At 68.1% G+C, this 55,067-nt stretch carries 57 protein-coding genes (2 of these 57 cut by a window edge); 25 read left to right on the top strand and 32 right to left on the bottom strand.

Annotated features, from left to right (window positions below; all coding sequences use genetic code 11):
* Together FZ938_RS23185 and FZ938_RS23190 are read left to right on the top strand one after the other, a co-directional pair.
* Positions 1–1,576 carry the 3' portion of an ABC transporter permease gene (locus FZ938_RS23185; protein WP_149200795.1) on the top strand. 950 nt of this gene lie to the left of the window's left edge, so 1,576 of the gene's 2,526 nt are visible here — the last part of the coding sequence; its start codon lies beyond the left edge, outside the window; its stop codon occupies positions 1,574–1,576.
* A gap of 146 nt (positions 1,577–1,722) precedes the next feature.
* Positions 1,723–2,448: a Bax inhibitor-1/YccA family protein gene (locus FZ938_RS23190; protein ID WP_149200796.1), complete on the top strand. Its 726-nt coding sequence runs from the start codon at positions 1,723–1,725 to the stop codon at positions 2,446–2,448.
* An 84-nt stretch (positions 2,449–2,532) separates the two neighbouring features.
* On the opposite strand, the gene FZ938_RS23195 is transcribed toward FZ938_RS23190, so the two are convergent.
* The 7 genes from FZ938_RS23195 to FZ938_RS23225 form a co-directional block, all read right to left on the bottom strand.
* The gene (locus tag FZ938_RS23195; RefSeq protein ID WP_149200797.1) at positions 2,533–3,261 is read right to left on the bottom strand and encodes an SAM hydrolase/SAM-dependent halogenase family protein; all 729 of its coding nucleotides are present in this window, start codon (positions 3,259–3,261) and stop codon (positions 2,533–2,535) included.
* 52 nt (positions 3,262–3,313) lie between these two features.
* Positions 3,314–4,018 carry a phosphate regulon transcriptional regulator PhoB gene (gene phoB, locus FZ938_RS23200; protein ID WP_045582504.1) on the bottom strand — a complete coding sequence of 235 codons (705 nt, stop codon included), beginning with the start codon at positions 4,016–4,018 and terminating at the stop codon, positions 3,314–3,316.
* Positions 4,019–4,114: 96 nt separating this feature from the next.
* Positions 4,115–4,861 carry a phosphate ABC transporter ATP-binding protein PstB gene (gene pstB, locus FZ938_RS23205; RefSeq protein WP_246457902.1) on the bottom strand — a complete coding sequence of 249 codons (747 nt, stop codon included), beginning with the start codon at positions 4,859–4,861 and terminating at the stop codon, positions 4,115–4,117.
* A 115-nt stretch (positions 4,862–4,976) separates the two neighbouring features.
* On the bottom strand, positions 4,977–6,290 hold the full coding sequence (gene pstA, locus FZ938_RS23210) for a phosphate ABC transporter permease PstA (protein ID WP_149200799.1): 1,314 nt from the start codon (positions 6,288–6,290) through the stop codon (positions 4,977–4,979).
* Positions 6,283–7,665, bottom strand: a complete 1,383-nt coding sequence (gene pstC / locus FZ938_RS23215; RefSeq protein ID WP_149200800.1) for a phosphate ABC transporter permease subunit PstC — start codon at positions 7,663–7,665, stop codon at positions 6,283–6,285. The genes pstA and pstC overlap by 8 nt, the downstream gene beginning before the upstream one ends.
* Before the next feature lie 25 nt (positions 7,666–7,690).
* Complete coding sequence (locus tag FZ938_RS23220) at positions 7,691–8,746, bottom strand: PstS family phosphate ABC transporter substrate-binding protein (protein WP_149200801.1); 1,056 nt, start codon at positions 8,744–8,746, stop codon at positions 7,691–7,693.
* Positions 8,747–8,873: 127 nt separating this feature from the next.
* Complete coding sequence (locus FZ938_RS23225; RefSeq protein WP_149200802.1) at positions 8,874–10,391, bottom strand: ATP-binding protein; 1,518 nt, start codon at positions 10,389–10,391, stop codon at positions 8,874–8,876.
* Positions 10,392–10,578: 187 nt separating this feature from the next.
* Here FZ938_RS23225 and FZ938_RS23230 point away from each other — a divergent pair, with 187 nt between their 5' ends.
* Positions 10,579–11,184, top strand: coding sequence for a helix-turn-helix domain-containing protein (locus tag FZ938_RS23230; RefSeq protein ID WP_149200803.1), 606 nt, complete (start codon positions 10,579–10,581; stop codon positions 11,182–11,184).
* A gap of 12 nt (positions 11,185–11,196) precedes the next feature.
* On the top strand, positions 11,197–11,766 hold the full coding sequence (locus tag FZ938_RS23235) for a GNAT family N-acetyltransferase (protein WP_149200804.1): 570 nt from the start codon (positions 11,197–11,199) through the stop codon (positions 11,764–11,766).
* Between the two features lie 135 nt (positions 11,767–11,901).
* Here the strand turns inward: FZ938_RS23235 and FZ938_RS23240 are convergent, their stop codons facing one another.
* A complete protein-coding gene (locus FZ938_RS23240; protein WP_149200805.1) occupies positions 11,902–14,166 on the bottom strand; it encodes an NADP-dependent malic enzyme in 2,265 nt (754 codons plus the stop codon).
* Positions 14,167–14,472: 306 nt separating this feature from the next.
* On the opposite strand from FZ938_RS23240, the gene FZ938_RS23245 reads away from it, so the two are divergent.
* The 5 genes from FZ938_RS23245 to FZ938_RS23265 are packed head-to-tail and all read left to right on the top strand — an operon-like array spanning position 14,473 to position 18,853.
* Complete coding sequence (locus FZ938_RS23245; protein WP_211101147.1) at positions 14,473–15,768, top strand: MFS transporter; 1,296 nt, start codon at positions 14,473–14,475, stop codon at positions 15,766–15,768.
* 39 nt (positions 15,769–15,807) lie between these two features.
* On the top strand, positions 15,808–16,527 hold the full coding sequence (gene rph / locus FZ938_RS23250) for a ribonuclease PH (RefSeq protein WP_085086951.1): 720 nt from the start codon (positions 15,808–15,810) through the stop codon (positions 16,525–16,527).
* A gap of 27 nt (positions 16,528–16,554) precedes the next feature.
* Complete coding sequence (rdgB, locus tag FZ938_RS23255; protein ID WP_149200806.1) at positions 16,555–17,154, top strand: RdgB/HAM1 family non-canonical purine NTP pyrophosphatase; 600 nt, start codon at positions 16,555–16,557, stop codon at positions 17,152–17,154.
* Positions 17,142–18,326 (top strand): radical SAM family heme chaperone HemW, encoded by a 1,185-nt coding sequence (gene hemW, locus FZ938_RS23260; RefSeq protein ID WP_149200807.1) that lies wholly within the window; start codon positions 17,142–17,144, stop codon positions 18,324–18,326. The genes rdgB and hemW overlap by 13 nt, the downstream gene beginning before the upstream one ends.
* A gap of 32 nt (positions 18,327–18,358) precedes the next feature.
* Positions 18,359–18,853 carry a dihydrofolate reductase gene (locus tag FZ938_RS23265; protein ID WP_149200808.1) on the top strand — a complete coding sequence of 165 codons (495 nt, stop codon included), beginning with the start codon at positions 18,359–18,361 and terminating at the stop codon, positions 18,851–18,853.
* 25 nt (positions 18,854–18,878) lie between these two features.
* Here FZ938_RS23265 and FZ938_RS23270 read toward each other — a convergent pair whose 3' ends face one another.
* From FZ938_RS23270 to FZ938_RS23300, 7 genes are all read right to left on the bottom strand, one after another.
* On the bottom strand, positions 18,879–19,790 hold the full coding sequence (locus FZ938_RS23270) for a ParB/RepB/Spo0J family partition protein (protein ID WP_149200809.1): 912 nt from the start codon (positions 19,788–19,790) through the stop codon (positions 18,879–18,881).
* A complete protein-coding gene (locus FZ938_RS23275; RefSeq protein WP_109074936.1) occupies positions 19,787–20,584 on the bottom strand; it encodes a ParA family protein in 798 nt (265 codons plus the stop codon). Before FZ938_RS23275 ends, FZ938_RS23270 begins: the two co-directional genes overlap by 4 nt.
* A gap of 74 nt (positions 20,585–20,658) precedes the next feature.
* Entirely contained in the window at positions 20,659–21,273 is a 615-nt protein-coding gene (rsmG, locus tag FZ938_RS23280) for a 16S rRNA (guanine(527)-N(7))-methyltransferase RsmG (RefSeq protein ID WP_149200810.1), read from the bottom strand.
* Positions 21,270–23,150: a tRNA uridine-5-carboxymethylaminomethyl(34) synthesis enzyme MnmG gene (gene mnmG / locus FZ938_RS23285; protein WP_174757197.1), complete on the bottom strand. Its 1,881-nt coding sequence runs from the start codon at positions 23,148–23,150 to the stop codon at positions 21,270–21,272. Before mnmG ends, rsmG begins: the two co-directional genes overlap by 4 nt.
* 105 nt (positions 23,151–23,255) lie before the next feature.
* Positions 23,256–24,626 carry a tRNA uridine-5-carboxymethylaminomethyl(34) synthesis GTPase MnmE gene (gene mnmE / locus FZ938_RS23290; protein WP_149200812.1) on the bottom strand — a complete coding sequence of 457 codons (1,371 nt, stop codon included), beginning with the start codon at positions 24,624–24,626 and terminating at the stop codon, positions 23,256–23,258.
* A gap of 10 nt (positions 24,627–24,636) precedes the next feature.
* Positions 24,637–24,996: a (2Fe-2S) ferredoxin domain-containing protein gene (locus FZ938_RS23295; protein ID WP_149200813.1), complete on the bottom strand. Its 360-nt coding sequence runs from the start codon at positions 24,994–24,996 to the stop codon at positions 24,637–24,639.
* Positions 24,993–25,244: a DUF6489 family protein gene (locus tag FZ938_RS23300; protein ID WP_063635627.1), complete on the bottom strand. Its 252-nt coding sequence runs from the start codon at positions 25,242–25,244 to the stop codon at positions 24,993–24,995. Before FZ938_RS23300 ends, FZ938_RS23295 begins: the two co-directional genes overlap by 4 nt.
* A 182-nt stretch (positions 25,245–25,426) precedes the next feature.
* Between FZ938_RS23300 and FZ938_RS23305 the strand changes: the two genes are divergently transcribed.
* Genes FZ938_RS23305 through FZ938_RS23315 form a run of 3 tightly spaced genes read left to right on the top strand, consistent with a single transcriptional unit; the run spans position 25,427 to position 29,008 of the window.
* Entirely contained in the window at positions 25,427–27,478 is a 2,052-nt protein-coding gene (locus FZ938_RS23305; RefSeq protein ID WP_149200814.1) for a thioredoxin domain-containing protein, read from the top strand.
* Positions 27,479–27,496: 18 nt separating this feature from the next.
* Positions 27,497–27,994: a methylated-DNA--[protein]-cysteine S-methyltransferase gene (locus FZ938_RS23310; protein WP_149200815.1), complete on the top strand. Its 498-nt coding sequence runs from the start codon at positions 27,497–27,499 to the stop codon at positions 27,992–27,994.
* A gap of 39 nt (positions 27,995–28,033) precedes the next feature.
* Entirely contained in the window at positions 28,034–29,008 is a 975-nt protein-coding gene (locus FZ938_RS23315) for a quinone oxidoreductase family protein (protein ID WP_149200816.1), read from the top strand.
* Positions 29,009–29,041: 33 nt separating this feature from the next.
* Here the strand turns inward: FZ938_RS23315 and dnaQ are convergent, their stop codons facing one another.
* From dnaQ to FZ938_RS23340, 5 genes are read right to left on the bottom strand one after another with little or no spacing between them, the layout of a single operon-like run.
* Positions 29,042–29,725 (bottom strand): DNA polymerase III subunit epsilon, encoded by a 684-nt coding sequence (gene dnaQ / locus FZ938_RS23320; RefSeq protein WP_149200817.1) that lies wholly within the window; start codon positions 29,723–29,725, stop codon positions 29,042–29,044.
* On the bottom strand, positions 29,718–30,377 hold the full coding sequence (gene coaE / locus FZ938_RS23325; protein ID WP_149200818.1) for a dephospho-CoA kinase: 660 nt from the start codon (positions 30,375–30,377) through the stop codon (positions 29,718–29,720). The genes dnaQ and coaE overlap by 8 nt, the downstream gene beginning before the upstream one ends.
* A 10-nt stretch (positions 30,378–30,387) precedes the next feature.
* On the bottom strand, positions 30,388–31,254 hold the full coding sequence (locus FZ938_RS23330; protein ID WP_149200819.1) for a shikimate dehydrogenase: 867 nt from the start codon (positions 31,252–31,254) through the stop codon (positions 30,388–30,390).
* Positions 31,251–31,853 carry a Maf family protein gene (locus tag FZ938_RS23335; protein ID WP_149200820.1) on the bottom strand — a complete coding sequence of 201 codons (603 nt, stop codon included), beginning with the start codon at positions 31,851–31,853 and terminating at the stop codon, positions 31,251–31,253. Before FZ938_RS23335 ends, FZ938_RS23330 begins: the two co-directional genes overlap by 4 nt.
* Entirely contained in the window at positions 31,850–32,689 is an 840-nt protein-coding gene (locus tag FZ938_RS23340) for a pyruvate, water dikinase regulatory protein (protein ID WP_109052255.1), read from the bottom strand. The genes FZ938_RS23335 and FZ938_RS23340 overlap by 4 nt, the downstream gene beginning before the upstream one ends.
* A gap of 524 nt (positions 32,690–33,213) precedes the next feature.
* On the opposite strand from FZ938_RS23340, the gene hemE reads away from it, so the two are divergent.
* The 4 genes from hemE to rho all read left to right on the top strand — a co-directional run bounded on the left by hemE (position 33,214) and on the right by rho (position 37,562).
* Positions 33,214–34,239 carry a uroporphyrinogen decarboxylase gene (hemE, locus tag FZ938_RS23345; RefSeq protein ID WP_149200899.1) on the top strand — a complete coding sequence of 342 codons (1,026 nt, stop codon included), beginning with the start codon at positions 33,214–33,216 and terminating at the stop codon, positions 34,237–34,239.
* A 92-nt stretch (positions 34,240–34,331) separates the two neighbouring features.
* Positions 34,332–35,438, top strand: coding sequence for a ferrochelatase (hemH, locus tag FZ938_RS23350; RefSeq protein WP_149200821.1), 1,107 nt, complete (start codon positions 34,332–34,334; stop codon positions 35,436–35,438).
* Positions 35,439–35,480: 42 nt separating this feature from the next.
* Positions 35,481–35,909 (top strand): protoporphyrinogen oxidase HemJ, encoded by a 429-nt coding sequence (hemJ, locus tag FZ938_RS23355; RefSeq protein WP_149200822.1) that lies wholly within the window; start codon positions 35,481–35,483, stop codon positions 35,907–35,909.
* A gap of 396 nt (positions 35,910–36,305) precedes the next feature.
* On the top strand, positions 36,306–37,562 hold the full coding sequence (rho, locus tag FZ938_RS23360) for a transcription termination factor Rho (protein WP_085086916.1): 1,257 nt from the start codon (positions 36,306–36,308) through the stop codon (positions 37,560–37,562).
* Positions 37,563–37,668: 106 nt separating this feature from the next.
* Here rho and secB read toward each other — a convergent pair whose 3' ends face one another.
* Positions 37,669–38,157 carry a protein-export chaperone SecB gene (gene secB / locus FZ938_RS23365; RefSeq protein WP_085086914.1) on the bottom strand — a complete coding sequence of 163 codons (489 nt, stop codon included), beginning with the start codon at positions 38,155–38,157 and terminating at the stop codon, positions 37,669–37,671.
* Between the two features lie 184 nt (positions 38,158–38,341).
* Positions 38,342–38,995 (bottom strand): FxsA family protein, encoded by a 654-nt coding sequence (locus tag FZ938_RS23370; RefSeq protein ID WP_149200823.1) that lies wholly within the window; start codon positions 38,993–38,995, stop codon positions 38,342–38,344.
* Positions 38,996–39,218: 223 nt separating this feature from the next.
* Between FZ938_RS23370 and FZ938_RS23375 the strand changes: the two genes are divergently transcribed.
* Complete coding sequence (locus FZ938_RS23375) at positions 39,219–39,914, top strand: Tim44/TimA family putative adaptor protein (protein WP_149200900.1); 696 nt, start codon at positions 39,219–39,221, stop codon at positions 39,912–39,914.
* A gap of 16 nt (positions 39,915–39,930) precedes the next feature.
* Entirely contained in the window at positions 39,931–41,145 is a 1,215-nt protein-coding gene (mltA, locus tag FZ938_RS23380; protein WP_149200824.1) for a murein transglycosylase A, read from the top strand.
* Between the two features lie 64 nt (positions 41,146–41,209).
* Here the strand turns inward: mltA and hslU are convergent, their stop codons facing one another.
* From hslU to FZ938_RS23395, 3 genes are all read right to left on the bottom strand, one after another.
* Entirely contained in the window at positions 41,210–42,553 is a 1,344-nt protein-coding gene (gene hslU, locus FZ938_RS23385) for an ATP-dependent protease ATPase subunit HslU (protein WP_149200825.1), read from the bottom strand.
* Positions 42,554–42,558: 5 nt separating this feature from the next.
* On the bottom strand, positions 42,559–43,122 hold the full coding sequence (gene hslV / locus FZ938_RS23390) for an ATP-dependent protease subunit HslV (protein ID WP_149200826.1): 564 nt from the start codon (positions 43,120–43,122) through the stop codon (positions 42,559–42,561).
* Positions 43,123–43,224: 102 nt separating this feature from the next.
* A complete protein-coding gene (locus FZ938_RS23395; protein WP_246457615.1) occupies positions 43,225–44,664 on the bottom strand; it encodes a serine protease in 1,440 nt (479 codons plus the stop codon).
* A gap of 210 nt (positions 44,665–44,874) precedes the next feature.
* On the opposite strand from FZ938_RS23395, the gene hisB reads away from it, so the two are divergent.
* The 7 genes from hisB to FZ938_RS23430 are packed head-to-tail and all read left to right on the top strand — an operon-like array spanning position 44,875 to position 49,122.
* Complete coding sequence (gene hisB / locus FZ938_RS23400) at positions 44,875–45,498, top strand: imidazoleglycerol-phosphate dehydratase HisB (protein WP_109075005.1); 624 nt, start codon at positions 44,875–44,877, stop codon at positions 45,496–45,498.
* 54 nt (positions 45,499–45,552) lie between these two features.
* Complete coding sequence (gene hisH / locus FZ938_RS23405) at positions 45,553–46,197, top strand: imidazole glycerol phosphate synthase subunit HisH (RefSeq protein WP_149200828.1); 645 nt, start codon at positions 45,553–45,555, stop codon at positions 46,195–46,197.
* Positions 46,198–46,201: 4 nt separating this feature from the next.
* Positions 46,202–46,744, top strand: a complete 543-nt coding sequence (locus tag FZ938_RS23410) for a GNAT family N-acetyltransferase (RefSeq protein ID WP_149200829.1) — start codon at positions 46,202–46,204, stop codon at positions 46,742–46,744.
* A gap of 45 nt (positions 46,745–46,789) precedes the next feature.
* Positions 46,790–47,536, top strand: a complete 747-nt coding sequence (gene hisA, locus FZ938_RS23415; protein WP_149200830.1) for a 1-(5-phosphoribosyl)-5-[(5-phosphoribosylamino)methylideneamino]imidazole-4-carboxamide isomerase — start codon at positions 46,790–46,792, stop codon at positions 47,534–47,536.
* Positions 47,536–48,336: an imidazole glycerol phosphate synthase subunit HisF gene (hisF, locus tag FZ938_RS23420; RefSeq protein WP_149200831.1), complete on the top strand. Its 801-nt coding sequence runs from the start codon at positions 47,536–47,538 to the stop codon at positions 48,334–48,336. Before hisA ends, hisF begins: the two co-directional genes overlap by 1 nt.
* The gene (locus tag FZ938_RS23425) at positions 48,329–48,712 is read left to right on the top strand and encodes a phosphoribosyl-ATP diphosphatase (protein ID WP_149200832.1); all 384 of its coding nucleotides are present in this window, start codon (positions 48,329–48,331) and stop codon (positions 48,710–48,712) included. The genes hisF and FZ938_RS23425 overlap by 8 nt, the downstream gene beginning before the upstream one ends.
* 41 nt (positions 48,713–48,753) lie before the next feature.
* On the top strand, positions 48,754–49,122 hold the full coding sequence (locus tag FZ938_RS23430) for a histidine triad nucleotide-binding protein (protein WP_149200833.1): 369 nt from the start codon (positions 48,754–48,756) through the stop codon (positions 49,120–49,122).
* A 37-nt stretch (positions 49,123–49,159) separates the two neighbouring features.
* Here FZ938_RS23430 and FZ938_RS23435 read toward each other — a convergent pair whose 3' ends face one another.
* The 7 genes from FZ938_RS23435 to ccmE form a co-directional block, all read right to left on the bottom strand.
* A complete protein-coding gene (locus FZ938_RS23435) occupies positions 49,160–49,558 on the bottom strand; it encodes a helix-turn-helix domain-containing protein (RefSeq protein WP_149200834.1) in 399 nt (132 codons plus the stop codon).
* Positions 49,559–49,582: 24 nt separating this feature from the next.
* Positions 49,583–50,158, bottom strand: coding sequence for a Smr/MutS family protein (locus tag FZ938_RS23440; protein ID WP_149200835.1), 576 nt, complete (start codon positions 50,156–50,158; stop codon positions 49,583–49,585).
* Positions 50,159–50,291: 133 nt separating this feature from the next.
* Positions 50,292–51,743: a c-type cytochrome biogenesis protein CcmI gene (gene ccmI / locus FZ938_RS23445; RefSeq protein WP_149200836.1), complete on the bottom strand. Its 1,452-nt coding sequence runs from the start codon at positions 51,741–51,743 to the stop codon at positions 50,292–50,294.
* Complete coding sequence (locus tag FZ938_RS23450; RefSeq protein ID WP_149200837.1) at positions 51,743–52,225, bottom strand: cytochrome c-type biogenesis protein; 483 nt, start codon at positions 52,223–52,225, stop codon at positions 51,743–51,745. Before FZ938_RS23450 ends, ccmI begins: the two co-directional genes overlap by 1 nt.
* Positions 52,225–52,779, bottom strand: coding sequence for a DsbE family thiol:disulfide interchange protein (locus FZ938_RS23455; RefSeq protein ID WP_149200838.1), 555 nt, complete (start codon positions 52,777–52,779; stop codon positions 52,225–52,227). The genes FZ938_RS23450 and FZ938_RS23455 overlap by 1 nt, the downstream gene beginning before the upstream one ends.
* Before the next feature lie 13 nt (positions 52,780–52,792).
* On the bottom strand, positions 52,793–54,799 hold the full coding sequence (locus tag FZ938_RS23460; RefSeq protein WP_149200839.1) for a heme lyase CcmF/NrfE family subunit: 2,007 nt from the start codon (positions 54,797–54,799) through the stop codon (positions 52,793–52,795).
* Between the two features lie 7 nt (positions 54,800–54,806).
* Positions 54,807–55,067, bottom strand: partial view of a cytochrome c maturation protein CcmE gene (gene ccmE / locus FZ938_RS23465; protein WP_149200840.1) — the 3' portion only. Its footprint extends 204 nt past the window's final position; 261 of the gene's 465 nt are visible here — the last part of the coding sequence; its start codon lies beyond the right edge, outside the window; its stop codon occupies positions 54,807–54,809.

The raw sequence follows: 55,067 nt of genomic DNA on the forward strand, positions 1-55,067 counted from the left end.
CGCCCTGCTGGGCATCGTCATCGGGCTGGCGTTGGGCGCGGTGGCGCCGCTGGCGCTCGGTCGGCTGCTCGACGGCGTGCTGCCGGTATCGGCCCATATCGGCGTCTATCCCGGAGCCCTGGCACTCGCCGCCCTCTATGGCCTGCTGACCGCGCTGACCTTCTCGCTGTGGCCGCTCGGCCGGGCGCGCGAGGTGCCGGCTGGCGCCCTGTTCCGCGATGTGATCGCCCCGGCGGGTGGCCGGCCGCGCACGCCCTATACCGTCGCGATGATCCTGTCGGCCCTCGCCCTTGCCGGGCTGGCGGTGCTGACCGCGCACAACAAGATCTTCGCCCTGTGGTTCGTCGGCGGCTCCATCGCCACCTTCATCGCCTTCCGCGCGGCGGCGGCGCTGGTCACCTGGGGGGCGAAGCGGGTGGGGCGCGTCAGGCGGCCAGGGCTGCGGCTGGCGCTCGCCAACCTGCACCGGCCGGGCAACCCGACGGCGGCGGTGGTGCTGTCGCTGGGGCTCGGCCTGACGGTGCTGGTCGCCATCGCGCTGATCCAGGGCAACTTCGCCCGCCGGGTGTCGGAGACGATCCCGCAGGACGCCCCGGCCTTCTTCTTCGTCGACATCCAGCGCGACCAGTTCGATCCCTTGCGCGACCTCGTGACCGCCGTCCCCGGCACCAGCGCCTTCGAAGCGGTGCCGAGCCTGCGCGGCCGGATCGAGCGGGTGAACGGGCAGGAGGCCGAAAAGGCGCTGATCAACCCCGAGCAGGCCTGGATCCTGGCCGGCGACCGCGGCATCACCTATTCGGCGACGGTGCCGAAGCATTCCACCGTCACCGCCGGCAGCTGGTGGCCGCAGGATTATGCCGGGCCGCCGCTGATCTCCATCCACCAGAGCGTCGCCGAGGCCTTCGGCATCGGTCCCGGCGCCACCATGACCATCAACATCCTGGGCCGCAGCATCGAGGCGAAGGTCGCCAACGTGCGCTCCGCCGATTTCAGCAGCATGGCGATCAACTTCACCATGGTCTTCGCCCCCGGCACGCTGGAAGGCGCGCCGCAGACCTGGGTCGCCACCGTCCGCGCCACGCCGGATGCCGAAACGCAGGTGCAGCGCGCCGTGCTGCAACGCTTCCCCAACATCACCATGGTGCGGGTGAAGGACGCGCTCGACACCGTGGCGGAGATGTTGGGCCATATCGGCACCGCGGTGCGCATCGTCGCCGGCATCACGCTGGCCGCCGGCACGTTGGTTCTGGCCGGCGCGGTCGCCGCCGGGCACCGCCGCCGGGTCTACGACGCGGTTGTCCTGAAGGTGCTGGGGGCCACGCGCGGCGACGTGCTGCGCGCCTTCCTGCTGGAATACGGGCTGCTCGGCCTGCTGACCGCGCTCATCGCCGGCATTATCGGCACGCTGACCGCCTGGGCCGTGCTGACGTTCCTCATGCATTGGGAATGGAGCTTCCTGCCGTCGGCGGTGGTCACCACCGCATTGCTGAGCACGGCGATCACGCTCGCTTTCGGGTTCTATGGTACTTGGCGGGCTTTGGGCCAGCCTTCGGCGCCATTGCTTCGGAACGAATGATTCGCGCGTCAGAAAGCCGCAGGAAAAACGAATCGTGAAAGCTTTTTCATCTAGAAAAAGCGCTGTCGATTCCTATTGAACCGCATGGCGGACTCGCCAATATGTCCTGCGACGGGATCACCCAATTCCACCGAGGAAACCAAACCATGGCAGACCCGACCTATAACCGCTTCGCGACCGCAGGCCGCGCGACAGATCGGGGATACTTCGACGAAGGCCTGCGGCAGCACATGCTGCGCGTGTACAACTACATGGGTGCCGGCCTGATCCTGACGGGTCTGGTCGCCGCGCTCGTGTCGTCCAGCCCGGCCATGCTCCAGGCCATTTTCGGCACGCCGCTGAAGTGGGTGGTGATGCTGGCCCCGCTGGCCTTCGTCATGGTGCTGTCCTTCGGCATCCAGCGCCTGTCCTTCGCATCGGCACAGATGATCTTCTGGGCCTATTGCGGTGCCATGGGCCTGTCGATGTCGGCCATCTTCCTGGTCTTCACCGGGGCGTCGATCGCGCTGACCTTCTTCGTCACCGCCGCCACCTTCCTGGCGATGAGCCTCTACGGCTACACCACGAAGGCCGACCTGTCGAAGATGGGCTCGTTCCTGATGATGGGCGTCATCGGCCTGGTGATCGCCGGCCTTGCGAACATCTTCTTCCAGTCGCCGGCCCTGCATTTCGCGATTTCCGCCATCGGCGTGCTGATCTTCACCGGCCTGACCGCCTATGACACCCAGTCGATCAAGGAAAGCTACGCCGAGGGCTACGATCACGAGAGCACCGGCAAGCTGGCCCTGATGGGCGCCCTGACGCTGTACCTGGACTTCATCAACCTGTTCCAGTTCCTGCTGCAGTTCCTGGGTCAGCGCAACAACGACTGAGCCTAAAGACGCCTGATCGGACAAGCATCGGATCAAAGCAGCAGCCGCCCGGAAGCCCCCCGCTTCCGGGCGGTTTTCTTTTGGTCAGGTCTCCACGGTCACCGGGTCGCCGACCGCCAGACCCAACACCCGGTCGGCCCGCCCGCGGTTGACCGCGATCTCCGCCAGCCCGTTGGAGTTCTCGTACCACAGCGGCTGTCCCGGCCCGACGGCGCCGAAGGTGCGGGCGCGGGTGATGCGGCTGCCGGCGGCGGTCAGCACGGCATCGGCAGGCAGGGCGGCGGCGCGCATGCCGGTCATGGCGTTGCCGTAGACATCGACATAGACGACGCGGGCCAACTCGTCCGGCCAGTCGGGGCGGTCGATGGCGGCGGTGGCGAGCGGACTGCGCTCGATGCCGCGGCCGGTTGCGAGGCCGGCGGCGACGGGGGCGAACAGGTCGCGGCCGTGGAAGCTGGCGGACAGCCGATCGGGAATCCAGTCGATGGTCCAGGCGTTTAGCGACGTTGCGCGGCGGGCGATCAGGGCGAACAGGCCGTTGTCGGGACCGACGAACCACCGCCCGTCGGCCTCGACCATCACCGGCTGCCGGTCGGTGCCGACGCCGGGATCGACGACGCAGAGGAAGACGCTGCCCGCCGGGAAGGCCGGGGCGTAGGCCGCCAGCAGATAGGCGGAGAGCTGCGGGTCGAAGGCGGGGGCGTCGGCGAACAGGTCGATGACGGGGACGGTGGGCGCCTGTTGCGCCAACACCGCCTTCATCTGGCCGGTATAGGGGCCGGAGAGGCCGAAGTCGGTGAAGAGCAGGATCATGGGGCATTCTCACCAGTGCTGCGGTGGTCCTGCCCCCGATCCTACCCCCAACTCACATCGACTTCGTATCCAGCGCGTAGCCCGCCGACCGCACGGTGCGGATCAGGTCCAGCTCGTCCTCTTCATTCATCGCCTTGCGCAGGCGGCGGATGTGTACGTCGACCGTACGCGGCTCGACGTACACGTCATGGCCCCACACCAGATCGAGCAGCTGTTCACGTGAGAAGACGCGGCCGGGATGCTGCATGAAGTGGCGCAGCAGACGGAATTCGGTGGGTCCCAGATGTACGTCCCGGCTGTTGCGGCGTACGCGGTGGGCCGCCAGATCCATCGTCACGTCGGCGAAGGTCAGCACCTCGTCGGTCATGCCGGGGGAGGCGCGGCGCAGAACCGCACGCATGCGGGCGACCAGCTCGGTCGGCGAGAAGGGCTTGGTGATGTAGTCGTCGGCGCCGGAATTCAGGCCGCGCACCCGGTCGCCTTCCTCGCCGCGGGCGGTCAGCATGATGATCGGGATGTCACGGGTCTTGGCATTGCGGCGCAACTGGCGGCACACCTCCAGACCGCTCATCAGCGGCAGCATCCAGTCGAGCAGCACGATGTGCGGCGTCTGTTCGCCGGCGGCCAGCAGGGCCTCCTCGCCATCGCTGGCGGTGGCGACGCGGAAGCCTTCCTTTTCCAGGTTGTACTTCAGCAGCGTCAGGATGTCGGCCTCGTCCTCGACGATCAGGACGAGCGGCTTGAGGGCCGCGTTCATGGTGGCTCCGTTCACAGCGCGCGTCTCGACGTTAACCGGCATGGGACAGCCTTTTCAACAAAGGAGGGAAGGGGGGCGCAGGCATAAAGGCAGGGTTCAGCCGTAGCGGCCGGTGATGTAGCCCTGGGTGCGCTCGTCGCGCGGGTTGGTGAAGATCTCCTCGGTGTCGTCGCACTCCACCATCTCGCCCAGATGGAAGAAGGCGGTGCGCTGCGACACGCGGGCGGCCTGTTGCATGTTGTGGGTGACGATGACGATGGTGTAGTTGGCCCGCAGCTCGTCGATCAGCTCCTCGATATGGGCGGTCGCGATGGGGTCGAGCGCCGAGCAGGGCTCGTCCATCAGGATCACCTCCGGGCTGACGGCGATGGCGCGGGCGATGCACAGCCGCTGCTGCTGGCCGCCGGACAGGCTGGTGCCGGGTTCGCGCAGGCGGTCTTTGACCTCCGCCCACAGGCCGGCGCGCTTCAGCGAGGTCTGCACCACCTCGTCCAGCTCGTCGCGTCCCGACGCGAGACCGTGGATACGCGGGCCGTAGGAGACATTGTCGTAGATCGATTTCGGGAAGGGGTTCGGCTTCTGGAACACCATGCCGACACGGGCGCGCAGCTGCACCGCATCGACGGCCTTGCCATAGACGTCCTCGCCGTCGAGCGCGATCCGCCCTTCGACCCGGCACCCCTCGACGGTGTCGTTCATCCGGTTCAGGCAGCGCAGGAAGGTGGACTTGCCGCAGCCCGACGGGCCGATCAGCGCCAGCACCCGGTTTTCCTGGATGTCGAGATCGATGCCCTTCAACGCCTGCTTGGCGCCGTAGAACACCTTTACCCCGCGGGCGGTCATCTTGGCAGGCAGGGCGGCGCCGGACGCCCGGTTCGGTTGCCGGTCGCCACGGGGCCGCAGCTTCAGCTGGCTCGGGATACTGCTCCGGATGCCGCTTGGAATGCTCATGGGGCGCTCACCACCGTCTCTCGAAAATCTTGCGCAGGATCACGGCCGCCCCGTTCAGCAGGATCAGGACGCCGAGCAGGATCAGGATCGCCGCGGAGGTGCGCTCGGTGAAGGCCCGCTCCGGACTGTCGGCCCACATGTAGATCTGCACCGGCAGCACCGTGGCGCTGTCGGTCAGCCCGTGGGGGATGTCGACGATGAAGGCGACCATGCCGATCATCAGCAGCGGCGCCGTCTCGCCCAGCGCGCGGGCCATGCCGATGATGGTGCCGGTCAGGATGCCGGGCATCGCCAGCGGCAGCACATGGTGCAGCACCGTCTGCAGGGGCGAGGCGCCGATGCCCAGCGCCGCCTCGCGGATCGACGGCGGCACCGCCTTCAGCGCGACGCGGGACGCGATGATGATGACCGGCAGCGTCATCAGCGCCATCACCAGCCCGCCGACCAGCGGGGCGGAGCGCGGCATGCCGAAGAAGCCGAGGAACACCGCGAGACCCAGCAGGCCGAAGATGATCGACGGCACCGCGGCGAGGTTGTTGATGTTCACCTCGATCAGGTCGGTCCAGCGGTTCTTCGGCGCGAATTCCTCCAGATAGACCGCGGCGGAGATGCCGACCGGCACCGACAGCGCCATGGTCACCAGCAGGGTCAGCAGCGAGCCGACGATTGCGCCGCCGATGCCGGCCTGTTCCGGTTCGCGGCTGTCGCCGGCGGTGAACAGGGTGGTGTTGAAGCCCTGCGCCAGCGCGCCGGACGCCAGCAGCGCGTCGGCCGCCGCGACCTTGGCGTCGCTGAGGCCGCGCTCGCTCTCCGGCAGGTCGCGGCGATAGCCGCCCTTCACCAGCTGGTCGATCTGGTCGTCGGCGCGGACCCAGACGGTCTGGGTCGTCCCGACCAGCGCCGGGTCCTTGGCGACCATCGCCTCCAGCTCGTACGGCGCGCCCGACGACAGCAGGTCGTTCAGCACGCGGCGGCCGGCGCGGTCGGTCACCTGCGGGAAGTGGGCGTAAAGCGCCCGGCGCAGCAGGCCGTTGTAGTTGCGGTCGGCGACCTCCGCCGGGTCGAGCGTCACCTCCAGCCGGATCCGCGCCTCCAGGAAGGCACTGGCGCCCTTGGCGACGATGGAGCCCAGCAGCAGCACCAGGATCAGCGCCGCCAGCGCCACCGCGGCGGCCCCGGCCAGCCGGAAGCGGCGCTCCGCGGCATGGCGGGCGCGCAGCCGGCGGGCGAAGGCCTCGCCGCGCAGGCGCGACTTGGGCGGAGTGGAGGAGGCAGGGGAGGGCGTCACGGCCGCCACGTCCTGCTCGACGAGGTCAGTCATATTTTTCCCGATAGGTCCGGACCACCCGCAGGGCGACCATGTTGAGGCAGAGCGTGACGAGGAACAGCACGAGGCCGAGGCCGAAGGCCGACAGCGTCTTCGGGCTGTCGAACTCCTGGTCGCCGACCAGCAGCGTGGCGATCTGGGTGGTGACGGTGGTCACCGCCTGCAGCGGGTTGGCGGTCATGTTGGCGGTCAGGCCCGACGCCATGGTGACGATCATCGTCTCGCCAATGGCGCGGCTGACCGCCAGCATCACCGCGGCGACGATGCCCGGCAACGCCGCCGGCAGGACGACCTGCCTGATGGTTTCCGACTTGGTGGCGCCGAGGCCGTAGGAGCCGTCGCGCAAGCTCTGCGGCACCGCGTTGATGACGTCGTCCGACAGCGAGCTGACGAAGGGGATGATCATCACCCCCATGACGATGCCGGCCGCCAGCGCCGATTCCGAACTGACGTCCAGCCCCAGCGCCTCGCCCACCGAGCGGACGAAGGGCGCCATGGTCAGCGCGGCGAAGAAGCCGTAGACCACCGTCGGGATGCCGGCCAGGATCTCCAGCGCCGGCTTCAGCCAGGTGCGCACGCCGCGCCCGGCATATTCCGACATGTAGATCGCCGCCATCAGCCCGACCGGCACCGCCACCAGCATCGCGATGACGGTGATCAGCAGCGTGCCGGCGAACAGCGGGATCGCGCCGAAGGAGCCGCTGGACCCGACCTGATCGGCCCGCATCGCCGTCTGAGGGCTCCAATGGGTGCCGAACAGGAAGTCGAGCGGCGAGACGACGGTGAAGAAGCGCAGCGCCTCGAACAGCAGCGACAGGACGATGCCGACCGTGGTCAGGATGGCGACCAGCGAGCAGACGACCAGCGCCACCCGCACCACCCGCTCCACCGCCGGGCGGGCGCGCAGGTCCGGGCCGATGCGGTGACGGCCCCAGGCCAGCCCGGCGACGGCGAGGCTGGCGACGACGGCCAGCAGGCTCCAGTCGGCGAGGTCGCGGAAGGCGGCGTAGCGGCGGGCCGCTTCCGCCACCAGCGGATCGGCCTCGCGCCCGGTGGCGATGCCGTGGGCGAGGTTGAGGATGTCGGCCTTCAGCAGGCCGACCGACTGGCCGTCGCCGGTGGTCAGCCGATCGGGCAATGCCGACAGCACCAGTTGCATCGCAAGCCAGCCTTCCGACGCCGTCCAGGCGACGAACAGCAGCAGCGCCGGCAGCCCGGCCCACAGCGCGACATAGACGCCATGGTAGGAGGGGACCGAATGCAGCTCCGCCACCCGCCCGCCGACCGACGATGCCGCGCGCGACCGGCCGATCAGGAAGCCGATCACGGTGAGCAGGGCCAGGATCAGGGCGAGGAGGGTCAGCTGCATGCGGGTCGCTCAGGTAGAAAAGGGATCAGAACTGCAGCGGGGTCAGGTTCACCGCCTCGACGCGGGCCGCCTCGCGCAGCGCCTTCGGCTCGGGGATCAGGCCCTTGTCGACCAGATAGCCGTCGTCGCCCAGCGCGCGTTCGGAGGTGTATTCGCCGATGAACTCGCGGATGCCCGGGATTACGCCGGCATGGGCGTTCTTGACATAGATGTAGAGCGGGCGCGCCAGCTCGTACTTGCCGGCGGCGACGGTCTCCGCGGTCAGGTCGACCCCGTCCATCTTCGCCGCCTGCAGCGTGTCGCGGTTCTGGTCGAGATAGCTGTAGCCGAAGACGCCAAAGGCGTTGGGGTTGGCGGCCAGCTTCTGGACGATCAGGTTGTCGTTCTCGCCGGCTTCGACATAGGCGCCGTCCTCGCGGATCGTCATGCAGGCGCGTTCGCGCGCCTTCTCGTCGGGGACCACCTTGGCGACCTCGGCCACCTTCCTGCAGCCTTCCAGCATCGCCAGCTCGTTGAAGGTGTCGCGCGTACCGGAGGTGGGCGGCGGCCCCAGCACCTCGATCGCCGCCTTGGGCAGCGACGGGTCGATGTCGGACCACAGCCGGTAAGGATTGGCGACCAGCGCACCGTTCACCGGCACCTCCTTCGCCAGCGCCTTCCACAGCACGACGGTCGACAGCGAAACCGGAGCGGCCTTCCTGGACGAGGCCAGCGCGATGCCGTCATAGCCGATCTTCAACTCGGTGATCGTGGTGACGCCGTTGGCGGCGCACTGGTCGACCTCCGACTTCTTGATCCGGCGCGAGGCGTTGGCGATGTCGGGATGCGCCGGGCCGACGCCGGCGCAGAACAGCTTCAGCCCGCCGCCGGTGCCGGTCGATTCGACCACCGGGGTTTTGAACTTTCCGGTCTTGCCGAAGGCCTCCGCCACCGCGGTGGTGAAGGGGAAGACGGTGGAGGAGCCGACAGCGCGGATCTGGTCGCGCGACTGCGCCGATGCCGGGGCGGTGGCGAGGCCGAGCGCCAAGGCCAGAGTCAGGGCCGGGGCGGTCGCGGCGAAGACATGCGTCCGGGTGGTCACGGGTGCCCCTCCTTCGGGAAACAGAGACTGGTCCATCGGAATGGCGCGGACCATAGACCGGGAGGGCGACCGAATGATTGCGTTTTTATGACACTTTCATGACAGCGTCACAGAACGATCCACCCTCTCACAAACCGCCAAGTCCCCTCTCCCCCACCGCAGGCAAATAGACGGTAAAGGCGCTGCCCATCCCGACTTCGCTTTCGATCGTCAGGCGGCCACGGTGGCGGTTCAGGATGTGCTTGACGATGGCCAACCCCAACCCGGTTCCGCCCATGGCGCGGGAGCGCGCGGCATCGACCCGGTAGAAGCGTTCGGTCAGGCGGGGCAAATGGGTGCGGGCGATGCCGTCGCCCCGGTCGCGCACCGACACCGACACCATCGCGGTGCCGCCGCGCTGCGCGCGCTTGTCCTTCACCGCACCGCCAGAGGCAGGCAGGCCGGTGAAGCCCACCGCCGCGCCGTCGGCCAGCGCGACGGTGACGGTCACGTCGGTGTCTTCGCGCGTGTATTTGATCGCGTTGCTGACGAGGTTCTGGAAGACCTGGGTCAGCTGGTCCTCGTCGCCCACAACGGGCGGCAGATCCTCCGGCGCTTCCAGACGCAGGCGGATGCGGCGCTCCGCCGCTTTCAGCTGCAGCGCGGCGATGACGTTCTCCAACTCCTCCACGACATCGACGCGGCCGCTGGGCGGCATATGCTCGTCCAGCTCGATGCGGGACAGCGACAGCAGGTCGTTGACCAGCCGGGTCATGCGGCTGGCCTGGTCATGCATGATCGCCAGGAAGCGGTCCTGCGCCTCCGGATCGTCGCGGGCGGGGCCGCGCAGCGTCTCGATGAAGCCCAGCAGCGAGGACAGCGGTGTGCGCAGCTCGTGGCTGGCGTTGGCGATGAAGTCGGCGCGCATCTGCTCCGACCGGCGGGCGGCGGTGACGTCGTGCAGGGTCAGGATCGCCATGCGGGCGACGGTGGGCGGACGCGGCGCCGGCTCCTCCTCGATATCGCCATCCAGCAGCGACGGATCGGGTTCGGGCACCAGCCGCTGGAAGGGCTTCACCTGCGCTTCGAAACTGCGCTCCACCGGGACCGGCAGCGTAAACTCGATGATGCGGGATGCACCGCCGCGCAGCACCGAATCCACCGCTTCGAGCACGGCCGGCGTGCGCAGACAGGAGGCGAGGTCGCGGTCAATGATCTTGTCGCCGAACAGCTCCCGCGCCGTCCGGTTGGCGCGCACCACCTGCCGTTCGGCATCCATCAGCAGCAGCGGGGCGGGCAGGGCGTCGATCACCGCCTCGTCGGCATCGAGTTGCATCCGCACGCTCTCGGCCCGGCGCAAGCCGACCCGGTGCAGACGGCCGATGGTCGCGGCGAGCGCCTTCAAGGCGGGCGCCGTGCCGGCCGGAGCCAGCGGCTCGTCGGTTTCGGCCAGCCGGGCTGCGTAGTCGGCCATCGCGTCGGCATCGCTGCGGTAGGTGCGCAGGACCAGGACCGCGCCCACCAACGCCGCGGCAGCCGCGGCCAGCGCCAGCCCGCCATGCAGCGCCCCGGCATGGACCGCCCAGGCCAGCACGCCGGCCAAAGGCACCAGCATCAGCAGGATCGCGGTCAGCAGCGGGACGGGCGGCAACGCCTTCGGGCGCATGGGGTCGGCACCGGGTTCGAGTAAGGATAAGGGCGGGCGGTGTGACGTTCGGTCCTTAGGCACCGCCCATCTGCACGGCCCTTCTACACCATCGTCGCGCACGCCGCGCGACGGTCATAAAAGATTCATGGGCATGACTATGCGGTGGAGCGTTGACTCCAATATCATGGATCAACATTCTACCTTCATGGAAAACGCTGCAAACGATATCGACAGCCGCCTTGCCGCCCGCCTGCGCGCCCTGCGGGCGGACCGGGGCCTGACGCTGGAGGGCTTGGCCGAACGCTCGGGCGTCAGCCGCTCGATGATCTCGCTGGTGGAACGGGGGGAGAGCAGCCCGACGGCCTCCGTGCTCGACCGGCTCGCCGCCGGGCTGGGGGTGACGCTGGCGGCATTGTTCGCGGAAGCCGAGCGCGCCGACGCCAGCCCGGTCGCCCGCCGCGCCGACCAGACCACTTGGGCCGACCCCGCCACCGGCTATCGCCGCCGCAACCTGTCGCCGCCGGGCTATCCGTCGCCCATCGAACTGGTGGAGGTGGAGTTGCCGCCGGGCGCCCGCGTCTCCTACGACAGCGGCAACCGCGCCGCCATGGTGGAACAGCAGGTCTATCTGCTGGACGGCACCATCGAACTGACGGTGGGGGAGATGACGCACCGCCTGTCCACCGGCGACTGCCTTGCCATGCGGCTCGACCGTCCGACCGGCTTCCACAACCCGAACGACCGCACCGCCCGCTACATCGTGGCGCTGACCACCGACGGGCGGCCTGCTTTAAACGCCGTCAAACGCTGAAGGGAGCATGCGATGGATAGTGCCTGCCTGGACTCCGGCCAGCGCGGTGGGGAGAGCGGCGCCGCTGCCGTGACGGTGCGCGTGCTGTCTTCAACGGAGGCTCACGCAGCCGTGCCGGGGCTGACCGACGTGCTGCTCGATTGCGTGGCGGGCGGTGCGTCGGTCAGCTTCATGGCGCCGCTCGACCGCGCCACCGCCGAAGGATTCTGGAGCCAAGTGGTGGCCGGGGTGGAGCAGGGGGAGCGCATCCTGCTGGTGGCTGAGGACGGGGAAGGCGTCCTGGGCACCGTCCAGCTGGTGGTCGGCCAGCCGCCGAACCAGCCGCACCGCGCCGACCTGTCCAAGATGCTGGTCCACCGCCGCGCCCGCCGCCGGGGTGTCGGCGCCGCCCTGATGCAGGCGGCCGAGGAGGCCGGCCGGGCCGCCGGCAAGACCCTGCTGGTGCTGGACACAGCATCGCCCGAGGCCGAACGGTTGTACGAACGCGCCGGCTGGGTGAAGGTCGGCGTCATCCCGAACTACGCTTTGTGGCCGAAAGGCGGGTTCTGCGACACGACGTACTTTTACAAGGCGCTGGGATGAGTGCATCCCCTTTGTCGAGACCGTCCGGCATGGGCAGCCCTCACCCGCATGATATCCTTTTACGGACTATAGGTCACCCAAGCCGGAGAAACCATGCTCCCTCCTTCACCGGAATGGAGGAGGGAGCACCTCACCTCACCAGGGCAGCGAGTCGTGCGCCGCCAGCGCTGCGGCGGTGACGATGTCATTGACCGAGGCGCCCATGCTGACGATCTGCGCCGGCTTGTCTAGACCGATCAGCAGCGGGCCGATCATCTGGCCGCCCGCCATCTTGTTCAGCAGCTTGGCCGAGATGTTGGCGGAATGCAGGCCGGGCATGATCAGCACGTTCGCCGGACCGGACAGCCGCGAGAACGGGTAGACCCGCTTCATCAGCTGGTAATCCAGCGCCACGTCGGCCGACATCTCGCCGTCATACTCGAAATCGACCCGGCGGCTGTCGAGGATCGACAGGGCTTCCCGCAGCGGATCGGTGTTCGGGTGCGGCGTCTGGCCGAAGTTGGAGAAGGACAGCATCGCGATCCGCGGCTCGTGTCCCATCTGCCGGGCCTTGGCCGCGGCGCCAACCGCGATGTCGGCCAGCGTCTTGCCGTCGGGACGGACATGGACGGTGGTGTCGGCGATGAAGACGGTGCGGTTGCGGGTGATGAACAGGTGCAGGCCGAACACCGGCTCGCTCGCCTTCGGGTCGACGACGCGGCGGATTTCCTCGTACGCGACGCCGAAGCTGCGGGTCAGGCCGGTCACCATGGCGTGGGCGTCGCCCTGCGCCACCATGCAGGCGGCGAAGACGTTGCGGTCCTGGTTGACCATCCGTTGGCAGTCGCGCAGCAGGGCGCCCTTGCGCTGCAGGCGGCGGTACAGGTGGTCGGCATAGCGGCGGTTGGCGTCCGACAGGCGGGCGTTGTGGATTTCGAACTGGACGTTGGGCTGCCCCATCGCCACCAGCTGCTCCTTGATGACCTCTTCACGCCCGATCAGCACCGGCGTGCCGTAGCCGCCGGCACGGAAGGCCATGGCGGCGCGGATCGTCCGCTCCTCCTCGCCCTCGGCGAAGACGACGCGGCGCGGGTTGGTCCGCACCTTCTCCAGGATCAGTTCCAGGCTGTCGGCGGTCGGATCGAGGCGGGTCCGCAGGGAATGCTTGTAGCTGGTCAGGTCGAGGATCGGCTTGCGCGCCACGCCGCTTTCCATCGCCGCCTGGGCGACGGCGGCCGGAACGGTGACGATCAGGCGCGGGTCGAAGGGCACCGGGATGATATAGTCCGGGCCATAGCGCAGACGGCGCCCGGAATAGGCGGCGTCGACCTCGTCCGGCACATCCTCGCGCGCAAGTGCTGCCAGCGCCTTGGCGGCGGCCACCTTCATCGCCTCGTTGATGGTGGTGGCGCGGACATCCAGCGCGCCGCGGAACAGGTAGGGGAAGCCCAGGACGTTGTTGACCTGGTTCGGATAGTCCGAGCGGCCGGTCGCCACGATGGCGTCGGCGCGCACCGCCTTCACATCCTCCGGCGTGATCTCCGGATCGGGGTTGGCGAGCGCGAAGATGATCGGCTTGGCCGCCATCGACTTCACCATCTCCTGCGTCATCGCCCCCTTGGCCGACAGGCCGACGAACACGTCGGAGCCGGCCACCGCCTCTTCCAGCGTGCGCTTGTCGGTGTCGACGGCAAAGGACGACTTCCACTGGTTCATGCCGTTGGTGCGGCCGCGATAGACCACGCCCTTGGTGTCGCACAGGATGATGTTTTCACGTGAAACACCCATCGTGCAGAACAGCTCGGCGCAGGCGATGCCCGCGGCACCGGCGCCGTTCACCACCATCTTCACGTCTTCGATGCGGCGGCCGGTGATGTCGCAGGCGTTGATCAGGCCGGCGGCGGCGATGATCGCGGTGCCGTGCTGGTCGTCGTGGAAGACCGGGATGTCCAGCAGCTCGCGCAGCCGCTCCTCGATGATGAAGCAGTCGGGCGCCTTGATGTCTTCCAGGTTGATGCCGCCGAAGCTGGGGCCGAGGAAGCGCACGCAGTTGACGAACTCGTCGACGTCGCGGGTGTCGACCTCCAGGTCGATGCCGTCGACGTCGGCGAAACGCTTGAACAGCACCGCCTTGCCTTCCATCACCGGCTTGCCGGCGAGCGCGCCCAGGTCGCCCAGCCCCAGCACAGCCGTGCCGTTGGAGATGATGGCGACGATGTTGCCCTTGGCCGTGTAGTCATAGGCGAGGGACGGATCCTCGGCGATGCGCAGGCAGGGCGCGGCGACGCCGGGCGAATAGGCCAGCGCCAGATCGCGCTGGGTCGTCAGCGGCTTGGTCGGAGTGATTTCCAGCTTGCCGGGCCGGCCGCTGGAATGCAGCAGCAGGGCCTCTTCGTCGGTGACGCGCTTGGTGTCGGACATGGATGTCGTGTTCCTCAACGGAGTGCTGATGCCCGTCGGTCTTCGTTGGTGCCTTTTGTGCGGTGCGCTGCCGACGGTGGGGCCGCGATGGTATACGCCGCACGCGCAACTCGCCAAGCCTCCATCGCCCGCTTTTTGTACGAATCATGCATTTTTTTGACGATTGGCGACACATCCAGTTTGCTGCACGTCCTATCTGATCCGCTTTCCGTGCATGACCATGCTGGTAGGGGCAGCCGGGCGGCGGCTGGTATCATGCGGTGCGAAAAGCAACCGACGCTCTAAGTCCCTGCCGGAGCCGCCATCTTGTCCCTGGCCCCCAACTCCGCGGCTCCCACCGCGCTGACGCCGGACGAACGCCGCATCACGCTGGTCATCGCGGCGGTGCAGTTCATCAACATCCTCGATTTCATGATGGTGATGCCGCTCGGCCCGGACTTCGCGCGGGCCTTGGACATCCCGGCGGCGCACATCGGCTATATCGGCGGCAGCTACACCGCCGCCGCAGCCTTGGCCGGATTGATCGGGTCGATGCTGCTCGACCGCTTCGACCGGCGCCGGGCGCTCGCCGTCGCCATGGCCGGGCTGATCGTGTCGACCGCGCTGGGCGGTCTGGCGTGGGACTTCCACTCCTTGCTGGCGGCGCGCGTGCTTGCCGGACTGTTCGGCGGCCCGGCCGTCGCGGTCGCCATCGCCACGGTGACCGATCAGGTGGCGCCGCAGCGCCGGGGACAGGCGATGGGGGCCGTCATGTCGGCTTTCTCACTGTCGGCCATCGCCGGGGTGCCGGTGGGGCTGGAACTGGCGCTCTATGGCGGCTGGAGGTTGCCCTTCTTCGCGGTGGCCTTCGCCGGTCTGGTCGTCGCCGTGGCCGCAATCGCCATCCTGCCGCCGCAGCGCGGCCATCTCGCCGGGGCAGGGATGAAGACGGGGGCCTGGCTACGGATGACGGCGCTGCTGTCGCGCCGCAAGGTCTGGCTGGCCTATGCCACCGTGGCGCTGGTGCAGGTCCAGCAATTCATGATCGTCCCCAACATCGCCGCCTATGTGCAGGGCAATCTGGGCTTCCCGCGCGACCATCTCAGCCTGGTCTACATGACCGGCGGCACGCTGAGCTTCTTCGCCGCGCGCTGGGCCGGGCGGCTGGTCGACCGCCACGGCTCCAGCGCCGTCACCTTCGCGGCGACGGTGGGGTTGAGCCTGGTGATCTTCTTCGCCTTCATCGGCTACCGGCCGTGGATGCCGGTGCTGGGGCTGTTCCCCTTCTTCATGACCTTCGTCGGCATCCGCATGGTCGCCAACGGCGCCGCCTTCTCCCGCGTGCCGGACCCGCAGGAGCGTGCCGGCTTCATGGCGCTGGTATCGGCGGTGCAGCATCTCAGCTCCGCCTTCGGCGCCTTCCTGTCGGCCGAGATCCTGACCAACGCCGCCGACGGCCGGCTGGAGCATGTGACGACCATGGCGACCATCTCCATCACCATCGGGCTTGCCGTGCCGCTGCTGACCTTGTGGCTGGAACGGGCGACGCGCCCGTCGGCGACGCCGTTGCCCCTGGCGGTCAACGCCGACGCCGTGCTGGACGGGGGCGGGCAGAGCCGTTAGCTTGCCGCCGAACCGCAAACGACCTTCGGAATGATGCCCATGCGCCCCTCCGGCCGCGCCTTCGACCAACTGCGCACCGTCTCCCTCGAGCCCGGCTTCAGCCGCTATGCCGAGGGCTCCTGCATGGTGCGCTTCGGCAACACGCATGTGCTGTGCACCGCCAGCGTCGACGAGACGGTGCCGCGTTTCCTGAAGAACACCGGGCTCGGCTGGGTCACCGCCGAATACGGCATGCTGCCGCGCTCCACCCACAGCCGCACCGACCGCGAGGCGGCGAAGGGCAAGCAGTCCGGCCGCACCCAGGAAATCCAGCGGCTGATCGGCCGCGCGCTGCGCGCCGTCACCGACCGTTCCGCGATGGGCGAGAAGCAGATCAAGATCGACTGCGACGTCATCCAGGCCGACGGCGGCACCCGCACCGCCGCCATCACCGGCAGTTATGTCGCCCTGCATCTGGCCTTCCAGCATCTGATGCAGATCGGCGCGCTGAAGACCATGCCGCTGACCGATCAGGTCGCCGCCGTGTCCTGCGGCCTGTTCCAGGGCAACGCCGTTCTGGACCTAGATTATGACGAGGATTCCAAGGCGCAGGCCGACGCCAATTTCGTCCTGACCGGCAAGGCCGGCATCGTCGAAATCCAGGGCACCGCCGAGGAAACCCCCTTCTCCGAGCCGCAGTTCATGGAGCTGCTGGCGCTCGCCCGCAAGGGCGTGAACGAGCTGGTGGCGTTGCAGAAGCAGGTCCTCGGCATCAAGTAAGCCGGAATCAGCCAGAGGTTCATCATCATGTCCGCTCCCCGCCGCTTCACCGGCGACACCCTCGTCATCGCCAGCCACAACAAGGGCAAGGTGCGCGAGATCGCCGATTTGCTCGGCCCCTATGTCGCCACCTTCACCTCGGCCGGGGAGCTGGGCCTGCCCGAACCGGAAGAGACCGGGACCACTTTCATCGCCAATGCGGAGCTGAAGGCGAAGGCCGCTGCCGCCGCCGGCCATGTCGCGCTCGCCGACGACAGTGGGCTGGTGGTGCCGGCGCTGGACGGCGATCCCGGCATCTATTCCGCCCGCTGGGCCGGCCCGACCAAGGACTTCGCCATGGCGATGCGGAAGGTCGAGGACGGACTTGCCGGGAAAAGCGACCGCAGTGCCTATTTCGTCTGCGCCCTGTCGCTGGCCTGGCCGGACGGCCATGTCGAGACGGTGGAGGGCCGCTGCTACGGCACGCTGGTGTGGCCGCCGCGCGGACCGCATGGCTTCGGCTATGACCCGATGTTCCTGCCGGACGGCCACGAGTTGACCTTCGGCGAGATGGATCCGGCCAGGAAGCACGAGATGAGCCACCGGGCCGACGCCTTCCGCCAGCTGGTGGAGCGGTGTTTCCGGTGAGCGTTTCCGATCCTGGCTCCTCTGGCCCTGGTTTTGCAGTCTACATTCACTGGCCCTTCTGCAAGTCGAAGTGCCCCTATTGCGATTTCAACAGCCATGTCCGCGAGCGGGTCGACCATGACCGCTGGCGGGCCGGGCTGCTGCGCGAACTGGACCATTACGCCGACCTGACCGCCGGCCGCACCGTCACCTCGATCTTCTTCGGCGGCGGCACGCCGTCGCTGATGGAACCGGCTACGGTCGGCGCCATCATCGACCGCGTCGCCCAACGCTGGGCGGTCGCCGAATGGCTGGAGGTGACGCTGGAAGCCAACCCGACCTCTGTCGAGGCCGACAAGTTCCGCGCCTTCCGCACCGCCGGGATCAACCGCGTTTCTCTCGGCATCCAGGCGTTGGACGACGCCAGCCTGAAGTTCCTCGGCCGCCAGCACAATGCGGCGGAGGCGACCGGCGCCATCGATCTGGCGGCGAAGACCTTCGACCGCTTCTCCTTCGACCTGATCTATGCCCGTCCCGGCCAGACGGTGGCGGCTTGGCAGGCGGAGCTGACACGGGCGCTGGACTATGCCGTCGGTCATCTGTCGGTCTATCAGCTGACGATCGAGGAGGGCACCGCCTTCTACCCGCTGCATGCCCGCGGCGATCTGGTGCTGCCCGACGAGAATTTGGCCGGCGATCTCTATGAGGCGACGCAGAACCAGCTGATGGCGGCAGGCCTGCCGGCCTACGAGATTTCCAACCACGCCCGCCCGGGCGAGGAAAGCCGCCACAACCTGACCTACTGGCGCTATGGCGACTATGTCGGCATCGGCCCCGGCGCTCACGGCCGGCTGACGTTGCATGGCGAGAAATTCGCCACCCGCGCCCATCGTGCCCCGGAAATCTGGCTGGAGCGGGTGGAACGAGACGGCCATGGTGCCGCCGCCCCTGATCCCATCGACCGTGAGTCCCGCGGCACCGAGCTGCTGATGATGGGGCTGCGCCTGAGCGAGGGCGTGCGGCTCGGCCGTCTGGTGGAGGAAACCGGCCGGACGCTGGATGATTTCGTCGATCCGGCGGCCTTGTCCCGCCTGATCGATGGCGGTTTCCTGACCCGCGATGCCGACCGCCTGGTTGCGACATCGGAGGGGCTACAGCGTCTGAACGCGGTGCTCAGCGCAATTCTGGCGTAAGATCCCTTGTCTTCAATGGGAAAGGGCAGGGGATGCTCATCAGTCTGATCGTCGCCGCCGCGACCAATGACGTGATTGGCCGTGACGGCCAGCTTCCCTGGCACCTTCCCGGCGATCTGCGCCGCTTTAGGGAACTGACGATGGGCAAGCCGATCCTGATGGGTCGGAAGACCTGGGACTCCCTGCCACGCCGTCCGCTGCCCGGCCGCGACAATCTGGTGGTGAGCCGCCAGGGACTCGTCGGCGAGCATGACGGCGCCCGCTGGTTTACCGGGCTTGGGGCGGCGGTGTCATGGGCCCAAGGCTCCGGCGCGGCCGAATTGTGCGTCATCGGCGGTGCCGCCCTGTTCCGCGAGACACTGCCGATCGCCGATCGCCTGCACCTGACCCGCATCGAAAGCACGGTGGAGGGCGACACGCTGATGCCGCCCATCGCGGCGGAATGGGCGGAGGTGTGGTCGAGCGCGCCCATGGAAGAGAATGGGCTGTTCTATCGCTACATCGATTTCGAAAAGGTGCGCGGGTAGGGGGCGAGCGCCCCCGGCAAGTCCGTTACTCTTCGCCGCCCAGCCGGTGCAGAACGTCGTCCAGCTGGTCGAGCGTCTGGTAATGGATGGTGATCGTCCCGCGCTGCCCCTGCGGGTTGATCGCGACCTTCAGCCCGATGCGGGCGGAGATCTCCTCCTCCAGATTGATCAGGTCGACGTCCTTCATCGCCGGGGCGCTGCCGGCGCCGCCGTTCGCGGCCTTGCCCTTCTTCGCCTTGAGCTGATCGCCACGCATCAGGTCTTCGGTCTGGCGGACGTTCAGGCCACGCGTCACCACCTCGCGGGCGACCGCAGCAGGATCCGGGGCGGTCAGCAGGGCGCGGGCGTGGCCGGCGGTCAGCGCGCCATCCTGGACCATCGACTTGACCGGTTCCGGCAGAGCCAGCAGGCGCATCATGTTGGCGACATGGCTGCGGCTCTTGCCGACGGCGCGGGCCAGATCCTCCTGCGTGTGTTCGAACTCCTCCATCAGGCGGCGATAGCCCTCCGCCTCTTCCAACGGGGTCAGATCCTGGCGCTGGATGTTCTCGATCAGCGCGATTTCCAACGCCTCGCGGTCGCTGAGATCGCGGATGACGACCGGAACCTCGTGCAGGCCGGCGATCTGAGCGGCGCGCCAGCGGCGTTCGCCGGCGATCAGCTCATAGGAATTGGCATCCTCGCCATCGCGGCGGACCAGCAGCGGCTGCAGGATGCCCTTGTCGCGGATGGAGTCGACGAGGCCCTGGATGGCCTCCTCGTCGAACTTCCGCCGCGGCTGGTACTTGCCGGGATGGACGAACTCGATCGGCACCTGCTTGGACTGCCGCACTTTGTCGAGCGCCGAATAATCCTCGGTCGCCTCGCCGAACAGGGCGGAAAGGCCGCGGCCCAGACTGGCGCGGCGGGCGCCCCCTTGCTTGGTGTCGTCGATCATGCGGTCAGTCTCTTCTCACGGCGCAGCACCTCGCCCGCCAGATGGATGTAGGCCTGGGATCCGGGGCAGCGCATGTCATAGATCAGCACCGGCTTGCCGTGGGACGGCGCCTCCGAGACCTTGACGTTGCGCGGGATCACGGTGTCGTACACCTTCTCCCCGAAGAAGCCGCGGACGTCCGCCGCCACCATGTCCGACAGGTTGTTGCGCTTGTCAAACATCGTCAGCACGACGCCGTGGATGTCCAGGTTCGGGTTGAAGGCGCGCTTCACCCGCTCGATGGTGCGGACCAGATGGCTGAGACCCTCCAGCGCGTAGAACTCGCACTGCAGGGGAACCATCACCGCATGCGACGCCACCAGCGCGTTCAGCGTCAACAGGCCAAGCGCCGGCGGGCAGTCGATCAGGACATAGTCGTATTCCAGCGCGCTGTTGGCGACCGCCTCGCGCAGGCGGAACTCGCGCCGCTCGGCGCCGACCAGTTCAATCTCCGCGCCCGACAGATCGACCGACGAGGTGATGATCGACAGGTTCGGCACGGAGGAGGGGGTCGCCGCCTGCTCCAGCGACACGTCGTCGAACAGCACGTCATAGATGCCGACGCGGCGGTCCGATCGGGGAATGCCGAGACCGGTGGACGCGTTGCCCTGCGGGTCGAGGTCGATCACCAGCACCCGCTTGCCGATGACAGCGAGCGCGGTGGCGAGGTTGATCGTCGTCGTGGTCTTGCCCACGCCGCCCTTCTGGTTGGCAATCGCAACCACACGGGCAAGGGGACGGGTGACGGCAGACATGGCAGCCTCTCGGGTGTCCGGTTGGCGGGAAGAGGGCAAAGAGAGTGTGTCGGGAACTGTGTCAGGCACGGTTTTCACGCACGCTCAAGATGACCGACACGTAGGATGGTTCCGCTCGGATCGGTGCGGCTGTCAAATCGCTCAGGATCCAGTGTCCAATATTGCGTGGCGGCGGTCAATTCGTCGTCCAGCGCGGCGCCCTTCAGGAACAGGAACTTGCCGCGCGATCCGATGAAGGGGTGGGCCCAGGCAAAGAGATCGGTCAGGGGCGCCAGGGCGCGGGCGGTGACGACATCGGCCTCGATGCCGGTGACGGTTTCGATCCGCTTGGTGTGGACGGTGACCGGGGCCTCGCAGACGCGGGCGACCTCGCGCAGGAAGGCGCATTTGCGCACGTCGCTCTCGATCAGATGCACCTGCGGCACGCCGAGGATGGCGAGCACCAGACCGGGGAAACCGGCACCGCTGCCGAGATCGACCAGCACCCGCGTGCCCTCCGGCAGCAGCGGGTAGAGCTGGGCGGAATCGAAGAAGTGGCGTTTCCACGCATCGGCCAGGGTGGACGGGCCGACCAGATTGATCTTCGGCTGCCACTTGCGCAGCAGCCCGTCATAGGCGATCAGACGGTCGAGCGTTTCACGTGAAACACCGGTGGCCTCCTGAAATGCAACCGCGTCGAACCCGCTCATTCCGCGGCCACTCCGGACGAGACCACGTCACGGCGCTTCACATGGCGGAGCAGGGCGACCAACGCCGCTGGGGTCATGCCCGGAATGCGGGCAGCCGCACCAAGCGTCGCCGGGCGCGACTGACGCAGCTTCTGCCGGATTTCGGCGGACAGGCTGCCGATGCCGTCGACATCGAGATCGTCGGGCAGAGCGAGGGATTCGTCCTTGCGAAAGGCGCGGATGTCGGCCTCCTGCCGGCCGAGATACCCGGCATACTTGCCGTCGATCTCCAACTGCTCGGCGATCTCCGGTGCGATCTCGCCCAACTCCGGCCACAGACGGGCAAGGGCGGCCAGGTCGATGTCGGGGTAACGCAGCAGGTCGGCGGCACTGCGGCGCACGCCGTCCTGGTTCACCGCGACACCCTGGCGGGAGAGTTCGGCCGGCGTCGCTTGCAGCGAGGCGACCAGGGCGCGACCGGCCGACAGCGCCGCGCTCTTGGCGGCGAAGACATCGCGACGCTCCGAGCCGACGCAGCCGACGGCAACACCCTTGTCGGTCAGCCGCTGGTCGGCATTGTCGGCGCGCAGCAGCAGCCGGTATTCGGCGCGCGAGGTGAACATGCGGTAGGGTTCGTTGGTGCCCCGGCCGATCAGGTCGTCGATCAGCACGCCGATATAGGCGTCGGCGCGGTCGAGCACGAAGCCGTCCCGGTTTCCGCTCGCCACCAGCGCGGCGTTGATGCCAGCCATCAGGCCCTGGGCCGCCGCCTCTTCATATCCGGTAGTGCCGTTGATCTGGCCGGCCAGGAACAGGCGCGGCGCCCGGCGGGTTTCCAGCGTCGGCTTCAGTTCGCGCGGATCGACATAGTCGTATTCGATGGCGTAGCCCGGACGGATCATCACCACCCTCTCAAGCCCCGGCATGCTGGCGAGGATGCCGAGCTGCACGTCGCGGGGCAGGGAGGTCGAGATGCCGTTCGGATAGACGGTCGGATCGTCCAGCCCCTCCGGTTCGAGGAAGATCTGGTGCTTCTCCTTCTCGGCGAAGCGGACGACCTTGTCCTCGATCGATGGGCAATACCGAGGCCCGGTGCCGGTGATCTGACCGGAGTACATCGGCGCGCGATGCAGGTTGGCGCGGATCAGCGCGTGCGCTTCCGGCGTCGTCCAGGTGATCGCGCAATCGATCTGCGGCGTGTCGATCCGCTCCGTCATGTAGGAGAAGGGCGGGGGTGGCGTGTCGCCGGGCTGCTTCTCCAGCGCATCCCAGTCGATGGTGCGGCCATCAAGGCGCGGCGGCGTACCGGTCTTCAGCCGGCCGAGCGGGAAGCCGAGACGAGCCAGCGTGTCGGACAGGCCGATCGACGGCGCCTCGCCAACGCGGCCGGCCGGGGTGCGCTCCTCGCCGATGTGGATCAGGCCGCACAGGAAGGTGCCGGTGGTCAGCACCACCGCGCCGGCGCGGATAGACTCGCCGGCCCCGGTTACGACGCCGGTGATGCGCTGGTCAGCATCGACGATCAGGTCCTCGGCGCCGCCGGCTTCGATGAACAGGTTCTCCTGTTCGGCCAGCAGCGACTGCATCGCCTGACGATAGAGCTTGCGATCGGCCTGGGCGCGCGGGCCGCGGACGGCGGGGCCCTTGCTGCGGTTCAGGATGCGGAACTGGATGCCGCCGCGGTCGATGGCCTTCGCCATCACCCCGTCCAGCGCATCGATCTCCCGTACCAGATGGCCCTTGGCCAAGCCGCCGATGGCGGGGTTGCAGGACATCTCGCCGATGGTTTCGACCTTGTGGGTCAGCAGGAGCGTACGCGCACCCATGCGCGCTGCCGCCGCAGCCGCCTCACAGCCGGCGTGACCGCCGCCGACAACGATGACATCATAGCTTCGCATGTGCGGGACCATAGCGGAATGGACGCGGGGATCCAAGAGGCGGGGCAAGGACAAGTGAGGCGTATCAGCGCTGTTTCACGTGAAACAGCGCTTCACTCGCCGGACTCACTTGCCGATGCAGAAATCCTGGAAGATCACGTCCAGCAGATCCTCCACATCCACCCGCCCGGTGATGCGTCCCAGCGCCCGGCTGGCAAGCCGCACATCCTCCGCCGCCAGTTCGGGCAGTGGGGCATCCAGCGCGCGCAGCAGCGACTCCCGACACTCCATAAGCGCCGCACGGTGGCGAGCCCGGGTCAGAGACGGGGCGCTGCCGATGGCGAGCCGGTCGGCACTGAACACGGTCAGCTTTTCCTCCAATGCCTTCAGTCCGGCGCCGGTGTGGGCGGAGACCAGGATCGGGGCCAGGATCGGGGCCACGATCAGGGACAGACCCGGCCTCAGGTTACCGTCCGTCGCAAGGTCCGTCTTGTTGAACACCACCACGGTGTCGGCATCGATCAGGTCCAGCGTCGCCGGGTCGAGATCGGGCAGGGTGGTCGCGTCGAACACCGCCACCTTCACGTCGGCGCGCGCCGCCCGGTCACGGGCGCGGCGGATGCCTTCCTCCTCCACCTCGTCGGCGGCGGCTTCGCGCAGGCCGGCTGTGTCGGCCAGAACGACAGGGTAGCCGCCGAGGTCGAGATGCACCTCGATGATGTCACGGGTGGTGCCGGCACGGGCGGACACGATCGCGGCGTCCCGGCGGGCGAGTGCGTTCAGCAGGCTCGACTTGCCGGCGTTCGGCGCGCCGACGATGGCGATGTGCAACCCTTCGCGCAAACGCTCGCCACGACCGCCATCATCGAGATGCGTTGCGATCTCGTTGGCCAATCCGGCAATCACCGGACGGACGGCGTCGGCGACACCGCCAGGCAGATCGTCCTCGGCGAAATCGATGTCGGCCTCGATGTGGGCAAGGGCGCGGGTCAGCCGTTCCCGCCAGCCGTCATAGAGTTTGCCAAGCGCACCCTCCATCTGCCGCAAGGCTTGCCGGCGTTGGGCAGTGGTCTCGGCATCGATCAGGTCGGCAACCGCTTCGGCCTCCGTCAGGTCGAGCTTGCCGTTCTCGAAAGCGCGGCGGGTGAACTCGCCCGGTTCGGCCAGCCGCAAGCCGGGCAGGATGGCCAGCGCCTCGATCACACCGGTGACGACGGCGCGGCCACCATGCAGGTGCAACTCCACCACATCCTCGCCGGTGAAGCTCGCGGGGGCGGTGAAGCGCAGGACCAGCGCGTCGTCGAGCGCGTCGCCGGTCCGGGGATCGCGCAGCTTGGTCAACACGGCGCGGCGCGGCGCGGGCGGGGTGCGGCCGGTCAGCGCCGCAAGGGCGGATCCGGCCTGCGGTCCCGAAATGCGAACCACCGCCACACCGGAGCGGCCGGGGGCGGTGGCGAGAGCGTAGATGGTGGTGGTGAACAAGTTGGTGGTGACCATTGGGGGTGGATCAGCCGCGCTGCTCGGGCCGCAGCTCCCGCTGCTCCAGGGTCAGCATCAGGCGCTCGACGCGGCGGCCTTCGACCAGATGGGTCTGCAGGATTTCGTCGACATCGCCGGTGCTGTGATAGGTGTACCAGACGCCTTCCGGATAGATCACCAGCGTCGGGCCCAGTTCGCAGCGGTCGAGACAGCCGGCGGAGTTGATCCGCACCTTGCCGTCGAAGCCGAGTTCACGGGCGCGGGCCTTCATATAGTCGCGCAGCTTTTCCGACCCGTGGGCGGCGCAGGACCCGCGCTTGTGCCCGTCGGGACGGCGGTTGGTGCAGCAGAAGACATGGGCTTCGAAATAAGGCTTCAAATCGGTCACTTTCTTCCTTCCTGCCCCAGGGCCGACGCCATCTGGGACCAAAACATCTTCTGCATCTGCTCCATGCCCTGGATGCCGGCGGGGAGCCAGGTCTTCAGCATGGTCTCCGGGTCCATGGCCTGGAGGTTCGCACGCATGCGTTCCTGGATCTCCTGCATCATGGCATCCTGCATCGGCTTCACGTCGGGCAGGCCCAGGAAGTGCCGGGCCTCGTCCGGGGTGCAGTCGATGTCGACGGTGATTTTCATGGGACCCCCTCCAGACCGGGACCAAGAGCCGGCTTCGGCACCGGTCCAGGCATTGGCCGTGTTGATTTTGGGGTTGAGCGCCACAGCGGCTCATGCCCCACTATACAGATAGGATGCACTGGCGCAACGCCACCCCGGCGCCACCTATTGTCTAACGACACACCAACAGATCGGACACCGCCATGCCCGCCACTCCGTTGGGCGCGAACCTGCTAGGCCGGGAGACGAGCCCCTATCTGCTGCAGCACAAGGACAACCCGGTGCATTGGATGCCCTGGGGACCGGAGGCCTTCGCCCGCGCCAAGGCGGAGAACAAGCCGGTGCTGCTGTCGGTCGGCTATGCCGCCTGCCACTGGTGCCACGTGATGGCGCATGAGAGCTTCGAGAATCCGGAAATCGCCGGGCTGATGAACGAGCTGTTCATCAACATCAAGGTCGACCGGGAGGAGCGGCCGGATCTCGACACCATCTATCAGTCCGCCCTGGCGCTGCTGGGACAGCAGGGCGGCTGGCCGCTGACCATGTTCCTGACCCCGGATGCGGAGCCCTTCTGGGGCGGCACCTATTTCCCGCCGGCGCCACGCTATGGCCGGGCCGGCTTCCCCGACGTGCTGCGCGGCATCGGCGAGACCTTTGCGCGGGAGCCGGACAAGGTCGGCAAGAATGTCGACGCGCTGAAATCGGCGCTCGCCGGGATGGGGGAGAACCGGTCGGCCGGCGCCGTCGATGCCGGGGTGCTGGATCAGGTGGCGCAACGGCTGCTGCGCGAGGTCGACCCGATCCACGGCGGCATCGGCAGCGCGCCGAAATTCCCGCAGGTTCCCTTGTTCGAACTGCTGTGGCGGGCGTGGCGGCGCACGGGACGCGAGCCGTTCCGGGAAGCGGTGACCCACACGCTGGCCAACATGGCGCAGGGCGGCATCTACGACCATCTCGGCGGCGGCTTCGCCCGCTATTCGGTCGACGAACGCTGGCTGGTCCCGCATTTCGAAAAGATGCTCTACGACAATGCGGAACTGCTCGACCTGATGACGCTGGTCTGGCAGGAGACGCGCGACCCGCTGCTGGAAACCCGCATCCGCGAGACGGTCGGCTGGCTGCTGCGCGAGATGATCGCCGACGGCGGCGGATTCGCCGCGACGCTGGACGCCGACAGCGAGGGCCAGGAGGGACTCTTCTATATATGGCAGGAGCATGAGGTCGACCGGCTGCTCGGTCCCGCCCTCGGCGATGACGGGCTGGCGACGTTTAAGCGCGTTTACGAGGTGCTGCCCCAGGGCAATTGGGAAGGCGTCACCATCCTGAACCGGCTGGGCGGCCTGGCACTGGCCGACGATGCCACCGAGGCGAAGCTCGCCAAGGGTCGGGAAATCCTGTTGCGGGCGCGGGCCAAGCGGGTGCGGCCGGGGTGGGACGACAAGGTGCTGGCCGACTGGAACGGCCTGATGATCGCGGCGCTGACCCATGCCGCCCTGGCGCTGAACGAGCCGGAATGGCTGGATGCCGCCGGCCGCGCCTTCGCCTTTGTCCGCGACCGGATGGATAGCGCCGGGCGGCTTTGCCACAGCTGGCGGCACGGGCAGGGCAAGCATGCGGGGATGCTCGACGACTACGCCCACATGGCGCGTGCGGCCCTGGCGCTGCACGAGGCGACCGGGGATCCGGCGGCGCTCGATCAGGCGAAGACCTGGGTGGCGACGCTCGACGCCCATTTCTGGGACGGCGCCAATGGCGGCTACTTCTTCACCGCCGACGATGCCGAAGGTCTGATCGTCCGCACCAAGAGCGTCTACGACAACGCCACGCCCAGCGGCAACGGAACCATGCTGGCAGTGCTGACCACGCTGTTCCAGCGCACCGGCGACGATGCCTATCGCGAGCGGGCGGAGGCACTGGCCGCCGCCTTCTCCGGTGAGTTGACGCGCAACTTCTTCCCGCTGCCGACCTTCCTGAACGCGGTGGAACTGATGACGGCGCCGCTGCAGATCGTCATCGTCGGCCCACCCAAGGCGGTGGAGACGGAAGCGTTGCGCCGCACCGTGCTGGACCGTTCGCTGCCCAACCGGATGCTGACCGTGCTCGCGCCGGGGGCGGATCTGCCCGCCAATCATCCGGCACAAGGGAAGGGGATGCGGGACGGGAGGGCCACCGCTTATGTCTGCCGCGGCATGACCTGTTCGGCCCCGGTGACGGCGCCGGCGGATCTGGCCGCCCTTCTGGCAACGAAAACCTGAATTTTGCGGGAGGAAACCATGGCGCGTCTTTCCATCGGCAGTCCGCTGGGTCCCCTGATGCTGTCCGGGGACGGATCCGCCCTGACCTCGGTCGGCTGGGGCCGCTTCGAACATGACGAACCGGACGCGGTTCTGACCGAGGCGGCGCGCCAGTTGGAGGCCTATTTCACGGGACGGCTTCAGCGCTTCGACCTGCCGCTGAAGCCGGCGGGCACCGCCTTCCGACGCAGCGTCTGGGACGCGATGCTGGCGATTCCCTATGGCGGCACCGCGACCTATGGCGGGATGGCGAAGTTGCTGGGCAGCGCGCCGCGCGCGGTCGGCGGAGCCTGCGGCGCCAACCCGATCCCGATCATCATTCCCTGTCATCGGGTGCTGGCCAGCGGCGGAGCGCCCGGCGGCTATTCCGGCCATGGCGGGCTGGACACCAAGGCCTGGCTGCTGGCGCTGGAACGCCGGCATGCCGGCGTGGGGCAGGGCAACGGCGCGGCGGCGGAGCAGTTCGCGCTGCTCTGAAACGCCAGAGAACTCAAAAAGAAGGGAAACCAAACCACCATGGTTCACGCAATCCGTATCCACGAACACGGCGGACCGGAGGTTCTGCGCTGGGACGAGATCGAGGTGGGAGAGCCCGGTCCCGGTCAGGTGCGCATCCGCCAGACCGCCGTCGGCCTGAACTACATCGACACCTATCACCGCTCCGGCGCCTACAAGCTGCCGGATCTGCCCGCGGTGATCGGCATGGCGGGCACCGGCGAGGTCGAGGCGCTGGGACCGGACGTCACCACGCTGAAGGTCGGCGACCGCGTCGGCTACGCCATGTCCATCGGCGCCTATGCCGAGAGCCGCCTGATCGCGGCCGACCGGCTGGTGCCGCTGCCGAGCTGGCTCGACGAGCAGGCGACGGCGGCCACGCTGCTGCAGGGACTGACCGCGCAGTATCTGCTGCGCAGCACCTATGTGGTGCAGCCCGGCGATACCATCTTGGTCCAGGCCGCCGCCGGCGGGGTCGGGCTGCTGCTGTGTTCCTGGGCGCGGCATCTCGGCGCCACGGTGATCGGCACCGTCGGGTCGGAGGAGAAGGCCGAACTGGCGAAGGCCCATGGCTGCCACCACACCATCGACTACAGCCGCGAGGACTTCGTCACCCGGGTGAAGGACCTGACGGACGGGCAGGGCGTGCCGGTGGTCTATGACGGCGTCGGCAAGACCACCTTCCTGAAAGGGTTGGACTGTCTGCGGCCGCGCGGCCTGATGGTGCTGTTCGGCGCCGCGTCGGGTGCGCCGGCACCGCTGGATCTGGGGCTGCTGGCGGCGAAGGGGTCGCTGTATGTGACGCGGCCGACGCTGGCGACCTACACCGCCAAGCGGGAGGATTTGATGGCTTCGGCAGCCGATCTGTTCGACGCGGTGAAGAACGGCGGGGTGACCTTCACGGTCAACCAGCGCTTCGCGTTGAAGGACACGGCGGAGGCGCATCGGGCGCTCGAGGCGCGGGCGACGACGGGGTCGACGGTGCTGGTGCCGTAAGAAGGTGGGGTGGGGGCGGGACACCCCGCCTCCTCACTCCACCGCCCAGAGCGGGTTCTTGATCTTCTTCAGCATCTCCGCATGCGCCGCGGCCTCTTCATCGCTGACGGCGAAGACGCGGGCTTCGCGGAAGGGGCGGTCGATGCGGACCGGGCCGGTGGGACCACTCTTCGACGAGGGACCGCCGGTGAAGGACAGGCCGGTCTGCCGGCCGCCCAACAGCTCCAGATAAACCTCGGCCAGCAGCTGGGCGTCGAGCAGCGCGCCGTGCAGGGTACGGTTGGAGTTGTCGACGCCGAAGCGTTTGCACAGCGCGTCCAAGGTGGCGGGCGAGCCGGGGAACTTCTGCCGGGCTATCAGCAGCGTATCGACGGCGCGATCCTTCGGCATCACCGGATAGCCGGCGATCTTCAGCTCCCAATTCAGGAAATGCATGTCGAAGGCGGCGTTGTGGATCACCAGCGGGGAGTCGCCGATGAAGGCGACGAAATCCGCGGCGACGTCATTGAACAGCGGCTTGTCGGCCAGGAATTCCGAACTCAGCCCGTGGACGGCAAAGGCCTCCGGCGGCATGTCGCGTTCGGGGTTGAGATAGACGTGGAAGCGCTCGCCGGTGGCGAGGTGGTTGACCAGCTCGATGCAGCCGATCTCGACCAGCCGGTGACCCTCCTCCGGCTTGAAGCCCGTGGTTTCGGTGTCGAGAACGATTTCACGCATGATGGATCTGCCCTGGTTGATAGCCGCGCGGCGGCCAGTGCCTGCCCGGCCGCCGCGCCGTTCGATGCTGTCTGACTTGGCGCACAATGCCCTGAAGCGCCCGCCGCGTCATCAGCCGACCGGCACCCGTCGGCACGACATAGTCGGCGCGCCGCCGTTTTTCCGCATCCGGCATCTGGCGGGCGAGGATGCCGGCAAACTTCTCCGCCGTCATGCCCGGACGGGCCAGCACGCGGGCGCGCTGGACGGCGAAGGGGGCCGAGACGACGATGGTCGCATCGACCCGACGCTGCCCTTGGGTCTCGAACAGCAGGGGAATGTCCAGCACGGCGATCTTCGCGCCGCGACGTGCGGCACGGGCAAGGAAGTCGCGCTGCGCCCCCTGGACCATCGGGTGCAGGATCGCCTCCAGCCGCTTCAGCGCGTCCGGGTTGCGGAACACCGCCGCCCCCAGCGCCGGCCTGCTGACCGCGCCGTCGATCACCACGCCGGGGAAGGCGGCGTCGATGGCCGGCACCGCCCGACCGCCACGGGCGAGCAGCCCATGCACCACCGCATCTGAATCGCAGACCGGGGCGCCCATCGCCTGCAGCATCCGGGCGGCGGTGCTCTTGCCCATGCCGATGGAGCCGGTCAGGCCCAGCACGATCATGACCTGAGCCTCAGCCTTCCAGGACGAAGCGGGTCAGTTCCGGCGTCACCTGCGGCTCGACGCCGAACCAGGCCTTGAAGCCGGGACGGGCCTGATGCAGCAGCATGCCGATGCCGCCGGCCACCGGGTTGCCGCGCGCCTTGGCCTCGGCCAGCAGCGGGGTTTCCAGCGGCACATAGACGATGTCGTTGACGACGGCCGAGACGGGCAGGGCGCGCAAGGACAGATCCAGCGCCGGTTGGCCGGCCATGCCCTGGGTGGTGGTGTTGACCAGCAGCGAAGCCCCGTCGAGCGCGGTTTCACGTGAAACCCAATCGACCACCGTTACGCCGCCGTTGAGGCCGACCGCGGCCAGATCCGCCGCCAACTCCTCGGCGCGGGCGCGGGTGCGGTTGACCAGACGGACCTCCGGCGCACCGGCATCGAGCAGGGCGACCACCACGGCGCGGGCGGCACCGCCGGCGCCGATCACCACCGCCGGGCCACGCTCCGCCGTCCAGTCCGGCTGTTCGGCGCGCAGGTTCTCGATGAAGCCGAAGCCGTCGGTGTTGCCGCCTTCCAGCGCACCGTCCTCGGCCACCACGATGGTGTTGACCGCCCCCATGCGCCGCGCGGTCTGGTCCAGCCGGTCGACGGTGCGGAAGGCGATCTCCTTCAGCGGGACGGTGACGTTGCAGCCGCGAAAGCCCAAAGCGGGCAGGGCACGGATCGCCTGCTCGGCGCGCTCGGGCTCCACCGCCAACGGCACATAGGCGCCGTCGATTCCATACTGCCGCAGCCAGAATCCGTGCAGCCGGGGGGACCGCGAATGGCTGATCGGCCAGCCCATCACACCGGCGAGCTTGGCCTTGCCGCTGATAAAGTGACCCACCGTCATTCCCTGCCCACTCCGTGCACGCGCAGAAAGCCGAGCAGCGGCAGAAGCGGCAGCCCGAGGATGGTGAAGAAATCGCCCTCGACCCGATGGAACAGCTGGGCCCCCAGCCCTTCCAGCTGGTAGGCGCCGACCGAGTGCAGCACGTCGTCGCCGACGCGATCGAGATAGTCGTCGAGGAAGGCTTCGCTGAAGTTGCGCATGGTCAGCCGGGCACTGTCGATCTGGTGCCACATCCGCTCGCCGTCGCGCACCACCACGGCGCAGCTGACCAGCCGGTGGGTCTTGCCGCGCAGGTCGAGAAGCTGGGCGCGCGCCGCGGCACGGTCGGCCGGCTTGTCGAACCAGCGCCCCTCGCATTCCAACATCTGGTCGGCACCGACCACCAGCGCGCCGGGGTGCCGGCGGGTGATGCGCTGGGCCTTCAGTTCTGCCAGAGCCTCGGCAACGATGTCGGCCGACACGCCCTCGGCGCGGCCGGCGGCCTTCACCTCGTCCTCGTCGACCAGCGGCTTGTCGAGGATGGCGGTCACGCCAGCCTGTTCCAGCATCGCCGCCCGCGTGCGCGAGCCGGATGCCAGCACCAGAACGGGCGCGCTCACGTTTTCTTCCCTTCCGGGCTGAAGTTGCCACTCTGCCGGCGGGCGAGCAGCATCATGATCTCGGCCGCAGTTTCCTCGATGGACCGGCGGGAGACGTCGATCACCGGCCATCCACGCCGGCTGAACAGGCGCCGCGCCTCCTGCACCTCGGCACGGACCAGTTCGGGATCGGCATAGCTGGAGCCCTCGCCCTGATTCAGCAGCTTCAGCCGGTTGCGGCGAATCTGCACCAGCCGGTCGGGGTCCTTGGTCAAACCGACGATCAGCGGCCGGGTCAGCAGGTCCAGTTCCGCCGGCAGCGGGCTACCCGGCACCAGCGGGATGTTGGCCGCCTTGATTCCACGGTTGGCCAGATAGATGCAGGTCGGCGTCTTGGAACTGCGCGACACGCCGATCAGCACCACATCGGCCTCGTGCAGGTCCCAGTTCGATTGGCCGTCGTCATGCGACAGGGCGAAATCGACCGCGTCGATCCGGCTGAAATACTCGGCGTCCAGCACATGCTGGCGGCCGGGCTGGCGCTGCGATTCCACGCCCAGGAAGGCGGCGAGCGCGTTGATCAGCGGATCGAGCACGGGGATGCAGGGCACCTGCATCTCGCGGCAGAAATCCTGAAGCCGGCGGCGCAGCGTCTCGTCGACCAGCGTGAACATCACCAGCCCGTGGTTGTCCCGGATCCCCTCCAGCACGAGGTCGAGCTGGCGGTCGGTTCGCACCAGATTCCAGAAATGCTCGATGGGACGCACGTCGTCGAACTGGATGACGCAGGCGCGCGCCACGCTGTTGATGGTCTCGCCCGTCGCATCGGACACGAGATGTAGGTGGAACTCTTTCATCCGTCCCCAACATTCTGTGGAGAACCCGGCCCAGATCTGTGGACAACCGGATCCGCCTTCGTTTCGTCCCGACCGGGGGACTCCTCCTCCCCGATACGGCCAAGCGCGGAACAACTCCGCCGACCGCTTCGGAAGCTGGGAAGATCCGGCCCCGTCCGCCCTGTTATCCACGGGACTCCCGTTCGTCCAGCTATAGCATTTCCGCCGTTTCCGACGGTAGTGCTCCGAATCGTCCACAGATCCGCGCACATGGACGCACAAGCCCCCGGATCTGTGGATAGATTCGCTTGAGTCGGGGATCACCGTTATCCACAGGCATCCACCTCATCCTCTTCCTTTCTCCTATTAAAAAATATAGTGAAGAAGAGGGGATAAACCCGTCCCGGAATCCGGCGCGGAATCGGCGCTGGAATCGCAGGGGTTCAGATTCGCACGTCCCAGATTCGCAATCCAAGGAACGCACCGTCTTGTCCGCCACCAGCTCCGACGTCCAGAATCAGGCTTCCCAGCCTGCCCTGAAGCCGATGCTCGCCGCCCTGGCGGGAGAGGTGCGGTCGCGTCCGCCCTTCTGGCTGATGCGTCAGGCCGGACGCTATCTGCCGGAATATCGCGAGTTGCGGGCGAAGGCCGGCAGCTTCCTCGACCTCTGCTACAATCCCGACTTCGCGGTCGAGGTGACTTTGCAGCCGCTGCGCCGCTACGGCATGGACGCGGCGATCCTGTTCTCCGACATCCTGGTGGTGCCGCATGCCCTGGGGCAGCCGCTGGCCTATCTGGAAGGGGAGGGGCCGAAGCTGGATCCGGTCCGCAACGTCGAGGACCTGAAGCGCCTGTCGCGCGACCGCTTCCACGAGACGCTGGCGCCGGTCTACGAGACGGTGCGCCGGCTCTCCACCGCGATTCCGGATGGGACGACGCTGATCGGTTTTGCGGGGGCTCCCTGGACCATCGCCTGCTACATGGTCGAAGGGGCGGGCTCCAAGGAGTATGCGCACGTCAAGCGCTGGGCCTATGGCGACCCGGCGGGATTCGGCCAGCTGATCGACCTGATCGTCGAAGTGACCGCCGATTACCTGTGCCGCCAGATCGAGGCGGGGGCCGAAGTGGTGCAGCTGTTCGACAGTTGGGCCGGCGTGCTGCCGGTGGCCGAATTCCGCCGCTGGGTGATCGAGCCGACGCGGCGGATCGTCGCACTGGTGAAGGCGAAGCACCCGAACACGCCGGTCATCGGCTTCCCGCGCGGCGCCGGCCACGCCTATGAGGAGTATGTCGCCGGGTCCGGCGTCGATGCCGTCGGGCTCGACACCACCGTCCCGCCGGTGTGGGCGGCGCGCACGCTCCAGACGCGGCTGCCGGTGCAGGGGAACCTCGACCCGATCATGCTGGCGGCTGGCGGCAAAGCGCTGGAAACCGCGACGCACGACATCCTGGAGGCGTTGGCCGGCGGACCCTTCGTGTTCAACCTGGGCCACGGCGTCATCCAGTCCACCCCGCCCGACCATGTGGCCGCGCTGACCCGCATCCTGCGGGAATGGCCGGGGCGCGGCTGAGCGCTTTTCCGGCGGGCGGACCGTAAGGGTCTGAAAAAGCGACGGAGGGGGTCTGGACAGAGCGACGGCGACGCTCCAGTTTAGCGGGCACCATGAGCCAGCAATTCTCCCAGACCTCCGCCTCGACCAGCACAACCCCCGGCGGCTCGCCGCGGCGCGTCGCCGTCGTGCTTTTCAACCTCGGCGGTCCGGACGCACCGGAGGCGGTGCGGCCCTTCCTGTTCAACCTGTTCGCGGATCCGGCCATCATCCGGCTGCCGAACCCGTTCCGTTTCCTGATCGCCAGCCTGATCAGCGGGCGGCGGGCGAAGCCGGCCGGCGAGATCTATGCCCAGCTCGGCGGCAAGTCGCCGCTGCTGGAGAACACGGTGGCCCAGGCGGCGGCGCTGGAGAGTGCTCTGGGGGCAGATCCGGCGACGGCTGGGGCGCAGACCAAGGTCTTCATCGCCATGCGCTACTGGCACCCGATGAGCGCCGAGACGGCCGCCCGGGTGAAGGCCTACGACCCCGATCTGGTCGTGCTGCTGCCGCTCTACCCGCAATTCTCCACCACCACGACGGCGTCGAGCGCCAAAGCGTGGCATGAGGCGGCGAACACCGTCGGGCTGACGGCGCCGACCAGGCTGCTGTGCTGCTACCCGACCCAGGCCGGCTTCATCGATGCGACGGCCGATCTGATCCGACCGCTGTACGAGGCGGCCAAGGCCCATGGCAAGCCGCGCGTCCTGTTCTCCGCCCACGGGCTGCCGAAGAAGGTGGTGGCCTCCGGCGACCCCTATCAGTGGCAGTGCGAGAGGACGGCGGAGTCCATCGCCGCGGCGCTGGGCATCGACGATCTCGACTGGATCAACTGCTACCAGAGCCGCGTCGGGCCGATGGAGTGGATCGGCCCCAGCACCGACGCCGAGATCCGCCGCGCCGGCCAGGACGGCGTGCCGATCCTGGTGGTGCCGATGGCCTTCGTGTCGGAGCATTCCGAGACGCTGGTGGAGATCGAGGTCGAATACCGCCATCTGGCCGGGCAGGCGGGGGTGCCGCACTTCACCCGCGTTCCGACGGTGGGGGTGCATCCCGGCTTCATCGACGGGCTGGCGGCGCTGGTGCGGCAGACGGTCGCAGGCAAGGCGGCGGTCTGCTCCCAGAAGGGCGACCGGATCTGCCCGTCCAACTTCTCCGGCTGCCCGCAGGCGCGGCGCTGAACCGCAACGGCAGAACCGCAACGAAAAAAGGGGACACGCCCGGTGCTGTACGATTGGATCAAGGCGCTGCACGTCATCAGCATCATCGCCTGGATGGCGGGGCTGCTCTATTTGCCGCGCCTGTTCGTCTACCATTGTCAGGCGCCGGCCGGATCCGAGACGTCGGAGACCTTCAAGGTGATGGAACGCCGCCTGCTGCGCGCCATCATGAACCCGGCGATGATCGCGGCGTACGTGTTCGGCATCGCCATGATCGTGCTGACGCCGGAATGGATGAAGCAGGGCTGGCTGCACGCCAAACTGCTGTTCGTGCTGCTGCTGACCGTCAGCCACATGATGATGGCCCGCTGGCGCCGGGACTTCGCCGAGGATCGCAACACCCGGCCGCAGCGCTTCTACCGCATCGCCAACGAGGTCCCGACGCTGCTGATGATCGGCATCGTCATCTTCGTCATCGTGAAGCCCTTCTGACCGGCGGCCCCTTCTGACCGGCGGCAGGTGAACGCGCCGTCTTCCACCTCCCGGAAAAAGCGGAATCCGCGACCTTTGCGGGTTTCGCTTTCGTTTGACTTGCGCCCGCCGATCCGATAACCATGTCAGGACCACGGGGTTTTCGCCCCGCGGCCTCCCACGCCCACATCTGCCGATCCGACGCTCTGACTTTGAGCCGGGCCTGGTGGCTGGCGATCCGCTCCCGTGCGACCATTAACCGGACGCCCTGGTGCGCACCCGCCAAAGCGCCACCCGCTGCCCACCCGACGCGACCGCGTTGCGGCGTCCCCCGCCGCCAACCGCCGTCGGCCGGACCTTCTGGCACCTCCCATCCCCAAGGCCACTCCCCCGCATGACGATTTCACAGGCAATCCGATGCATCTCCAAGAGCTGAAGTGCAAAAGCCCCGCCGAACTGCTGGCGTTCGCGGAGGAGCTTCAGATCGAGAACGCGAGCACGCTGCGCAAGCAGGACATGATGTTTGCGATCCTGAAGCAACTGGCCGAAAACGACATTCCGATCTTCGGCGATGGCGTGTTGGAGGTGCTGCAGGACGGGTTCGGCTTCCTGCGCTCGCCGGAGGCCAATTATCTGCCGGGTCCCGACGACATCTATGTCAGTCCCAGTCAGGTGCGCCGCTTCGGCCTGCGCACCGGCGACACGGTGGAGGGGCAGATCCGTTCGCCCAAGGACGGTGAGCGCTATTTCGCCCTGCTGAAGGTCAACACCATCAACTTCGATACGCCGGACAAGGTCCGTCACCGTATCAACTTCGACAACCTGACGCCGCTCTATCCGGAAGAACGCATCCGGATGGAGGTCGAGGACCCGACCAAGAAGAACCTCACCGGTCGCATCGTCGATCTGGTGGCGCCGCTGGGCAAGGGGCAGCGCGGGCTGATCGTGGCGCCGCCGCGCACCGGCAAGACGGTGATGCTGCAGAACATCGCCCACTCGGTCGCCACCAACCACCCCGAAGCCTATCTGATCGTCCTCTTGATCGACGAGCGTCCGGAAGAAGTGACGGACATGGCCCGCTCGGTCCGCGGCGAGGTCATCAGCTCCACCTTCGACGAGCCGGCGACCCGCCACGTCCAGGTCGCGGAAATGGTGATCGAGAAGGCCAAGCGGCTGGTCGAGCACAAGCGCGACGTGGTCATCCTGCTGGACAGCATCACCCGTCTGGCCCGGGCCTACAACACGGTGGTGCCGTCGTCCGGCAAGGTGCTGACCGGCGGTGTCGACGCCAACGCCCTGCAGCGGCCCAAGCGCTTCTTCGGTGCCGCCCGCAACGTGGAAGAGGGTGGGTCGCTGACCATCATCGCCACCGCGCTGATCGATACCGGCAGCCGCATGGACGAGGTGATCTTCGAAGAGTTCAAGGGTACCGGCAACTCGGAAATCGTGCTGGACCGCAAGCTCTCCGACAAGCGCACCTTCCCGGCCATCGATATCTCCAAGTCGGGCACCCGCAAGGAGGAACTGCTGGTCGACAAGGGCACCATGTCGAAGATGTGGATCCTGCGGCGCATCCTGATGCCGATGGGCGTGACCGACGCGGTGGACTTCCTGGTCGACAAGCTGAAGCACACCAAGTCGAACAACGAGTTCTTCGAGAGCATGAACCAGTAGGAACCGGATCTGCCCTCTCCTTCGGGGGAGGGTGGCACGGAAAAAGGGCGGGGGCCTTTCGGCCACCCGCCCTTTCTATTTCCGGCTCCGTTCGATCCGCGATGGATCAGAAGGGCGGCTGCTGCGGCTGTTCGGCCTGTTGGGCCGACTGGCGGTGGTACAGCTCCGCGAAGTCGATCGGGTTGATCATCAGCGGCGGGAAGCCGCCTTCGCGGGTCGCGCTGGAGACGATGGCGCGGGCGAACGGGAAGATCATCCGGGCGCCTTCGATCATCAGCACCGGGCGGTGATGCTCTTCCGGCAGGCCGGGGAACTGGAACAGAGCGCCATAGGCCAGCTCGACCAGGAAGGCCACGGACTCGCCCTGGCGGGCCTCGCAGCGCAGGTTCAGCGTCAGCTCATAGATGTCGTCGCCGACCTTCTGGCCCTGGACGTCGACACCGATGTTTACCTGCGGCTGCGGCTGGTTCGGCAGCAGGCTCTGCGGGGCGTTGGGGTTCTCGAACGAGAAGTCCTTCACATACTGCGCGAGGACATGCATCGGCAGCGAAGAGGTCTGCTGCTGCTCGGCGCCGTTGCTCATCTGATCGGACATAACGGACTCCTAATCGCCGGCTGTCGTCCCGGCCATCGTTCCCGATCGGGAAAGGGCGGGGACGGTGGGCCGACCCGGATGTGAGGTGACAGGGGTTGGTTCGCGACGGTTGTGCCTTCGCCCAAGGGGCTGGCTATCACGGATCGGTCGTCCTGCCAACGGAAACCGCCGGCCCGCCGGTCGGTCAGCGCCGCTCATCCGGGCGGTGCTTCCCCCATTGGGAATCGGTCAGCCGGGGCGCGTCGCGGTCGTCGGATTCATCGCCCGTCTTCCCCTCGCCCGTCTTCCCTTCGCCGGGCGTAACGTCGCGGTAATCGCCGTCTATGACGCCGGGCACGCCGGGCACGCCGGGGGCGGGACGGAAAGGATCGTCGGCCGGGCGGGGGCCGTCCGCGCCAAAACCGGGTCCGCCGAACCCCCCGGCTCCGAAATTGCCGGCGCCGGCGCCGAAGCCGGGACGGCCGGCGGTGGTGGTGAAGACCGGCATCCCGGCCCCCATGCGGCCGAGCAGCCAGCGGCCGATGCCGCGGCGCAGCGGTCCGATCAGCAGGACGATGCCCAGGATGTCGGTCAGGAAGCCGGGGATGATCAGCAGGATGCCGGCCAGCACGGCGCAGAAGCCGTCCAGAACGGTGCCGATCGGCGCCTCGCCGCGGGCCGCTGCCGCCTGGGCGCGGGTCAGCGAAGCCAGCCCCTGGTGGCGCACCAGCAGCACACCCACCACCGCCGACAGCGCCAGCAGTCCGATGGTCGGCCCGGCGCCGATCCAATCGCCGACCTGGATGAATCCGACGATCTCCAGGATCGGCAGAAGAAGGATCAACAACAGGGGATTCATGGTGTCCTTGCTCTTCGGGCTCGCTGCCCCTATCTAAGTTTGGATAGGTCGTCCGGACGAAACACCGGCGGCTGCATCCAATTGGCGGTTACTGGTTGCGGTTACTGGCGGGCAAGCAACACGTAATGCCGCCCGGCCGCAAGGTCCAGGGGCGGGCCGGATCCGCCGGCGATTTCGCCCCTGCCATGGGCTTCACGACAAGTCGTTTTGGAAGGAACAGATGATGGGAGACGGGTTCGTGTTCATCGAGATCGTGATCTTCGCGATGATCGCGGCCTTCCTCGTTTATCGGCTGCGCAGCGTCCTCGGCCGCCGGACGGGGGAGGAGCGTCAGCGCCCCAACCCCTTCACCGCCGCTCCGAACCCGGCGAAGCCCGACAATGTCGTGCCCCTGCCGGAGCGCAACCGGCCGCGGCCTGATGTCGCACCCGGCGCGGACGTGACGGTCTCGGACGAGCCGCTTTCTCTGGCCGCCTCCATCGACCAGCTCCGGACCGCCGATCCGAATTTCGACGAGAAGCATTTCCTGGAAGGCGCCAAGGCGGCCTTCGCCATGATCGTCGACGCCTTCGCCCGTGGCGACACCGCGACGCTGCGTCCGCTGCTGGCCGACGACGTCTATGAAAGCTTCGCCCGTGTCATCCGCGACCGTCAGGCCGCCGGCGAGCAGCACGAGGCCCGCATCGAGATCGTTCGCGAGGCCGAGGTGGTGGAGGCGAAGCTGGATGCCGCCCGGACCGCCCGCGTCACCGTGCGTCTGGTCACCGATCAGGTGAATGTGGTGCGTGACCGCGACGGCAACGTCATCGACGGCGATCCCAAGGCGTTGGTGGAGAACACCGACGTCTGGACCTTCGCCCGCAACCTCCGCTCCCGCGATCCCAACTGGGCGCTGGTCGAGGTGCGTCCGGTTCAGTAACGAACGACCAGTGGTAATGACGTTCCACCATCGTCCCGGTTTCAGCGCCATCGCCCTCTTCGGGGCGGTGGCGTTGCTGTTTTCGGCCTGCGCCCCCAAGGAAGAGGCGAAGCCGACGCCCGACGCCCTGACCCTGACACCGCTGTCCTTCGCCGATTTGGCCGGCTGGCGCACCGACCCGGTGGCACAGGCGGTGTCCGCGCTCGCCCGCTCCTGTGCCCGCTTCAGGACGCAGCCGGCGGAGCGGTCGGTCGGGCCGGGCGGTGTGGCGGGGACCATCGGCGATTGGCAGGGGCCTTGCGCCCAACTGGCGGATCTGCCGCCCGGCAACGATGCCGCCGCCCGCGCTTTCTTCGAGGCGAACTTCACCCCCTATGCCGCCGGCAACAACGGCACGCGCGAGGGGCTGTTCACCGGCTATTACGAAGCCGAGCTGGAAGGCAGCCGCAAGCCGGATCCGGCCTATCCGGTGCCGCTCTATCGCCGGCCGGCCGATCTGGTGATGGTCGATCTCGGCGATTTCTCCGACCGCTGGAAGGGGGAGCGCACCGCCGGCCGGGTGGTCGACGGCAAGTTGAAGCCCTACGAGGACCGTGCCGCCATCGTCGCGGGCGCGCTCAAGGGCAAGGGGCTGGAACTGGTCTGGGTGAAGGACCCGATCGGCGCGTTCTTCCTGCAAATCCAGGGGTCGGGGCGGATCCGGCTCGCCAATGAAGGCGATGGTGGCGGCGAGATGCGCGTCGGTTACGCCGGCCAGAACGGCCACAAATACGTCGCCATCGGCAAGGAACTGATTGAGCGCGGCGCCCTGAAGCGGGAGGAGGTCTCGCTGCAGACCATCCGCGATTGGCTGCTCGCCCATCCCGATCAGGCCGCGGCGGTGATGAACGTCAACCCGTCCTACGTCTTCTTCCAACCGCTGTCGGGCGACGGCCCGAACGGCGCGCAGGGCGTGGCGCTGACCCCAGGCCGCAGTCTGGCGGTGGACTCCAAGTTCATGCCCTATGGCGTGCCGGTCTGGCTGGATGCCGAGGACCCGCTCGATGCCGGGCAGCGATTGCAGCGGTTGCTGGTGGCCCAGGACACCGGCGGGGCGATCCGCGGGCCGGTGCGCGGCGATGTCTTCTGGGGGCATGGCCCGGAGGCGGAGCAGCGGGCCGGGGTGATGAAAAGCCGGGGAAGCTACGCGCTGCTGCTGCCGAAGAGCGTGAAGGTTGCGGCAGGCGGGTAGGGGCCCGGCTGAGGAATGTTTCACGTGAAGCAGGGGGCACCCGAGGCGAGTGCCCCCTGCGTCATCACAGAATGAACTTCGACAGATCTGCGTTCTTCGCCAGACCGCCGACCCGCTCGCGGACCAGGGCGGCGTCGATGGTGATGGTCTCGCCGGCGCGGTCGCTGGCGGCGAAGCTGATCTCCTCCAGCAGACGCTCCAGAACCGTGTGCAGGCGGCGGGCGCCGATGTTCTCGACCGAACTGTTGATCTCCGCCGCCAGACGGGCCAGCTCGTCGATGCTGTCGTCGGTGAAGACCAGATCGACCTCCTCCGTCTTCATCAGCGCTTTGTACTGGCGGATCAGGCTGGCTTCCGGTTCGGTCAGGATACGCTTGAAGTCGTCCTGGCTCAGCGCCTTCAGCTCGACCCGGATCGGCAGGCGGCCCTGCAGCTCAGGCAGCAGGTCGGACGGCTTGGCGATGTGGAAGGCGCCCGACGCGATGAACAGGATGTGGTCGGTCTTCACCGGGCCGTGCTTGGTCGACACCGTCGTGCCTTCGATCAGCGGCAGCAGGTCGCGCTGAACGCCCTCGCGGCTGACGTCGGCGCCGCGCGCATCGGAACGCGCGGAGATCTTGTCGATCTCGTCCAGGAAGACGATGCCGTTCTGTTCGACCGCGCGGATCGCCTCCGCCACTACCTTTTCCTGGTCCAGCAGCTTGTCGGACTCCTCGGCCATCAGCACGCCGTGGCTTTCGGCCACCGTCATGCGGCGGGTCTTGGTGCGGCCGCCCATCATCTTGCCGAACATGTCGTTCAAGTTCAGCATGCCCATCTGGGCGCCCGGCATGCCGGGGATGTCGAAGGTCGGCATGGCTCCGGCGCCGGTATCGGCCACCTGGACCTCGATCTCCTTGTCGTTCAGCGTGCCTTCGCGCAGCATCTTGCGGAACTTGGCGCGCGTCTCCGCACTGGCGCTGTCGCCGCACAGCGCGTCGAGCACCCGCTCCTCCGCCCGCAGTTCGGCCTTGGCGGCGACCTCCTTGCGCAGGCGCTCGCGGGTCAGGCCGATGGCGGCCTCCACCAGATCGCGGACGATCTGCTCGACGTCGCGGCCGACATAGCCGACCTCGGTGAATTTGGTGGCCTCCACCTTCAGGAAGGGGGCCTGGGCCAGCCGGGCGAGGCGGCGGGCGATCTCCGTCTTGCCGACGCCGGTCGGGCCGATCATCAGGATGTTCTTCGGCAACACCTCTTCGCGCAGGCCTTCCGGCAACTGCTGCCGGCGCCAGCGGTTGCGGAGCGCAATGGCGACCGCGCGCTTGGCGTCGTTCTGGCCGACGATGTAGCGGTCGAGTTCCGAGACGATTTCGCGCGGGCTGAAGGCGGCGCTGTCGGCGGACACGGAGGCGGTCTGAATCGTCATGGCGCTCACAGCTTTTCCAGGGTGACGTTTTCGTTGGTGTAGACGCAGATGCCGGCGGCGATCCTCATCGCCTTGCGCGCCACCGCCTCCGCATCCATCCCGTCGATGTCGATCAGCGCACGGGCCGCCGACAGGGCGTAGGACCCGCCGGAGCCGATGCCGATCAGCCCGTCCTCCGGCTCCAGCACGTCGCCGTTGCCGGTCAGCACCAGGCTGACGGTCTTGTCGGCGACGGCCATCATCGCTTCCAGCCGGCGCAGGTAGCGGTCGGTGCGCCAGTCCTTGGCCATCTCGACGCAGGCGCGGGTCAGCTGTCCGGGATACTGCTCCAGCTTGCCTTCCAGCCGCTCGAACAGGGTCAGCGCGTCGGCGGTGGCGCCGGCGAAGCCCGCCATCACCGTCCCGCCGGCCAGCCAACGGACCTTGCGCGCGTTGGCCTTCATCACCGTCTGGCCGACCGAGACCTGCCCGTCGCCGGCGATCACCACCTGACCGTTCTTGCGCACCGACAGGATGGTGGTGCCATGCCATTGGATGGGATCATGTGGATTGGACGCTGGATAGGTCATGCGGAAACCATGCTGGAAAATGGGGAATGGCCTGCCGCCCGCTGGAGTGCTGCGTCGATCGGCGCGCGGACACCATTGAATTGTGGCGGCAGGACATCCGGTCTATGTGGGAGGGGCGATGTCGCCGTCAAGAAGTTCGCCGTCTGGCATCTCGTCCTCCCACAGCGGGTCGGGAGGGCTGTTGCGGCGTGATTTGCCCGGCTTGGATGGAGCCGGAGGCTGAACGGCGGCGACCGGATCCGCCCCCAGCCGGTCGAGCAGCGGGCCGAGCGCCAGGAACTCCACAAGTCCCGCCGGCATGACGGGGGAGCGGCCGGCAGCCGGTGCCACGCCGGCCAGTGCGCCGCTTCCGTCGAGCAGCGGGTCGCCGGCTTCCGTCACCGCGGTGAACAGGTCGGCCGAGCCCAGATCCGCCTGGATCAGTGTGCCGCCACGAGCCTCGTCGGCCGGCAGGCCACCTACGATCCCGGCTATTTCCTTGCCGCGTCCGCCGATGACCGCCCGCACCGGTTCGCTGACGCGCAGGGTCGCGGTACGTAGGGACAGGGCGGGCAGCCGCGCCGGCACCCGAACCAGGGCAAAGCCGCTGGCCGCGTCGCGCCCGACCACCCAGCCGGTCAGCTCCACGCCACGGGCCGGCCGCACCGTAACTGTGGGGTCGGAGCCGGAGAGGGGCGCCAGCAGCACCGCCTGCACCTCGCCGGCGACATCCATTTCTCCGATCACCAGCCCATGCGATCGGCCAACCGGTATCCTCGCGGGCGTGATCCGGCCGGATCCGGCCCCGCCGCGAAGGAGCAGGCGGCGAAGGGCAGCCTGTGCCGGCGCTGCGACCGGAGCGGAGGGTGCCGCGTCCGGTGCCGGGTGCGGCGTCAGCGGAGTGGGGCCGGATCCGGCCGGTGCCGCCACGGGAAACACCGTCGACGGCCGTGCGGCCGGGGAGGGCAGGGCGCCGCCGGACAGCAGGGCGCGGAAACCGGCGTCGGCGGCGAGCGCCTCCACCGCCGCGGCGAATGCCTCCTCGACCAGCAGGGTCTCGCCCTGGGGCACGCCGCGCTCCTGCGCCGTGGCGCCGGTGGTGACGATGCGGTGGACCAGCCCGTCGCCGCGCGCGTCGTAGACCGTCCATTCCACCTTGACGCTGCCGGTGCCGGAACTGCCCTTGCTGCTGCCGGTCAACCAATTGGTACGGTGGCACAGCTCCAACTGCACGTCGCGCAGGTCGCCCTGCACGGTGAAGCGGGCGCGGCTGCGGTTGCCGTCCGGGTTGTCGGGACCGCCGGGCCGGCCGACCACGTCGAAGCCGGCGGCGGTCATCACCTCGGCGAACCGCTCGTCGAAGGTGGAGCCGCGCCGCATGTTGACGCCGCTGGTCCAATAGACATCATCATAGGGTGGGGCGCAGTCGATCCCCCAGACATAGCGGCCGATCTGCATCCCCCGCCGCATCGACCCGATGGTCAGTTCCCCGAAGCGGAAGGGTGCAGTGGTGCCGGCGGCGACCGGCGGCGCCGTCTTTCCGACCGGCGGGGGCGGAGACATGCTGCCGCAGCCGGCCGGCAAAAGGCCGAGAAGGAGAATCAGGACTGCGGCGAATGGGCGCGGGTGGGTCGTCATAAGCGGATATGCACGCAGGAAGTGTGAAAGACTGTACCCCGCACACCCATGTAGGACAATCGTCGGAATGGACAGAGCGCGCATCATTCGTGCCGGATGCTGGCGCGTGCGGATGCTTCCTGCTACAAAACCGCCATGGACCAGACCCCCACGAATGGCGGCCGCCGCGCCTCGATCGAGCGGAACACCACGGAGACCCGGATCCGGGTCGCGCTGAACCTTGACGGCACCGGCGTCTACGACGTCAAGACGGGGGTCGGCTTCCTCGACCATATGCTGGAACAGCTGTCGCGCCACAGCCTGATGGACCTGACGGTCCTGGCCGACGGCGACCTGCACATCGACTATCACCACACGACCGAGGACACCGGCATCGCCATCGGCATGGCGGTGGCGAAGGCGCTGGGCGACCGCAAGGGCATCCAGCGCTACGGCCATTCCTATGTCCCGATGGACGAGACGCTGACGCGGGTGGCGCTGGACTTCTCCAACCGGCCCTACCTGATCTGGAAGGTGAACTTCACCCGCGACAAGATCGGCGATTTCGACACCGAGCTGTTCCGCGAGTGGTTCCAGGCCTTCGCCATGGCCGCCGGCGTGACGCTGCACGTCGAGAACCTGTATGGCGAGAACAACCACCATATCGTGGAAAGCTGCTACAAGGCGCTTGCCCGCGCGCTGCGCGCCGGGGTGGAGATCGACCCGCGCAAGCGCGATGCGGTGCCCTCCACCAAGGGCACGCTCGGCGGATCGCTCTGACGGCGGGGACCTGAAGTCCCCCTCCGCCGTCCTATCGGAAGGTTTGTCACGTCCATGGAAACGGTCGCGCTGATCGATTACGGCTCCGGCAACCTGCGCTCCGCCGCCAAGGCGATCGAGCGCGCGGCCGGCGAAGCCGAAGCCTCCTACAACGTCCTCGTCACCTCCGACGCCGATGCGGTCCGCCATGCCGACCGCGTGGTGCTGCCCGGCGTCGGCGCTTTCGCCGACTGCAAGCGCGGCCTGTCGGAGGTTCCCGGCATGCTCGATGCGCTGGATGAGGTGGTGCACCGCCGCGGGCGGCCCTTCCTGGGCATCTGCGTCGGCATGCAGCTGATGGCCGAGCGAGGCCGCGAGTATGGCGTGACCGAGGGGCTGGGCTGGATCCGCGGCGAGGTGGTGAAGCTGGAGCCGGCGGATCCGGCCCTGAAAATCCCGCATATGGGCTGGAACGAGCTGAACATCCGCCACCCGCACCCGGTCCTGGCCGGGCTGCCGGAGGGCTGCCACGCCTATTTCGTCCATTCCTACCAGTTCAAGCCGGCCGATCCCGACACGCTGATCGCCTCGGCCGATTACGGCGGGCCCTTCGCCGCGGTGGTCGGGCGCGACAATCTGGTCGGCACCCAGTTCCACCCGGAAAAGAGCCAGGCCACCGGTCTGGCGCTGATCGCCAATTTCCTGCGCTGGAAGGTCTGACGCGATGGCCGAGATCGCCATCGACAAGGTCGATGCGCTGAAGACCGCCGACCTGCATGACCTGTGCGACGCGGCCGACGACGCCATCCGCGCCGGCGGCGGTTTCGGCTGGGTCGAGCCGCCGCCGCGCGACGTGATGGAGCGCTTCTGGAAAGGCGTGCTGGTGGTGCCGGAACGGGTGCTGTTCGTCGCCCGCCTGGACGGGGTGGTGGCCGGATCCGCCCAGCTGGTCAAGCCGCCGCGCAACAACGAGGCGCAGGCCCACGCCGCCCAGCTGACCACCAGCTTCGTCGCCCCCTGGGCGCGCGGCCATGGTCTTGCCCGCCGCCTGACGCTGGCGGTGGTGGAGGAGGCACGCGCCGTCGGCTTCCGGGTGCTGAACCTGGACGTCCGGGTGACGCAGGAGGCGGCCATCGCGCTCTACGAATCGCTCGGCTTCCGGCGCTGGGGCACCCACCCCTTCTATGCGCTGGTGCAGGGCCAGCCGCTTGCCGGACATTTCTACTGCAAAGACCTTCAGCCCGATTCCCCGCCGCCCGCCGAATAACCGACGCTCAACAACCGCCAGCCACGCCATAGGAAGACGCCCGCGATGATCATCTATCCCGCCATCGACCTCAAGGACGGTGCCTGCGTCCGCCTGCTGCGCGGCGAGATGAGCCAGGCCACGGTCTTCAACACCGATCCCGGCGAACAGGCCCGCCTGTTCCAGAGCCAGGGCTTCGAATGGCTGCATCTGGTCGACCTCAACGGCGCCTTCGAAGGCAAGCCGGTGAACGGCGCCGCGGTGGAGAGCATCCTGAAGTCGGTGACCATCCCGGTCCAGCTCGGCGGCGGCATCCGCGACCTCAACACCATCGGCATGTGGCTGGAGAAGGGAATCAGCCGCGTCATCCTGGGCACGGTGGCGTTGCGCGATCCGGAACTGGTGAAGGCCGCCTGCCGCGAGTTCCCCGGCAAGGTCGCCGTCGGCATCGACGCGCGCGAAGGCTATGTCGCCGTGGCCGGCTGGGCCGAGACCTCCGACATCAAGGCGCTGGACTTGGCACTGAAGTTCGAGGATTGCGGCGTCGCCGCCATCATCTACACCGACATCAACCGTGACGGCGCCATGGGCGGCGTCAACGTCGAGTCCACCTCCGACCTCGCCTTCCACCTGACCACCCCGGTGATCGCGTCGGGCGGCGTCTCCTCCATCGAGGACCTGAAGGCGCTGAAGATGGAAGAGGACACCGGGATCGAGGGCGTGATCTGCGGCCGCGCGCTGTATGACGGCCGGATCGATCCGAAAGAGGCGCTGGCCCTGCTCTCCGCCCCCGCTGTCGAGGACGCCGACTGATGCTGAAGATGCGCGTCATCCCCTGCCTGGACGTCAAGGACGGCCGGGTGGTCAAGGGGGTCAATTTCGTCGATCTGGTCGACGCCGGCGATCCGGTGGAACAGGCCCGCGTCTATGACCGCGAGGGGGCCGACGAGCTGACCTTCCTCGACATCACCGCCAGCCACGAGAACCGCGACACCATCTTCGACGTGGTGCGGCGGACGGCGGAACAGGTCTTCATGCCGCTGACCGTCGGCGGCGGCGTGCGCACGGTGGACGACATCCGCAAGCTGTTGCTGGCCGGCGCCGACAAGGTGTCGATCAACACCGCGGCGATCCACCGCCCCGACTTCGTGCGCGAAGGCGCCGAAAAGTTCGGCGCCCAGTGCATCGTCGTCGCCATCGACGCCAAGAAGGTCGCTCCCGGCAAATGGGAGGTCTTCACCCATGGCGGCCGCAACGCCACCGGCATCGACGCGGTGGAATGGGCCAAGCGGATGGAATCGCTGGGGGCGGGCGAGATCCTGCTGACCTCGATGGATCGCGACGGCACCAAAAGCGGCTTCGACCTGGAACTGACGCGCACGGTGGCGGACTCGATCCGCATTCCAGTGATCGCGTCGGGCGGCGTCGGCACGCTCGACCATCTGGTGGAGGGCATCCGCGAGGGTCACGCCACTGCCGTGCTCGCCGCCTCGATCTTCCATTTCGGCACCTACACCATCGGGCAGGCCAAGGCGGCGCTGAATGCCGCCGGCATCCCGGTGCGCCCGGCCAAGGCGATGGAGACGGCCGCCGCGGAGAAAGCCAATGGGTGACAAGAAGGCTGTAGAGAAGGCGGCCGAAAAGGCGGCGGCCCTGCCGTCGGCCCCTCTGTCCGCCGACGTGCTCGACCGGCTGTTCACCACCGTGCTCGCCCGCAAGGGGGCGGATCCGGAGACCTCCTACACCGCGAAGCTCTATAGCCGCGGCACCGCCAAGATCGCCCAGAAGGTGGGCGAGGAGGCGGTGGAGGCGATCCTGGAGGCGGTGCGCGGCGACAAGGCGGCGCTGGCCGCCGAATCCGCCGACCTGCTCTATCACCTGCTGGTGCTGTGGGCCGACCTCGGACTGGATCCGGCGGAGGTCTGGAGCAAGCTCGCCCAGCGCGAGGGCACCAGCGGCATCGACGAGAAGAAGTCCCGTAAAGCTTGAGTGGGGCTTGAGCGGGACTCCCCAACAAGAGGACGCATGCGATGGCCAAGAGCTATGACGCCAACAACGTGTTCGCCCGCATCCTGCGCGGCGAAATCCCGTGCAAGAAGGTGCATGAGACCGAACACGCGCTCGCCTTCCACGACATCGACCCGCAGGCGCCGACCCATGTGCTGGTGATCCCCAAGGGCGCCTACATGGACATGGACGACTTCACCGCCACGGCGTCGGATGCCGAGATCGCCGGCCTGTTCCGCGCGGTGGGCGAGGTCGCCCGCATGGTCGGCGCCGACGGCCCCGGCTATCGCGTCCTGTCCAATTGCGGCGAGGCCGCGCATCAGGAAGTGCCCCACCTCCACATTCACATCTTCGCCGGCCGCGACCTGGGGCGGATGATCGGGAAGGCTTGAGGTAAGATTTCCCTCTCCCCCGGGGAGAGGGAAACATCTACCGCCGCCGCGCACCCGCCCGCCGCCGCGTGCCCTTTCTCGGCGGAACCGCGTCCAGGATCGCCAGGATCGCGTCGATCCTCTCCTCGTCCAGATCGCCGATTCGTTCCGATAGCCGGTTGGCCAGCTCCGTCGCCCGGGCGCTCAGCCCTGCGGTATCGACGGTCACGCGCGGATGAGACAGATCCGCCAGCCGTTCCAGCTCCTCCGCCTCGTCCCAGATGATGCCGAAATAGGCGCAGATCTGCCGGACCAGCTGCGGCGACGGCTGGCCGCGCTTGCCATGTTCCAGGGCCGACAGATAGGCGGACGAGATGGACAGGTCGGTCGCCATCTGCTTCAGCGTCACGCCCTTGGCGTTGCGCAGCGACCGGACCCGTTCGCCGAACGGGGTCATGTGGAGTCCCTGACTGTTTGGGACTCAGTCCTTACGGTCGCGCCGCCGTTTGATCAAGACATACAGCGCACCGTCGCCGCCATCCTTCGGCCGCGCCGGCTGGATCGCCAGCACCATCGGGCGCAGGGCCGGATCCGACAGCCAGCGGGGGGTCGCCTGACGCAGCACGCCCAGACCGCCGAAGCTGCCCTTGCCGGTGATGACCAGAACGCAGCGCCGCCCCTCGTTCCAGGCGCGGTGGACGAAGGCGGCAAGCGCATTGTGCGCCTGGGCCTGGGTCATGCCGTGCAGGTCGATGCGGCCGTCGATCTCCAGTTCGCCGCGGCGGAAGCGGTCGCCGGTGCGGCGGTCGATGTTGGCGGTCGAACCCGGCGTCAGCGGCGGATGGCTCGGCCGGGCCGGGCCGGGCGGGGAAGGGTGACGGCGCGCGGTCGGCGGCGGGGCGAGGCTGGTCGCCACCGGCTCCTCCACCAGCTCCGCCATGGTCGCCACCGGTTCCGGTTCGGCCTCGATCGCGCGGCCCGGCATCGGTTCGGCGTCGCGCATGGCGAGCCGCCACAGGCGCCGCTCGTCGGGCGTGGGCAGTCGTCTGCGGGTCATCGGCACGGAACCTTCTGCGGAAACGATAAGGGCGGTGCCGACGGATAAAGCCCGTCGGCCCGCCCCTGTCAATGTGTGTTGCCGCAACGCGAAAGAAAAGACGTCCCAGAAAGGACGGTGAAGGCGGTGACGGTCAGCCGCCGGCCTTCAACGCATCCAAACGGCCCTTCAACAGGGTGTATTCGGGGTCGCTCGGCTTGAACTGGGTGATCAGCTTGCCCCAATGGTCGGCGGCCTCGTCCTTGCGGCCCGACATCATGGCGTCGAGGCCGAGCAGCCACAGCGCGTCCTTGTTGTCCGGTTCCGCCTTCAGCGCCAGACGCAGGGCGGAGGTCGCCTCTTCCGGCAGCGGCTTCGGCGTCTCGTTGCGCGGCTGGGTCTGCAGCACGGCGTTGGCGTAGGCGACCTGCACGTCGGCCCGATCCGGTGCCCGCTCGCGCGCCTTGCCGGCGGCGTCCAGCGCCTTGGCAGGCTCGCCCAGCACGCCGTAGGAGCGAGCGAGCTTCAGCCAGCCATCGACGTCGGACGGATCGGCGTCCAGCCGGGCGGCGAGGTTGGCGACCATGCCGCGGATCATCTCGTCCTGGCCGGCCATGTTGGCAGGGGTGTTCGGTGCGGTGTTCGGTGCGGTGTTCGGTGCGGCGTTGGGAGCGGCCTGCGGACCACCCGGCTGGCCTTGCGCCACCGGGCCGGCATCCTTCTGTTCCGGCGGCAGCGGCTGTGGAGTCACCTTCGCGGGGTCGAGGTTCAGCGCCACCGCGGCCTCGCGGATCTGGTCGCGGACCACCGGCACCCATGGCGCGTCGGCGGGGGATTCCGCCATCAGCGCGCTCCAGCGGTCCAGCGCTCCCTGCTGGTCGCCGGCCTGGAAGCGGGCGAGGGCGGCGAAGAAGCGCGCGCGCGGGTCCTTGGGCTCCTTGACGAGCACGGCGTCGAAGGCGGTCACCGCCTCTTCCGGCACCATTCCGTCATTGGCGGAGACCAGCGTCTCGCCGAACAGGCCCTGAAGCTCGACATCGTCCTTGTTCAGGGCGACGGCATGGCGCAGCGCGTCGGCCGCATCGGCGTTGCGGCCCATCTTGGCATAGGCCTGGCCCAGGATCAGCCAGCCCTGCAGATCGTTGGGGTTCTCGGCCAGCTGGGCTTTCAGCTTGTCCATGGCGGCCAGCACGCTCTTTGGTGGACCGCCGCGCTCCTGCTCCAGATTGCGCGACGCCAGCGGCTGGGCCGGCAGGTCGGGGCGGCCGACCGAGCCGTAGACCGCAAGCGCGCCGACCGGCAGCAGCACCGCCAGCAGCACCGCCAGAACGCGACCGCTGCGCGCCGTCGCCGGCGCACCAGTGTTGCTATCCTTCTCGGCGGTCGCCAGCATGCGCCGGGCGATCTCCGCCTTGGCCGCCTCCGTCTGGGCGTCGTTGATCAGTCCGCGCGCCCGGTCGCGTTCCAGCTCGTCCAGCTGGTCGCGATAGACCTCGCGGTCGAACTCTTCCCGGTCGGGGCCGGATCCGGCCGACCGCAGCAGCGGCGGCACCAGCAGCAGCAGAACGGCCGCGGTCAGGACGGCGGCGAAAATCCAGAACAGCATCAGTCGTCTTTCCGCAGCAGGGCGTCCAGCCGACGCCGCTCATCCGCGCTCAGGGGAGCGGTATCGGCGCCGGCGGCGACACCGCGCCGCCCGCGCAGGAACAGGAAGGTGCCGGCCGCACCCAGCAGCAGCACGGCGAAGGGGCCGATCCACAGCACCAGCGTGGTCGCCTTGAAGGGCGGTCGCAGCAGCACATAGTCGCCGTAACGATCGGTGACGTACTCCATCACCTTGTCGTCGCTGTCGCCGGCCTTCAGCCGGTCGCGCACCAGGACGCGCAGGTCGCGGGCAAGCGGCGCGTTGCTGTCGTCGATCGACTGGTTCTGGCAGACGAGGCAGCGCAACTCCTGGCTGATGGTGCGGGCGCGGGATTCCAGCGCCGGATCCTGCAGCACTTCGTCCGGCTGGACGGCCAGGGCGGGCGTGACGGCGGGGGACAATGCCGACAGCGCCAGCAGGGCGGCGAGAAGGATGCGCTTCATCAGCCCTGCCTCAGATGCTTGACCATGGGGAGGATCTGTTCTTCCACCACCTGGGGGGTCAGCGGGCCGACATGCTTGTAGCGGATGCGGCCCTTGCGGTCGATCAGGTAGCTTTCCGGCACGCCGTAGACGCCCCAGTCGATCGACACCCGGCCGTCCTGGTCGGCGCCGATGGCGGCATAAGGGTTGCCGTTGCGCGCCAGCCAGGTCAGCGCGTCCTCCGGCTTGTCCTTGTAGTTGATGCCGTAGACCGTCACCCCCTGCTCCCGCGACAGGCGGGTGATGACGGGATGCTCCGCCTTGCAGGGGATGCACCAGGAGGCGAAGACGTTCACCAGCGTCACGTCCCCCGCCAGCTTGGCCGAGGACAGCCCGCCGGTCGCGGGCTGGCCCTGGACCATTTGGCCCGGGATCGCCGGCAGGTCGAAGGTCGGGGCCGGCTTGTCGATCAGGGCCGACGGGATGTCGCGCGGGTCTCGCTCGAACCCCAGGTAGAAGGCCACGCCCACCCCGATGAACAGCAGGAAGGGCAGCAGGTACAGAAGGCGGCGCATCGTGTCTTGGTCCTCATTCGGCCGGCAGCGGGGCCGATTTTCCGCCAGTCTTGCCAGTAGCCCGGCGGCGTTCGGGCGCGCCGATGCGGAAGCGGCGGTCGGTCAGGCTCACCAGCCCGCCCAGCATCATGCCGACGCCGCCGATCCAGATCCACGGCACCAGCGGGTGGTGATAGATGCGGACGATCCAGGCGGTGCCGTTCTGCGTCGGGTCGCCCAGCGCCACATACAGGTCGGAGAAGACCGTGGTGTGGATGGCCGATTCCGTGGTGGTCATGCGGGTGGTGCTGTAGCTGCGGCGCTCCGGCTCCAGCGTGGCGATGGGCCTGCCGTCCTTCGTCACCGTGAAGATGCCGCGTTCAGCCTTGAAGTTCGGGCCGTTCACCAGCCCGACGCTGTCGAAGTGGAACTCGTAGCCGGCGACGCTGGTCTGGTCGCCCGGCTTCATCGCGGTGATGGATTCCGTCTGCCAGGCCGAGGTGCCGGTCATGCCCAGGATCGACAGGCCGATGCTGGCGTGGGCGATGGTCATGCCCCAGGTGCTGCGCGGCAGATGCACCGCGCGGTTCCAGCTGTTGCGGAACGAGGTGCGGAACAGGGCGATGCGGTCGGCGAACTCCACCAGCGAGCCGACGAAGGCCCAGGCGGCGAGCGCGATGCCGACCAGCGCCATCAGCGGTCCGCCGCCCGCCTTGACATAGGCGGTGACGGCGACGGCGATCACCACGGCGACGCCGGCCACCCACAGCCGGGTCAGCGCCGCCCCCAGATCCGCCCGCTTCCAGGACAGGTAGGGACCGACCACCATGGCGATCACCACCGGAATGGCGACCGGAACGAAGGTGGCGTTGAAGAAGGGGGCACCGACCGACACTTTGCCCAGCTTCATGATGTCGAGGAACAGCGGATAGAGCGTGCCGATGAACACCGTCGCCGTCGCGGTCGACAGCAGCAGGTTGTTCAGCACCAGCGCCCCTTCGCGGCTGATCGGCGCGAACAGCCCGCCCGCCTTCAGCGACGGCGCCCGCAGGCTGTAGAGCAGAAGCGAGCCGCCGGTGGCGACCGCCAGCAGCACGAGGATGAAGATGCCGCGCTTGGGATCGACGGCGAAGGCGTGAACCGAGGTCAGGATGCCGGAGCGCACCAGGAAGGTGCCCATCAGCGACAGCGAGAAGGTGACGATGGACAGCAGGATGGTCCAGCTCTTCAGCGCATCGCGCTTCTCCACCACGATGGCGGAATGCAAGAGCGCGGTGCCGGCCAGCCAGGGCATGAAGGAAGCGTTCTCCACCGGGTCCCAGTACCACCAGCCGCCCCAGCCCAGCTCGTAATAGGCCCACCAGGAACCCATGGCGATGCCCATGGTCAGGGTCGACCAGGCCGCCAGCGTCCAGGGCCGCACCCAGCGCGCCCAGGCGGGATCGACCCGCCCCTCGATCAGGGCGGCGACCGCGAAGGAGAAGGCCATGGAGAAGCCGACATAGCCGGCATAGAGGAAGGGCGGATGGAAAGCGAGGCCGGGGTCCTGCAGCAGCGGGTTCAGGTCGTTGCCGTCCAGCGGCGCCGGGAAGACGCGGATGAAGGGGTTGGAGGTGATCAGGATGAACAGCAGGAAACCGACCCCGATCAGGCCCTGGACCGCCAGCACGCGTGCTTTCAAGGTCGGCGGCAGGTTGCGCCCGAACATGGCCACGGCGGCGCCGAAGATCGTCAGCATGACGATCCACAGGATCATCGAGCCTTCGTGGTTGCCCCAGACGCCCGACACCTTGTAGAGCATCGGCTTGGCCGAGTGGCTGTTCTGCACCACGTTCAGCACGCTGAAATCGGACACCACATGCGCCCAGGTCAGCGCGCCGTAGGCGATCAGCACCAGCAGCATCTGGGCGACGGCCGCAGGCACCGCGACGTTCATCCAGGCGGCGTTGCGGGTGGCGGCGCCGACCAGCGGCGGGACCGACTGCACCAGCGCGACGAACAGCGCCAGCACCAGCGCGTAATGGCCGAGTTCGGGGATCACGGTCCCGCTACTCCTTCTTCGCGGTCTTGGTCGCGGATTCGGCAGGGTTCTTGTAGACGCCGGCCTGCTTCAACGCCTCCGACACCTCCGGCGGCATGTAGTTCTCGTCATGCTTGGCCAGCACCTCGCGCGCGACGAAGACGCCGCCGGTCATCCTGCCCTCCGCCACCACGCCCTGGCCCTCGCGGAACAGGTCGGGCAGCTGGCCGCGATAGCGGACGTCCACCGTGTTGGCGGTGTCGGTGACGCGGAAGGCGGTGGTGACGCC

The sequence above is a fragment of the Azospirillum oryzae genome, assembly GCF_008364795.1.
Lineage (GTDB): Bacteria > Pseudomonadota > Alphaproteobacteria > Azospirillales > Azospirillaceae > Azospirillum > Azospirillum oryzae.

Excerpts from the sequence above, each read along its gene's own strand:
- FZ938_RS23190 (WP_149200796.1), top strand. The coding sequence starts at position 1,723 with ATGGCAGACCCGACCTATAACCGCTTCGCGACCGCAGGCCGCGCGACA.
- FZ938_RS23195 (WP_149200797.1), bottom strand. The coding sequence starts at position 3,261 with ATGATCCTGCTCTTCACCGACTTCGGCCTCTCCGGCCCCTATACCGGC.
- phoB (WP_045582504.1), bottom strand. The coding sequence starts at position 4,018 with ATGAACGCGGCCCTCAAGCCGCTCGTCCTGATCGTCGAGGACGAGGCC.
- pstB (WP_246457902.1), bottom strand. The coding sequence starts at position 4,861 with ATGACCGCCCGCGGGGTAAAGGTGTTCTACGGCGCCAAGCAGGCGTTG.
- pstA (WP_149200799.1), bottom strand. The coding sequence starts at position 6,290 with ATGACTGACCTCGTCGAGCAGGACGTGGCGGCCGTGACGCCCTCCCCT.
- pstC (WP_149200800.1), bottom strand. The coding sequence starts at position 7,665 with ATGCAGCTGACCCTCCTCGCCCTGATCCTGGCCCTGCTCACCGTGATC.
- FZ938_RS23225 (WP_149200802.1), bottom strand. The coding sequence starts at position 10,391 with ATGCGCCCGAAGGCGTTGCCGCCCGTCCCGCTGCTGACCGCGATCCTG.
- FZ938_RS23230 (WP_149200803.1), top strand. The coding sequence starts at position 10,579 with ATGGAAAACGCTGCAAACGATATCGACAGCCGCCTTGCCGCCCGCCTG.
- FZ938_RS23235 (WP_149200804.1), top strand. The coding sequence starts at position 11,197 with ATGGATAGTGCCTGCCTGGACTCCGGCCAGCGCGGTGGGGAGAGCGGC.
- FZ938_RS23240 (WP_149200805.1), bottom strand. The coding sequence starts at position 14,166 with ATGTCCGACACCAAGCGCGTCACCGACGAAGAGGCCCTGCTGCTGCAT.
- rph (WP_085086951.1), top strand. The coding sequence starts at position 15,808 with ATGCGCCCCTCCGGCCGCGCCTTCGACCAACTGCGCACCGTCTCCCTC.
- rdgB (WP_149200806.1), top strand. The coding sequence starts at position 16,555 with ATGTCCGCTCCCCGCCGCTTCACCGGCGACACCCTCGTCATCGCCAGC.
- FZ938_RS23265 (WP_149200808.1), top strand. The coding sequence starts at position 18,359 with ATGCTCATCAGTCTGATCGTCGCCGCCGCGACCAATGACGTGATTGGC.
- FZ938_RS23270 (WP_149200809.1), bottom strand. The coding sequence starts at position 19,790 with ATGATCGACGACACCAAGCAAGGGGGCGCCCGCCGCGCCAGTCTGGGC.
- FZ938_RS23275 (WP_109074936.1), bottom strand. The coding sequence starts at position 20,584 with ATGTCTGCCGTCACCCGTCCCCTTGCCCGTGTGGTTGCGATTGCCAAC.
- rsmG (WP_149200810.1), bottom strand. The coding sequence starts at position 21,273 with ATGAGCGGGTTCGACGCGGTTGCATTTCAGGAGGCCACCGGTGTTTCA.
- mnmG (WP_174757197.1), bottom strand. The coding sequence starts at position 23,150 with ATGCGAAGCTATGATGTCATCGTTGTCGGCGGCGGTCACGCCGGCTGT.
- mnmE (WP_149200812.1), bottom strand. The coding sequence starts at position 24,626 with ATGGTCACCACCAACTTGTTCACCACCACCATCTACGCTCTCGCCACC.
- FZ938_RS23300 (WP_063635627.1), bottom strand. The coding sequence starts at position 25,244 with ATGAAAATCACCGTCGACATCGACTGCACCCCGGACGAGGCCCGGCAC.
- FZ938_RS23305 (WP_149200814.1), top strand. The coding sequence starts at position 25,427 with ATGCCCGCCACTCCGTTGGGCGCGAACCTGCTAGGCCGGGAGACGAGC.
- FZ938_RS23310 (WP_149200815.1), top strand. The coding sequence starts at position 27,497 with ATGGCGCGTCTTTCCATCGGCAGTCCGCTGGGTCCCCTGATGCTGTCC.
- FZ938_RS23315 (WP_149200816.1), top strand. The coding sequence starts at position 28,034 with ATGGTTCACGCAATCCGTATCCACGAACACGGCGGACCGGAGGTTCTG.
- dnaQ (WP_149200817.1), bottom strand. The coding sequence starts at position 29,725 with ATGCGTGAAATCGTTCTCGACACCGAAACCACGGGCTTCAAGCCGGAG.
- coaE (WP_149200818.1), bottom strand. The coding sequence starts at position 30,377 with ATGATCGTGCTGGGCCTGACCGGCTCCATCGGCATGGGCAAGAGCACC.
- FZ938_RS23330 (WP_149200819.1), bottom strand. The coding sequence starts at position 31,254 with ATGACGGTGGGTCACTTTATCAGCGGCAAGGCCAAGCTCGCCGGTGTG.
- FZ938_RS23340 (WP_109052255.1), bottom strand. The coding sequence starts at position 32,689 with ATGAAAGAGTTCCACCTACATCTCGTGTCCGATGCGACGGGCGAGACC.
- hemE (WP_149200899.1), top strand. The coding sequence starts at position 33,214 with ATGCTCGCCGCCCTGGCGGGAGAGGTGCGGTCGCGTCCGCCCTTCTGG.
- hemH (WP_149200821.1), top strand. The coding sequence starts at position 34,332 with ATGAGCCAGCAATTCTCCCAGACCTCCGCCTCGACCAGCACAACCCCC.
- rho (WP_085086916.1), top strand. The coding sequence starts at position 36,306 with ATGCATCTCCAAGAGCTGAAGTGCAAAAGCCCCGCCGAACTGCTGGCG.
- secB (WP_085086914.1), bottom strand. The coding sequence starts at position 38,157 with ATGTCCGATCAGATGAGCAACGGCGCCGAGCAGCAGCAGACCTCTTCG.
- FZ938_RS23370 (WP_149200823.1), bottom strand. The coding sequence starts at position 38,995 with ATGAATCCCCTGTTGTTGATCCTTCTTCTGCCGATCCTGGAGATCGTC.
- FZ938_RS23375 (WP_149200900.1), top strand. The coding sequence starts at position 39,219 with ATGGGAGACGGGTTCGTGTTCATCGAGATCGTGATCTTCGCGATGATC.
- mltA (WP_149200824.1), top strand. The coding sequence starts at position 39,931 with ATGACGTTCCACCATCGTCCCGGTTTCAGCGCCATCGCCCTCTTCGGG.
- hslU (WP_149200825.1), bottom strand. The coding sequence starts at position 42,553 with ATGACGATTCAGACCGCCTCCGTGTCCGCCGACAGCGCCGCCTTCAGC.
- hslV (WP_149200826.1), bottom strand. The coding sequence starts at position 43,122 with ATGACCTATCCAGCGTCCAATCCACATGATCCCATCCAATGGCATGGC.
- FZ938_RS23395 (WP_246457615.1), bottom strand. The coding sequence starts at position 44,664 with ATGTCTCCGCCCCCGCCGGTCGGAAAGACGGCGCCGCCGGTCGCCGCC.
- hisB (WP_109075005.1), top strand. The coding sequence starts at position 44,875 with ATGGACCAGACCCCCACGAATGGCGGCCGCCGCGCCTCGATCGAGCGG.
- hisH (WP_149200828.1), top strand. The coding sequence starts at position 45,553 with ATGGAAACGGTCGCGCTGATCGATTACGGCTCCGGCAACCTGCGCTCC.
- FZ938_RS23410 (WP_149200829.1), top strand. The coding sequence starts at position 46,202 with ATGGCCGAGATCGCCATCGACAAGGTCGATGCGCTGAAGACCGCCGAC.
- hisA (WP_149200830.1), top strand. The coding sequence starts at position 46,790 with ATGATCATCTATCCCGCCATCGACCTCAAGGACGGTGCCTGCGTCCGC.
- hisF (WP_149200831.1), top strand. The coding sequence starts at position 47,536 with ATGCTGAAGATGCGCGTCATCCCCTGCCTGGACGTCAAGGACGGCCGG.
- FZ938_RS23425 (WP_149200832.1), top strand. The coding sequence starts at position 48,329 with ATGGGTGACAAGAAGGCTGTAGAGAAGGCGGCCGAAAAGGCGGCGGCC.
- FZ938_RS23430 (WP_149200833.1), top strand. The coding sequence starts at position 48,754 with ATGGCCAAGAGCTATGACGCCAACAACGTGTTCGCCCGCATCCTGCGC.
- FZ938_RS23435 (WP_149200834.1), bottom strand. The coding sequence starts at position 49,558 with ATGACCCCGTTCGGCGAACGGGTCCGGTCGCTGCGCAACGCCAAGGGC.
- FZ938_RS23440 (WP_149200835.1), bottom strand. The coding sequence starts at position 50,158 with ATGACCCGCAGACGACTGCCCACGCCCGACGAGCGGCGCCTGTGGCGG.
- ccmI (WP_149200836.1), bottom strand. The coding sequence starts at position 51,743 with ATGCTGTTCTGGATTTTCGCCGCCGTCCTGACCGCGGCCGTTCTGCTG.
- FZ938_RS23450 (WP_149200837.1), bottom strand. The coding sequence starts at position 52,225 with ATGAAGCGCATCCTTCTCGCCGCCCTGCTGGCGCTGTCGGCATTGTCC.
- FZ938_RS23455 (WP_149200838.1), bottom strand. The coding sequence starts at position 52,779 with ATGCGCCGCCTTCTGTACCTGCTGCCCTTCCTGCTGTTCATCGGGGTG.